The organism is Cupriavidus sp. KB_39 (assembly GCF_052114485.1).
GTDB lineage: Bacteria > Pseudomonadota > Gammaproteobacteria > Burkholderiales > Burkholderiaceae > Cupriavidus.
On record NZ_JBFREV010000023.1, the window covers coordinates 57,672 to 104,660 of the forward strand.

Here is a 46,989-nt window from a genome sequence, read left to right on the forward strand (position 1 = left end):
GTCGGGCACGCCTTCCAGGCCGATGTGCAGGCGGATCACGGTGCCATGGGCGGCCCAGTCCGTGACGCTGCGCGCGCGGCGCATGTCGGCCAGCACGGCCAGGCTCTCGAAGCCGCCCCACGAGGCGCCGATGCCGAACAGCTTGAGACTGTCGACGAACCGCTCCGGCGCCACCGGTGCCTGCGAGCGCAACGTGAACGACAGCAGGCCGTTGGTGCCGTGGCAGTCGCGTTGCCAGAGGGCATGGTTGGGATCGTGCGGCAGGGCAGGGCAGAAGACGTCGGCCACTTCGGGACGATCGAGCAGCCAGTGGGCCACTGCGAGGGCACTCTGCTGATGCTGTGCCAGACGGGCGCCAAGCGTGCGGATGCCGCGTTGCACCAGATACGCGTCGTCCGGGCTCACCGTGATGCCGAACGCATCGGCCATCGTCGCCAGTTCCGGCCACGCCGCCTCGGTGGTGCAGACGGTGCCCATCATCACGTCGGAATGGCCGCCGAGATATTTGGTGGCCGCCATCAGCGAGATATCGGCGCCGAGTTCCAGCGGCCGGTACAGCAGGCCAGAACCCCAGGTGTTGTCCGCCGCAACCAGCGCCCCATGGGCGTGGGCACGGGCGGCCAGTGCCGGCAGGTCGCACATCTCATAGACCAGCGAGCCGGGCGCTTCCACATAGACCAGTCGCGTTTCGGGCCGCAGCTTCGCGTCGAGATCGGACCCATCCGCCGCATAGAAATCAGTGGCGATGCCGTGCTGGCGCAGGAAGCCGTTGGCCAGGTTGCGCACGGGCTCGTAGACGCAATCGGGCAGCAACACATGTTGTCCCGGCCGCACGTAGGCGAGGATGGTCATCGCGGCAGCGGCCAGCCCCGAGGGAAACAGCCGCGTGCGATAGCCGCCCTCGAGCATGGTCACCATGTCTTCCAGCGCGAAGTTCGTCGGATTGCCGCGCGCGCCGTAGGTGAACAGCCGCTCGGTATCGCGGCGCGCACGCATTTCGCGTTGCTGCGCCACGGAATCGAACAGGACGGTGCTGGCGCGCACCACCGGCGGGTTCACGGGCTGGCCGCCTTGCACGGCATATGTGCGTCCGGCATGGGCAAGGCGGGTAGGAAGCGATGGTGTCATGGTTGGCCTGGGGGGATGGCTCATGGTTGTACGGGACGTCGCAAGGACCGTGCCCTGTTGTGCTAATGCCGGATCGGGGGTCAGTCGACGTGCGCGCCGGAGAGCTTGACGATCTGCGACCAGCGCGAGATGTCCAGCTTCAACTGCGCCGCGAAGGCCTCCGGCGTGTTGCCCACCACGTCGCTGCCGCCTTCGTTGATTGTCTTCACCACGTCCGGCATCTGCAGCACCTGCACGATGGCGCGATTCAGCAGCGCCACGCGTTCCGGCGACGTGCCGGCCGGCACGAAGAAGCCGTACCAGTCCTCGAATCGTGCATTGCGATAGCCCAGGTCTTCAAGCGTCGGCACCTTGGTGAATACCCCGAGACGGCGCGGGCTGGTGACGGCCAATGCCCGCATGCGGCCGGTCTGGATGAAGCCCGCCACCGAGGAGGTCGACGTGATCAGCACATCCACCTGTCCGCCAAGCAGGTCGTTGATGGCCGGCCCCGCGCCCTTGTACGGCACATGCTGCAGCGACACGTTGCTGTCCTTGTCCAGCACCACGCCCACCAGATGCGACAGCGTGCCGTTGCCGGGCGTGGCGTAAGTGATCTTCTGTGGCTGCGCCTTGGCCTGGGTGGCCAGCTCCTCGAAGGTCTTCCACGGGGCGTTGGCCGATACCACGATAGCCAGCGGTGCCGCGTTGATCTGCGTGACCGGGATGAACTGCTTGACGGGGTCGAAGCCCGGCGAGCGATAGAGCGTCGGGTTCACCGCCATGATCGACACTTGCGAGGTCAGCACCGTATAGCCGTCCGCCTTCGATTCCGCCGCATAGCGCGTGCCGATGTTGCCCCCTGCGCCGCCACGGTTGTCGATGACGGCGCTCTGGCCCAGCACCTGCGACAGGCGCGTGGCCACCACGCGCGAAACGGCGTCGTTGCCACCGCCGGCAGGGAAGGGCGACACGATGCGCAGCGGCTGCGTCGGGAAGCCATTCACCGGGGCCAGCGGCTGCTGTGCCGACGCAAGGCTCGTCGTGGCAGCGGCGGTGACGGCGAGTGCTGCAACCAGGTACTGCGAAAGACGGGATGACATCGGGCGTGACATGGGGCGACCTCGTTCTTATATGGCAGGTTTAGGGCGGCGGTGCAGGGGTGAGATGAAATCAGGCGATGGGCGGGAAGTGGAATGTGGCCAGTTCCTGCGCGTCCAGCTGCGCGATCAGGCCGGTTTCCCACGCCAGGTACTGGCGCGCGGCGGCCTTGTTGCCGTCGTGGCGGTCGTGGACGAAGAACAGGTAGTCGATGCAGCGCGCAGCGGGCAGCGTGTCGGCGCCCTGATGGGTCGGCAGGCCAGCGGCGCGCCATGCGTGCAGGCCGCCTTGCAGGCGCCGCACATCGGGATAGCCGAGCGCATGGAGGTCGCGCACGGCGATGTCGGCCGGATCGTCGCCATCGGCATCACCGACGAGCACCAGTGTGGTGTCGTGCGGCACGCCATGCAGGTCATGCGCGAGCCGCGCGCGCGTGGTCCACTGGCTCCCGGCGATATGGCCGGCGCGGAAGCTCATGCTGCCGCGCAGATCGATGGCCAGCATCGACCGGTCCACGAGACCGGCGGCCAGTGCCGCAACGCTGACGGCCTCCGGCGAGATCGCTCCATGCGTGGGCCCTTGCGCGGCCTTGACGCCGGCCGCCAGCCCGGCCTGCAGCCCGCCATCGAGGACCACGGCGTCGTGGCCCATCTGGCGCAGCCAGCTCGCCACCACCGTCGCACGGACGCCTTCCGCATCGAACAGCACCAACCGCGCCCGGCGTACGCCGACGTACTGGTCGGTGGCCTGCATCAGCTGGCCGCCCGGCGTGTGCTGCGCGCCGGGCAGGGTCTGCGCAGCGAATTCCTCGGCTGTGCGCACGTCGCAMAGGTAGGTGGTGCGCGACCGGTCCGCCAGCCAGCCGATGGCCTGCGCCGCAGCGATGTGCGGCACGTTGAAGCGCGCGGCCAGCGACTGTGCGGCATGGCGCGCGGCGTCGAGGTCGCGCGGGGTGGCGTTGTCCGGATACCGGGCCGTGCCGCCGTGTTCGAGCGTGAAGTCGTTCAGATACCAGCCCTGCGTGCCGTTTTCGAGCGCGTAGACCGGGTTGCTGACACCGACGTTGATCAGCGACTGTGCGCCGATGATGCTGCGCGTGCGTCCCGCGCAATTGATGACGATCGGCGTGGCGGGATCGGGCACCAGATCGCGCAGGCGATAGGCCAGCTCGCCATTGGGGCAGCAGATGGCGCCCGGGATGTTCATCTTGCGGAATTCGCTGATCGGGCGGCCATCGAGCACAACCGGGGCGTTCGGGCCGGCCTGCATCGCGGCAAGCTCGGCCGCCGAGACGCGCGGCGTGCCGTAGTGATGCTCGGCCAGTTCGCCGAACGTCTTCGAAGGCAGGTTGACCCCGGCGAAGAGGGTGTAGCCGGCGGCCTGCCATGCCGGCATGCCGCCGTCGAGCACGAACAGCGCCGTGTAGCCGAGCCGCGCCAGCGCACTGGCGGCGGCTTGCGCCACGCCGTCGCCATTGTCGGCCAGCACGATGCGCGCGTCAGTGCGCGGCGCCAGTCGCCCGACATCGAGTTCCAGGCGGCTGAATGGCAGCGGCACGGCGTAGAACGGATGGCCTTCGCCGTATTGGCCGTGCTCTCGCACGTCGAACAGCGCGATTTCGTCGGCATCGTGCAGCCAGCCTTTCAGGGTGGCGGCGTCGACAGCGGTGTGGTGTGGATGGCTCATGAAATTCCGGGCGATAGGGGGCCGTCCTCTCCGCAGAGAGGAAAATTCGGCGTGCTGTGTCAGGAGTCGGGGGGCGGCCTTGTCTGGCGCAGGCCCCCCTCAGGCGGCTGTGGTTACCGGCGGGTCTGTACGCCCATGTTCATGATCTGGCAGCGTCCGGTCTCGAGGTCGAACGTCAGCCGGTCGGTCAGCGTTTCCAGCGCGCGGCCGTACATATGCAGGTGGCGGATGACGTCGTCACCGCGGATCTCGACCGAGTGAATGTCATCCGGCAGCAGGGCGATGCCGTGGCGCGGCCCCACCTCTACCGTGCGCGAGTGCTCGAGCGTGCCCACGCCTGGCTGGCTGCCATCGTCCGTGCGCGCGTAGACGTCGTTGAATTCCACGCCGCTGACGCCGGCCACGCAGGCCCATGTGGTGTGGTTGTGCGGCGGAATGCGCTTGCCGGGGCGCATGACGTTCAGGTAAAGCGCGTAGGTCTTGTCCGGATCCTCGGCGATGAGGTAGCGCGCCTGGCGCTCGCCGGGCTCCGGGGGCGGGTAATCGGCCTCGGCCCAGAATTCGGTGTGCGCGGCCAGGTCTTCCACATGGGTCAGGACATCGGCCAGACTGGCGCGAGTCACGCCGCCCCTGTCTACGATGTTCCTAATGGATTCAATGGTGTCTCCGACGGCTGCCTGGCGCTGTTGTGCGATGGACATGTTGCGATCAATCCTTGCAATCGTTGTTTTTGACGGGTAGAACGGTGTGTCGAGTTTCACTGTAATGAACACCTGTCCTGAAAACCACTTAATGCGCAACGAAAATCCATTAGCAGGTCTAATGAATGCGTAATCTTGACCTGGACTTGCTTCGCACCCTGGTGGCCATCGCCGACCACGAGACCTTTGGCGCTGCCGCCGAAACCGTGCAGCGCACCCAATCGGCCGTGACCCAGCAGATGCAGCGGCTGGAAGAGCAGATCGGGCTGCCGCTGTTCGARCGCCAGGGGCGTGGCAAGCACCTGACGCGTCATGGCAAGAAGCTGCTGGAGTACGCGCGGCAGTTGCTGACGATCAACGACGAAGCCCTGCGCATGTTGCGCGAGGGCGACCTGACTGGCTCCCTCCGCATCGGCGCGCCGCATGACGTGGCCGACACCATCCTGCCGGGGCTGCTGTCGCACATCGCGCGATCCTCTCCCGCCCTGCGGCTGGAGATCCACGTGGGGCGAAGCCCATTCCTGATGGATTCCCTGCGACGCGGCGAGATCGACCTGACGGTTTCCACGCGCGAAGACAACACGCTCGACGGCATCGTGCTGCGGACCACCCCGACGATCTGGGTCTGCTCGGCGGATTTCGTCTACGAGCGTGGTACGGCGGTGCCGTTGATTCTGGCCGACGAGCCGAGCCTGTTTCGCAAGCTGTCGCTCGAAGCGCTGACGCAGGCCGGCGTGCCCTGGCGCATTGCGTATCTGGCGCCCAGCCTGATCGGCATCAAGGCGGCGCTGCGCGGCGGGCTGGGCATCACCGCACGCAGCATCGACCTGCTGGCGGCGGACATGCGCATCCTCGGCGAAGCCGACGGCCTGCCGCGGTTGCCCGATGTCACCTATTACCTTTGGGCACGTCCCAATGCGGTCAATCCCGTCGCGCGTCATGTCTTCTCGATGCTTAAAACAGCGCTGCAGCGCGGATTGGTCAGCGCGTGACCGGAGCGCGCGATTTCAGCCGTGCAACACTTAAGAAGGCGCCATCGTAGGCGCGGGTGTGCGGGATGCCAACGAATAAGATTGCCTATCGTTATCTGTCGATGGCTTTCGTTTTGCTTTCAGCCGAACAATCAGTCGCCAGGCACCATGGCGCGCACCTGCGCGAGCAGCCACGCGTGAGCGGGGTCGGAGAAGGGGGAGGAAAAGGAGAAGGGGGAGTGGAAGTAGACGCAGGCCAATGTGCCGGTTTTTCGATGGGGAGCGCATCGTCCCGCCTGGATAGACATGGACGATGCGATCGTTTAGGCAGACGACATCAGTTTGCAGTGGGCATGGCGAACTCGGCGCCGCGCGCGGTGTCGTTGGGCCAGCGTTGCATGATGCTCTTCTGCCGGGTGTAGAACCGGACGCCTTCCTCGCCATAGGCGTGCATGTCGCCAAACAGCGAGCGCTTCCAGCCGCCGAAGCCGTGCCACGCCATCGGCACGGGGATCGGCACGTTGATGCCGACCATGCCAACTTCGATACGACGGGCGAATTCGCGCGCCACTTGCCCATCCCGCGTGTAGCAGGCCACGCCGTTGCCGAACTCGTGCTCGTTGACCAGCTTTACCGCTTGCGCGAAATCGTCTACGCGCACACACGACAGCACGGGGCCGAAGATCTCTTCCTTGTAGATACGCATTTCGGGAGTGACGTTGTCGAACAGCGTTCCGCCGGTAAAGAACCCCTGCTCATGGCCGGGCACCTTGTAGTTGCGGCCATCGACAACAAGCTTCGCGCCTTCCTGCACGCCGAGCGCCACATAGTTCTCGATGCGTTCGAGCGCCTGGCCGGTCACGACGGGGCCCATCTCGGCGTCAGCTTCCATGCCGTTCTTGATGATGAGTTCCCGTGCGCGCGCTTCCAGCTTCGGCATGATCTTGTCCGCCACGTCGCCGACGAGCACGGCCACGGAGATGGCCATGCAGCGCTCGCCCGCCGAGCCGTATGCGGCACCGATCAGTCCATCGACGGCCTGGTCGATATCGGCGTCGGGCATGACCACCATGTGGTTCTTTGCACCGCCCAGGGCCTGCACCCGCTTGCCGAGCCGCGCGCCCGTCTCGTAGATGTAGTTCGCAATCGGCGTCGAGCCGACGAAGCTCACGGCCTTGACCTCCCGGTGATGGAGCAGGGCGTCGACCACCGTCTTGTCACCTTGCACGACGTTGAAAACGCCATCGGGCAGTCCGGCTTCCTTGAGCAGGCGGGCCATGAAGAGCGATGCCGAAGGATCGCGCTCGCTTGGCTTCAGGATGAAGCAGTTGCCGGTGGCGATGGCGACCGGGAACATCCAGCACGGCACCATGCAAGGGAAATTGAACGGCGTGATGCCTGCCACAACGCCCAGCGGCTGGCGCAGCGTCCAGTTGTCCATGCCGGTGGAGACCTGGTCGGTGAAGTCGCCCTTGAGCAGTTGGGGAACACCGCATGCAAATTCGATGATGTCGATGCCGCGGCTGACTTCACCGGCCGCATCGCTGAGCACCTTGCCGTGCTCGGCGGTAATGATCGCGGCAAGTTCGTCCTTGTGCCGGTTCATCAGTTCGAGGAACTTGAACATGACGCGCGCCCGGCGAATCGGCGGGGTATCGGCCCACTTCGGAAACGCTGCGGCGGCGGATGCGACGGCTACATCGACGTCCTGCGCCGTGCCCAGTCGAACCTGGCGCGCGACCGCGCCAGTAGCAGGATTGAACACGGCCTGCGACCGCTCGCCGTTGCCTTGATACGGTTCGCCGGAAACAAAGTGAATCACCTCGGCGGGGTGGGTATAGGGCGCAGTCATGGTCATCTCCTGTCAGTGTCGGGCGGGGATCGACATACCCGCCGCGTGATCGATGACTGGAGTGTATGGATGGCCGCTCCCGCGGGGTAGTCACCCACCGCCGAACATATTGTTCAGGAAATTTAGCCACTGCCATGTTATAGATACGAAAAGTCCCATCAAAAAAGTGCCGATTAAGGAGTGTCTGGATGCGCAAGGACCACGTGGAGGACCTTTGGGAGCACCTGCATTGGCTTGTGGTGCTGCATCAGCAAGGCAGTTTCAGCAAAGCTGCCGCACGCCTTGGCGTCAGCAAGGCCTCGATGAGCCAGCACATTACGGATCTCGAGAAGGCCGCCGGCATTACCCTGGTGCAGCGGACTACCCGCAGCGCTTCGTTGACGGATGCGGGGCGGCAAATGGTCGAGTCCATGCGTGGCGCGTTCGAGCAGATCGCAACGGGCTACGCCCAGGTGCGCGACCTGGCGGGCGCACCCAGGGGGTTTCTTCGCGTGACGGCGCCAGTGGCTTTTGCCAGGCAACAACTGATACCTCGTCTGCCCGATTTCCTGCGCCGTTATCCGCAGATCCAGCTTGAGTTGGATATGTCGGATCGATTGCGGCCGCTGGCGCAGGAGGGCTTTGACATCGCCGTCAGGCATACATCGACCCCGCCGGAGACCCACGTCGCATGGACCCTCGCGGCCACGCGCTCGGTGCTGGTGGCAAGCCGTGCGTACCTGCGGAGCAGGGGGACGCCGGAGACGCCGCAAGCCTTGATGGGCCATGCATGCCTTCACTATCCACGGCTGCAGGGCGCGGCCACATGGACCTTTGTTCCTGCGGTGGCGGAGCGCAATGTCCGACATGCCGATCCCGTGACGGTGCCGGTGACGGGTCCCTTGTCCGTGAATAACAGCGAAGCCTTGCGCGATGCCGCAATCGAAGGCCTGGGCATCGCGCTGCTTCCGGACTTCAGCGCCCAATCGGCGCTGGAAACCGGACGGCTCGTCGAGGTCCTGCCGGAATGGCGTTCAGCGGGTGCCTTCGGGGATTGGCTCTACGCCATCCGCCCCTACTCCGCGCATGCCTCGCGGGTCTCGCAAGTCTTCGTGGAGTACTTGCGAGAGTCCTTCGCGCAAGGGTTTACCTCAACGCCCCCAACCCTGATCTGACGCGCGTCGCGCAATACGTCGACTACAAGGCACTTTTCGCCTTTTAGTTCAAAAAATATCAAGTTATTTAATATTGATTCAGAAATATCGATTACTTAAACTCGCTTCAACACCCACCCACAAAAGACTCAGGGGAAAAGTGATGGAGGCGACAAAGCCCGCGCAACGCACGCTGAAGGTACGTATTGCCCGCGGCACCGAGGACGGCAATTTCACGACCTATGAGGTGCCATGGCGCGAGAACCAGACCGTTCTCGACGTGGTGACCGAAGTGCAGCGGCGTATCGAACCAACCCTGTCCTACCGCTTCGCGTGCCGGGTTGGGGTATGCGGATCCTGCGCGATGACGGTGAACGGCAAGCCGCGCTGGACATGCCGCACCCACGTCAGCCGCGTAGAAGAGGATGGCGTGATCGTCATCGAGCCGTTGCGCAACATGCCGCGCATCAAGGACCTCGTGGTCGACATGTCGGAGTTCTTCGACAAATGGAAGAAGGCCGGCAGCACCTTCGTGGGCACCGCGACGCGCCATGAGCCCCCGGCCGCGGTATCCCCGACCAGCAAGAAGCGAAAGATGGCCGACGCTGCCATCGAATGCATCAACTGCGGCGTTTGCTATGCGTCCTGCGACGTGGTGGCATGGGACAAGGAGTACCTCGGTCCCGCCGCGTTGAATCGCGCATGGACCCTCTTCAACGACGAACGTCATGCGGACCCCAAGGACGTGCTGAAGAAGGCGACTTCCGGCAGCGGCTGCAATTCCTGCCATACGCAGGGCAATTGCATGACGCACTGCCCGGTCAGCCTGAGCCCGACGGGAAGCATTGCCGGCCTGAAGAAGAATGCCCTGCTGCAATTCCTGAAGGGAGGGGACTGATCATGGAGCAGCGTCTGTTCGCCCTTCAGCGCCTCAGCGCGATGGTCATGGCGCCGTTCGTGCTGGTACATCTGGGGATCATCCTCTATGCAGTGCGAGGCGGCCTGACCGCCGCCGAGATTCTCGCGCGCACGCAGGGCAGTCTTTTCTGGATTCCGTTCTATTCCCTGTTCGTGATCAGCGTGGCGGTGCACGTGCCGATCGGGCTGCGCAACATCCTGATCGAATGGGCGCGCCTGAGCCGCGGCGCCGCATCGGTGTGCTGCTTCCTCTTCGGCCTGTTGCTGCTGTCGATGGGCCTGCGCGCGGTTGCCGCAGTGGGAGGCYTGCTGTCATGAAGTCTCCGAGAAACCACCGCGCCTACTGGGCCTTCCTTGGTCACCGCCTGTCGGGGCTGGCGCTTGGCGTCTTCCTGCCCGCGCACTTCTATGTCCTTGGACTCGCGCTGGAGCAACAGGCGCGTATGGACGCGTTCCTGAAATTCGCCGACATGGGCGCCGTCAAGTTCGGCGAATGGGGCCTGGTGCTGCTGTTKTCCATCCACATGTGCTTTGGCCTGCGACTGCTGGCGCTTGAACTCCTGCCATGGAGTACCACCCGAGACGCGCGCCTGTCGTGGATCAGTTGGGGTGGTGTGCTGTCGCTGTGCGTCGGCGTGATCTTTGCCCTGGGGGTTATTTGAAATGCAGATCGAGAACCACAAGACGGACATCCTGATTCTTGGCACGGGCGGGGCAGGGCTGTTTGCCGCCCTGCATGCCAAGAAGGCCAATCCTGCGCTCAAGGTTTCCGTGGCGGTGAAGGGCCTGCTCGGCAAGTGCGGTTGCACGCGGATGGTGCAGGGCGGATACAACGTGGCGCTGTCCACAGGCGATTCGGTCGAACGCCATTTCATGGACACCATCGAGGGCGGCAAATGGCTGCCGCGCCAGGATCTGGCCTGGCGGCTGGTCGAAGGCGCGGTCGAGCGCGTGCGGGAACTCGAGAACGAGATCGGCTGCTTCTTTGACCGCAACCCCGACGGCACGCTGCACCAGAAGGCTTTCGCGGGYCAGAGCTTTGACCGCACCGTCCACAAGGCGGACCTGACCGGCATCGAGATCATCAATCGCCTGATGGAACAGGTGCGGGCCCTGGATGTGGAAGAGCTGGAGGAGCACCGCGCCATCGAGCTGATCCCGGCCGCGGATGGCTCCGGCATCGCCGGCGTGCTGTTCATCGACATGCGGCGCGGCACCTACCGCTTCGTACAGGCCAAGGCGGTGCTGCTGGCCACGGGGGCGGGCCCGACGATGTACCGCTACCACACGCCATCCGGCGACAAGACCTGCGACGGCCTGGCGATGGCCATGCGCTACGGGCTGAGCCTGCGCGACATGGAGATGGTGCAGTTCCACCCGACGGGACTGCTGGGAGGCCCGGATACCCGCATGACCGGCACGGTGCTCGAAGAGGGCCTGCGCGGTGCCGGCGGTTGGCTGGTCAATGGCAACGGYGACCGTTTCATGACCAACTATGACGCACGCGGCGAGCGCGCGACGCGCGACGTGGTCAGCCGGGGCATCTACGCCGAAATGCGCGCCGGCCGSACCGGCCCGATGGGTGGGATCTACATCCAGATGAGCCACCTTGGACCYGAGAAGGTGGCCAAGACGTTCCCCGGCATGGTCAACCGCTGCAAGGATTGTGGCTTTGACCTGGCCGGYGGTCGCGTGGAGGTGGTGCCCACCGCTCATTATCTGATGGGCGGCGTGGAGTTCGATGTGGATTGCAGCACGGCTTCGCCGGGACTGTTTGCGGCCGGGGAGGATTGCGGCGGCGTGCACGGCGCCAATCGCCTGGGCGGCAATGGCGTGGCGAACTCGACGGTATTCGGCGGCATCGCCGGCGATTCGATGGCTGCGTATGCCACCGGTGTGCAGCATTGGAAGGAGCCGGACAAGCGCGTCATCCTGCGCGGTATCGAGCGTGCCGAGTATCCGTTCTCGAAGGCTCCCGGCGCCATTCACGATTTGCGCGATGCGCTCGCCCAGACGATGTGGGACGACGTCGGTGTACTGCGCCACGAGGCGGCGATGCGCCGGGGACTGGATTCCATCGCTTCGCACAACGCGGCGCTGCTGGCCATGGGCGTTCCGGATGGCGACCGCCGCTACAACGTCACCTGGCATGACTGGCTCAAYCTGCARAGCCTCGTGGACATGTCCCGCGTGATCACCGTTTCCGCAYTGGCGCGCGAGAACAGCCGGGGCGCGCATTTCCGCGAGGACTTCCCGGAGCCCGGCGATYTGCACGGSAGCCGCTACACCCGMGTGACCGCGGACGGCGAYGATATTCGYCTGGACATGGTGCCRGTGAAGTTCGACATCGTRACGCCAGGCACGTCCCTGATTACCGGTGAGGCCGGTCAACCCCCAAAAGTTGCWGCATAGAGGACCGCTACGATGACCATCTCCATCGATCGGGTCGAGGAAGCCGCGTTCGAGATCATGAAACGCGCGGCGATCGAGATCCCCAAGGACTACAAGCAAGGCATCCAGGCGTTGCAGAAGACCGAGACCGGCAAGCTGCCGCGCTTCGTGATCCACGCCATGCAGGACAACTGGGAAGCGGCGGACCAGGACCGGCGCCCCATGTGTGCCGATACCGGGCTCCCACGCTACTACGTCAAGGTTGGCAACAACGCTTCGGTGCAGCGCGGCTTCGTCGCGGTCGAGCGCGCGCTGCGCAAGGCCACGGCCGATGCCACGCTGGCGGTGCCGCTGCGGCCCAATCGCGTGCACCCGCTYTGGCGCACGGACAACAACAATAACGTCGGCATCAATGCGCCGGAGATCGAGTGGTCGTTCGAGCCCGACGCCGACTGGGTCGACATCACGACCGTGCACAAGGGCGGGCTGTTCGGCACCGACTACCGGATGCTGTTCCCCGGCGACGGCATCGACGGYATCAAGCGATTCGTGCTCGATACGCTGATTGCCTTCGGCAAGCGCGGGCTGGCATGCCAGCCSGCCATCGTCGGCATCGGCCTGGGCGGCTCGAAGGATACCTGCATGCAGCTTGGCAAGCAGGCGGCCTGCCTGCGCGTGGTGGGCGACCGCAATCCCGATCCCAAGATCGCCGAACTCGAGCGCGAACTGATGACGCTGGGCAACTCGATCGGCATGGGTGCCATGGGCTTCGTGGGCTCGTCGATGGTGGTGGACTGCCATATCGAGGTAGGCCACACCCACACGGGCGGGATGCCGATCAGCCTCCACACGTTCTGCCTGTCGTCGCGGCGGGCAACGGCCCGGATTCACCCGGACGGCAACATCGAATATCGCACGGACCCCCAGTGGTTCACCCCATACCTGCGCAGGGAGACGGTCGAATGGTAAGCCCCCAAGACGATGAACTGAAGGTCTTCCACATCAATCTGCCAGCCACGACGGAAGACCTCGCAAGACTTGAGCTGGGCTCGGCCGTCTACTTGACCGGCCTGGTCTATACCGCCCGGGAAGGCATCTACAAGAAGGTGCTCGATGAGGGCCTGGAGGCACCGGTGGAACTGCGCGGGCTCAGCAACGTGAACTTCCACTGTTCACCGGCTGCGGCGCCCAACGAGGACGGCGGCTACAACGTAGGCGCGGTGACCGCGACGGCAAGCTTCCGCTTCTCCAAATGGATTCCCAAGTGGATGGAGAAGACGGGGTGCCGCATCTTTATCGGCAAGGGTGGCATGCCCGCCGACGACTACAAGCGCGTGCTGGCGCCCGGCGGGGCGATCTACCTCACAACCGTCGGCTATGGCACGGGCGCGCTGCTTGGGCGCGGCATCAAGCGTGTGCAGGACGTGTTCTGGCTGGATGAACTCGGCATTGCACAGGCGATGTGGATGTTCGACGTCGAGAACTTCGGTCCGTTTATCGTCGAGAGCGACCTGGAAGGCAATTCGCTGTTTGCGCAGCACGCGGAGGTCATCAACGCCGGGATCGACAAGCTCTACGCCGGCCTCAAGCCGCCGGCGCTGCACAGGTACGGCGAGACCGACGATCGCAAGAACGAGGTGATGTAAGGCCATTCCCGCATCCAACCAGCCAGGAAGACGACATGATCATTGATTTCAGACTCCGCCCGCCGGTCGGCGGCTTTCTCGACACGTTGATGTACTCGGCCGGCGAGCGGCGCGACGGCTTTACCCGGACSGTTGGCTTCGAGCCTTCCCCCGCAGCGCAACGACAGTCCATGGAACTGCTGCTCAAGGAGATGGACGAAGGCGGGGTCGACAAGGGCGTGGTGGTCGGTCGCCTTGCCGGCACGCTGGGAAGCGTCTCCAATGAAGACGTCGCACGCATCGTGGGCGACTATCCGGAGCGCTTCATCGGTGCCGCCTCGATCGATCCGACGAACCGCGTGGCRGCGTGCAAGACCATTTCGGATGCGGTCGCCCACGGGTTCAAGGCCATCAATATCGAGCCCGGCTCCTACCCGGTTCCCATGTACGCGGACGATCGACGCCTCTATCCGATCTACGCGCACTGCGAGGATCTGGAGGTGCCGGTGATCATGATGGTAGGCGGAACAGCCGGCCCGGACTTGAGCTACTCCGACCCCGTGCGCACTGATCGCGTGCTGGCGGACTTCCCTAAGCTGAAGGTCGTCGTTGCGCACGGCGGCTGGCCCTGGGTGACCGAGATCCTGCATATCGCGTTCCGCCGCCCGAATATGTACCTTTCGCCKGACATGTACTTCTCGCGGATGCCAGGCTGGGAGGAATACGTCAAGGCCGCGGATTCCTTCCTCGCMGAYCGCATGCTGTACGCAAGCTCGTTCCCATTCTGCCCGGTACGGGACTACAAGCAGTGGTTCGAAACATTGCCGATCCGTCCCGAGAACCTCGAAAAGGTGATGGGTGGCAACGCCCGCCGCCTGCTGGGCATCTAGAGTTCGACATGGACGTCAAGACGCTCTACACGCTGGTAGCCATCGCCGACCGGGGCAGCTTCGCGGAGGCCGGCAATGCTATCGGCCTGACGGTATCGGCCGTCAGCATGCAAATGCGCTCGCTCGAAGARGAGTTGGGCATCACGATCTTCGATCGTAGCCGCAGGCCGCCGGTRTTGACGGAYGCCGGCCTCGCCTTCACGAATCGCGCCCGAGACCTGCTGACCCACTGGGAGAGCATGAGCGCGGCCCTCAAGCGCGATGCGGCTGGCGGTGTGCTCAAGCTCGGCTCGGTTCACACCTGCGTCTCCGGGGTGTTGCCGCTGGCCTTGAAGCGCCTGCACCAGCAGGGTCATCGCATCGACATTCACCTGACCACGGGCCTGACACACGATCTGGAACGGGCGGTGCACCGGCGGCAACTCGATGTCGCCGTTGTCACCGAGCCGGAGGTTCCACGCCTGGACCTGCAGTTCATGCCTTTCTTCAACGAAGAGTTTGTCGTGATCACCCACGCCACTACGCGCGGCGATTCGGACAAGGGTGTGCTGGAAACCACGCCTTATGTGCGATTCAATCGCACGGCGCGCGTGGGCCTGCTCGTTCAGGAAGAAATGGTGCGACGACAGATCGCCGTCCGCTCGACCATGGAGATCGACACGCTCGAAGGCGTCATCGCGATGGTSGCCAACGGCCTGGGGTCGTCAGTGGTGCCGGCCCGTGGCGTCGAGAACGAATTTCCGGCGTCCATTCGCACCATTCCGTTCGGCTCGCCGCCGCTGATGCGTCGCATCGGGATTCTGGTGCCGCGCGACAACCCCCGTGCGCATCTGTCGAGGTTGCTGCTTGACGCATTGACCGCTGTCACGACACCCGCCAGCACACCGGACGACGGCCGCCCGAAGCTGGTGCAGAAGGGCTGACGCATGCGGTAAGGACGTATACGAAAGTCGCATACGAAAGCGACGCCACACAAAGGAGACAACGATGAACGCAGCAAGCACTGGCAAGGCCATCTGGCATTGGTTTGGACGAGGGCGGCACGGGTTGAGCCGGATACGTCAGCATCCCGTTGTGAAAGAGCTGTGCGGCGATGCGGACGCCAGGCGATACAACACATCGACCGCGGCAGCCATGTTTGCGTTTGCGATTGCTCCGCTAGCCATGGTGCCGGCTCACGCGGAGGAATGGCCGGGCAAGCCGATTCGTCTGGTAGTGCCGTTTGCCGCGGGCGGCGCGACCGATCTGCTTGCACGTGCGGTGGCCGTGGAACTGGGCAAGCAATGGAAGCAGCCCGTTGTCGTGGACAACCGCCCGGGTGCAGGCGGTGCCGTGGGCGCGGAAGCCGTAGCCAAATCCGTGCCGGATGGCTACACGCTGCTGCTCGCCTCCGGCAGCATGTTCACGGTCAACCCGTTCATCTATCAGAAGCTTCCCTACTCGGCTGAAAGCTTCGAGATGATCAGCAAGATCGCCAGTGGGCCGATGGTGGTGACGGTCAACACGAAGATTCCGGCGAAAACGATGACCGAGCTCATCGCTTATGCAAAGGCCAACCCGGGMAAATTGACCTTCGCGTCGGCAGGCAACGGTAGCCAGGTGCATATCGCCAGTGAAGCGTTTGCCGACGCTGCCGGCATCGACGTCGTGCATGTGCCGTACAAGGGCGAAGGACCGGCCTATGCGGACCTGATGGCGGGCACGGTAGACATGACAGTGGGGAACATCAATGCCATCTCCCCGCTCCTCAAGGGCGGCCGCCTTCGCGCGCTTGCCGTGACGGGCAACGAACGGTCCGCGCTGCTTCCTGACGTGCCGACTGTCGCGGAGGCGGGGCTGGAGGGCTTTACGTTCTATGGCTGGTTCGCGCTGATGGCGCCGGCCGGCACGCCAAAGGCGTTGACGGCGAAAATGTATGCCGACCTGGAGCGCGCCGCTGCAGAACCGGGCATGCAGCGCTATCTGGCCGCGCAAGGCATGGCCAGGACGATCACGCCGAAAGGTCGTCTTCCCGAGGAGATTGCCCAGGAATCGGGGCGCTGGAAGCCGCTGGTGACAAAGCGAAAGATCTCCGCCAACTAGGACGGGCACAGGGCATGGGCACTGAACATTACGCAGCCCTCGGGGCAACAGTGGTTGGCGCCTACACGGTGTTCGGACTCACCGGCTTCGGTGCAGCGATGGTCGCCGTGCCGATCCTGGTGCAGTTCATCCCGCTGCAGTTCGTGGTGCCGCTGCTGCTTCTGCTCGATCTTGTGACGACCACAATGGTTGGCCTGCGYAACTGGAGCGCTGTGTCTCGTCAAGAGCTGTCCCGCCTGATCCCGTTCATGATGGTGGGCGTGGCGCTCGGTACGACCGTACTGGCCAAGGTCGAGTCCCGCTGGCTGCTTGTCGGGTTGGGACTCTTTGTGCTMATCATGACGGGGCGGACGCTCCTTGGCGGCGCGCATCGGGAGGAAGAGGCGGCSAGGGGGTGGTCAGTGCCGGCCGGCGTCGTGGGCGGTGTGTTCAGCGCATTGTTCGGCACCGGAGGTCCGGTCTACACCATGTACCTGTCCCGGCGACTTCCGCGGATCGACGAGTTTCGCTCGACCATCGCGGCTGTCATCATGGTGAGTGCGCTGGTGCGCCTGACAGCATTTGCATACAGCGGATTGCTGTTTCAGAGTGATYTGCTGCGCAGTGCCGTGTTCGCCCTGCCATTCGGCCTCGTCGGCCTGGCGATAGGTTCTCGCCTGCGTCGTCGGATCTCGCCCSACGCGGTGCGTCGCGCGCTCTTGGTCCTTCTCTGCATCAGCGGCGTTTCGGTGCTCTGTCGCGGCTTGTTGATGCATTGAGACAAACTTAACAGGATTTTTATCGCGCTCGACGCCATCTTGATGCAGCTTGTATCTGAGTCCGCATACGCTTGATTTGTCACCGTACGATATCAATCGAGGATAAAGATGTGGCTCAGATTTGCACTTGGCRGCCTTGCGATGTTGGCGGTAGTTGCCCTCTTCTGGTTCCAGTTCCGACTGGCAAACAAGGTCTCCCGCGTGGAGGACGTCGCTTTCGATCATCTGGAACACAAGGCAAAGTCGCATTGACCCCGCAGCGGGGCCATCAGACGGTTCAGAACGTGTACGCCGCCGACAGGTAGACGAAGTTTGTATTGTGGCCGCCCACGGCGCTGAGGACTTTTGCCACGTCGACATGCACCAGGCCGGCATTCATGACAATGTGCCGGTCCACCTGCCAGTACACGTCAAAGGCAAGTTGGCTGCCCGTGTAGCGCCCGGCGCGACCCGCCGTGCCGGGAATGGGCGTGGCCACGCTCGTGTAGACGGCATCGTTGGTCGTCTGTCGCCAGATAAAGTCCCAGGACAGGGTCAGCTTGAGTCGCGGAATCGGCTTTAGCGTCAGGGACGGCTGTAGGTCCATGACATTCGATGCACCCAGTAGTCCTGCCTGATTGAAGTACGCCAGTTTTGGAAACAGGCCGCCATACGTGCCCAGCTTTCCGTCGCGCGGATTGGTATCACCRCTGCCGATGGTGGCCTTGATGCCCGCACGCGCCTTCCAGTCGGCGACGGAAAATCCATAGCCGGTGTCGGTGGAGAAGCCCCAGGCAAGCAAGTCCTGCGCGCCAAAACTGCCAAACTGTCCCAGGGCTTCCCAATCCCAGTCCCACTGACCGTGCGTGCCAAAGACCCGCCCACCAACGGAATGCCGTCGCTCCACGCCGGTTCCGATGCTGTACAGCGCGTGGTTGTTCTCGAAGCCAAGGTAGTAGACGTCGATGCCCGATGACGGCACAAAGGTTTTGGGGAAGGTCGAGTAGACGCCCCAAAAGGCCTGCGACTGATTGGGCCGATCGTCGAAATCGCCCGCCTTCAGCAGCACCGGCCGCGTGGCAAACGCATCGATCTTCACACCGCTGTTTGTAGCACCACCCACGCGGACACCATCGAAGGCGCGCCGGACGTTTGGCGCATCCCGCACCGACACCAGCCGTTGCGCGCCGAATGCCATYTCCTGACGCCCGACCCGCAGCAAGGCGGTGTCCATCGTGCTGCCTGCCTTYGGCACATGCACATCGACAAACGCCTGTTGCACGTCCACCCGGTCTTCGTAAGGCGGTATGGCGACCTCCTTGCCCGGCGCCAGATGATTGCCGAGTTGCACGAATGCGCGCAGATAGTCGCCAGCATGCACGTCGGCATGGAGGAGGAGGCGATGCAACAGGTAGCCGTCCGCCGACGGGCCCGGCACGCCGAAGTTCGGCGCCGAGTAGGATTCGAAGCGCTCTCGAATCTCTCCGCCCAGGCTCAGATAGATGTCCGGTGAACCGAGCGGCCGATACTTGATCGCGTCCCAGGGGTCGCTACGGCGCGCCGGATCTCGCAGATAGCTGTAATCCTCGTCGTAGCGAAGAAAATTGTATGGGGGCGGTGACGGCTGGGCGCATCCATTGGACGACATGCCCGCGAGAACGCAGGCCAGTACCACCGGCGGCGCGGACGCTCTTATCGACATGCGTGACATTGACCACTCCTGCGATCAAGGAACCGGCAGGGCCGCCAGGSCCATGCCGGTTCCGACGCTTAGCGCGCGGAGTCCAGCGCCTCGCCCTTCTTCTGCACGTCTTGCGCCTTCGCGTAGCTTTCAATCAGCAACTGGTAGGCCGGGAAGATCTTCGTGTAGATCTCCGCCCATTGCTGCGCGTCATCGCGATGCCACGTGCGTTGCAGTTCGGAGGCCACGCCGGCGGTATCCATCGGTACCACACCGGCCTGCACCACGCGGGCCAGCGTGATTTCCTGCGCCATCTTCGAGTAGGTGCCGGAAGCATCCACTACGGCGAAAACCCGGTACCCGTCAGCCACGGCGCTGATGGACGGGAACGCCATGCACACACTCGTGATGGTGCCGGCGATGATCAGGGTTTTCTTGCCYGTCGCTTCCACGGCGGCGACGAATTCGGGGTTGTCCCATGCATTGATTTCGCCTTTGCGCGCGACGTACTTCGCGTGCGGTGCGTTCTCGTGAATCTCCGGAATCAGCGGGCCATTGGGCCCTTGTGGCACGGAAGCCGTAGTAATGACCGGCAGCTTGCACAGCGTCGCCATCTTTGCCAGGGCGGCGGCGCGCTGGCGCAGTTCCGGCATGGGCATATCGCCTACGGTCTGGAAGAGACCGCTCTGATGATCGATCAGCAGCATCGCCGAGTCGTCCGGGTCGATGACAGGTCGCTTGCCGTTGAAGTTGGCGGGTTGGGACATGATGGGTCTCCTGGGTAAGGGGCGGTGGCATCGCACCGTGTGGAAGGTCTGGCCGCTMGCGACCATTCGTCGGATGGAGAAAGCATAGGATTGGGACGCGGGACGCACTAGAGTGCTAGATTGGACGTCATAGTCCTATCTGGTGAACGATGAAGGGAGAAGGAAGTGGCGTGCAGGACCTAAATGACCTCTACTTCTATGTGCAGGCGGTTGAGCACGGCGGATTCGCGCCGGCTGGCCGCGCACTGGGAATGCCCAAGTCCCGGCTTAGCCGGCGCATCGCCGTCCTGGAGGAACGACTCGGCGTTCGGCTGATCCAGCGCTCGACGCGCCGCTTCACCATGACCGAGATTGGCCGCACCTACTACGAGCATTGCAAGGCGATGCTGATGGAGGCCGAGGCTGCACAGGAAGCCGTGGAGCTGACGCGCGCCGAGCCGCGCGGTACCGTCAGGGTGACCTGTCCGGTGGCATTGCTGCACGCGCACGTCGGCGACATGCTGGCCAGGTTCATGGCCGCGCACCCGCAGGTGATCGTGCATCTGGAAGCGACCAATCGGCGCGTGGATCCGGTCGGCGATGCTGTGGATGTTTCCATCCGCGTCAGGCCGGCGCCATTGCAAGACAGCGACCTTGTCATCCGCGTGCTGGCGGAACGCAGGCAATGTCTGGTGGCCAGTAGCGCCCTGGTAGAAGGGCAGCGCGAGCTGCCACGCGCGCCGGCTGATCTCGCCGACCTGCCAAGCCTTGCACTGGGCGCAACGCAGGCGGAATACGCCTGGACGCTGTTTGGTCCGGATGGGGCGCAGGCGGTGGTGCGACATCGCCCGCGCCTGGTGACAGGCGATATGATTGCACTGCGAGCCGCAGCACTGGCAGGTGTCGGTATCGGCCAGCTGCCGGTGATGATGGTACGTGAGCAGTTGAACGCGGGGCAGCTGGTACGGCTCCTGCCGGACTGGGCACCTCGCGCCGAACTGCTTCACGTCGTATTCCCGTCCCGGCGCGGCGTTTTGCCAGCCGTACGCGCATTGATCGAGTTTTTGGTCGAGAGATTTGCCGAAATGGACGAGGAGTAGGGGCAGGCCGCAGTAGATSTCGAGCAGGCGTCTTTGCGGCGGTCTCTTCACCCCAATCCGATTTGGCATGTTTCCTGCCTTGTTGAGGCTATCGCCAAGCGCCCCCTCGAATCCGCAGGAAAGATGAAGATTCAGTCGGAAATTTCTGCAAGGGCGCCGCTTTCAGACAGACAAATCGCATGAAGGATGAATACCGCCGGCACCCACTGACACCCGACGACACGWTTCCGGCCGCGTCCGGTCACGCGGCGGACAACTTCGTCCGCGTGCGCGGGGCCCGTGAGCACAACCTCAAGAACGTCGATGTCGATATCCCACGCAACGCGCTGGTCGTATTTACCGGGGTCTCGGGGTCCGGCAAGTCCTCCCTGGCATTCGGCACGCTTTACGCGGAAGCGCAGCGGCGCTACTTCGAGTCGGTGGCCCCCTATGCCAGACGGCTGATCGAGCAGGTTGGCGTGCCGGAGGTGGATGCGATCGAAGGGCTGCCGCCCGCCGTCGCGCTCCAGCAGCAACGCGGTACGCCGAATGCACGTTCCACGGTTGGAAGCGTCGCCACGCTGGGGAGTCTTGTCCGCATGCTCTATTCGCGCGCGGGCACTTATCCGTCCCGGCAGCCGATGCTGTACGCCGAGGACTTCTCGCCCAACACGGTGGAGGGCGCCTGCCCCACGTGCCATGGTCTGGGGCGCATCTATGATGTGACCGAGCAGTCGATGGTGCCCGACGATACCTTGTCGATACGCGAGCGCGCCATCGCGGCGTGGCCGCCCGCATGGCACGGGCAGAACCTGCGCGACATCCTGGTGACGCTCGGTTACGACGTGGACAAGCCGTGGCGCGAGCTGCCGAAGAAGGACCGTGACTGGATCCTGTTCACCGARGAACAGCCCACGGTGCCGGTGTACGCAGGATTCACGCCCAAGGAGGTGCGCGCCGCGCTCAAGCGCAAGATGGAGCCGAGCTATCAGGGCACGTTCACGGGCGCCCGTCGCTATGTTCTGCAGACCTTCGCCACGACGCAGAGCGCGCTGATGAAGAAGCGCGTTTCGCAATACATGATTGGACGCGAATGCCCGGCCTGTCACGGCAAGCGGCTCAAGAAGGAAGCGCTATCGGTGACGTTTGCGGGCATGGACATCGGCACGTTCGCGAACCTTCCGCTTGCCCGCGTGGCGGAGATCATGCGGCCGATTGCGCACGGCGAGTGGGCGAGCCCCGAGGCAATCTCCGGCGCGGTGCTGAGCACGAAGGCGATGCGCGCCGCCACGGCGCGGCGCGTGGCGGCAGGGGGATCCGCACACAAGGCGGCGCCCGACGTGCGACGCACGCCCAACCTCTCCGACGAAAAGCGGCTGGCCGCGCAGCGCATCGCGGAAGAGCTGATGGAGCGGGTTTCCACGCTCATCGATCTCGGGCTCGGGTATCTGTCGCTGGACCGCAGCACGCCGACGCTGTCATCGGGCGAATTGCAACGGCTGCGGCTGGCCACGCAGCTATCTTCCCAACTGTTCGGCGTGGTCTATGTGCTCGACGAGCCCTCGGCCGGGCTGCATCCCGCCGATGGCGAAGCGCTGCTGGTGGCGTTGCGACGATTGAAGGCCGCCGGCAACTCGCTGTTCGTGGTCGAACATGACACACAGACCATGCGTCACGCGGACTGGATCGTAGACGTGGGGCCGGCCGCTGGCGAGGGCGGCGGCCACGTGCTCTACAGCGGGCCGCTCGACGGGCTTGCCGCGGTGCAGGCATCGCGTACCGCAGCGTATCTGTTTGGCGAGCAACAGGTGCCGCTGCGAGAACCCCGCGAACCCGCTGGGTGGCTCAAGCTCGTGCATGTCGCCCGCAACAATCTCCACAAGATCGATGCGGCGATACCACTGGGGTGCTTCGTGGCGGTGACGGGTGTCTCGGGATCGGGGAAGTCGAGCCTGATCAGCCAGGCCCTGCCGGAGYTGGTGAACCGGCATCTTGGCCGCGCCAACGATAGCGATGCCGACGAGGAGCGCGATCCACTGTTCGCGGTGACGGATACGCCGACAAGTGGGCGCGTGGCGGGCGACCTGGAGGCGGTGCGCCGTCTGGTGCGCGTCGACCAGAAGCCCATTGGCCGCACCCCGCGATCGAACCTCGCTACCTATACCGGGCTGTTCGATCATGTCCGCAAGCTGTTTGCCGACACCCCCGCCGCGCGCAAGCGGCGCTATACGCCGGGACGATTTTCCTTCAACGTCGCCCAAGGCCGTTGCCCCACATGTGAAGGCGAGGGCTTCGTCAGCGTGGAGCTGCTGTTCCTGCCGAGTGTGTATGCGCCGTGTACCGCCTGCCACGGCACGCGCTATCAGGCGCAGACGCTGGAAATCACCTGGCAAGGCCGGAATATTGCCGAGATCCTCGACCTGACYGTCGATGCGGCATGCGAAGTCTTTGCGGATGAGCCTTCGGTGATGCGRTCGCTGAAGGCGTTGCAGGACATCGGATTGGGATACCTTCGATTGGGGCAGCCGGCCACCGAGCTGTCGGGTGGCGAGGCACAGCGGATCAAACTGGCCACCGAACTGCAGCGCGCCCAGCGCGGCGACACGCTCTACGTGCTGGACGAACCCACCAACGGACTGCATCCGGCCGATGTGGACCGCCTGCTCCTGCAACTACAGGAGCTGGTGGATGCGGGCAATACCGTGGTCGTTGTCGAGCACGACATGCGTGTCGTGGCCCAGGCGGATTGGGTGATCGACATGGGTCCGGGCGCCGGAGAGCAGGGCGGCCGCGTCGTGGCTAGCGGCCGCCCCACCGATATCACCAGCGTGGCGACGAGCCGCACTGGCGAATATCTGGCAAAGGAATTGAGTTGACCCGTTCAAGGCCGCTCAACCGTCGGTCGACACTGTGACGTGTTCCCAGGCGCAGAGTTCGCTTGCTGCAGCAGACAGCTTGCTTCGCACGAGTTGGAGTGCGTCGCTACCAAGCAGAAGATGCGCGGGCGGCTGATCTGCATCGATCACGGCGAGCATCGCACGCGCTGCCTTTGCGGGATCTCCCAACTGCTTTCCGCTCTTCTCGATACGTGCCTCGCGAACCGGTTCGAAGATAGCGTCGTAGTCGGGGATTGAGCGTGGCGTGCGGGTCATCGATCGACCCGCCCAGTCGGTGCGAAACGAGCCCGGCGCGACAGCGGTAACCGCAATACCGAAGGGCTGCASTTCCTTGGCAAGCGCGTCCGAGATGCCTTCCAGAGCRAACTTGCTCCCACARTAGTAAGCAATACCGGGCATCGTGATGTAGCCGCCCATAGACGTAATGTTAAGAACATGACCGCGCCGGCGTTCACGCATGAAAGGCAGCACGGCCTTCACCATGGCGACTGCGCCGAACACGTTCACGTCGAACTGTCGGCGCATYTCGGACAAAGGCGACTCTTCCAGAATGCCCTCATGCCCGTAGCCCGCGTTGTTGACGAGGACATCGATGGGGCCGACGTTCGATTCGATCTCCGCAACGACGCCGTCGATGGCGTCGAATTCGGTCACGTCGAGTATGCGGGCGAAAGCCCTGTCGATGGATAGCGCTTCGAAGTCTTGCTTCGYTYGCGCGCTTCTCACCGTGCCGACCACGCGGTGGCCGGCCGCTAGCGCCTCTTGAGCGAGCGCACGACCAAAGCCGCTGCTGACGCCGGTAATGAGCAAGCGTTTGCTGGATGCCATTTGAGCTTCTCCGTTCGGTAGACTGGAGAGCGCATGTTATTCTGCAGAAGTCAGTGATATAAGCGCCAATCTCCTGTTTTTCTTGCCTAAAACTATGTATTCGAAGAGTGATACGGGTAATCATCCGTCTTCGTCAGACGGTGGGCAACGACGATTGGTCGATCTGCTCGGCGCATTGGCGCACAACGAGGGATACAACCTCACGGCGCTCCCCGGGGTCCGAATACTGCGCTCCGATCGCGCCTTGTCGCGTACTCCGGTTCTTTACGATCCGGGAATTGTCATCGTTTGCCAGGGCCGCAAGCGTGGTTACTTCGGTGACAAGCGCTATGTCTACGACGCGCAGCACTACCTCGCCGTCTCAGTTCCCGTTCCATTCGATATGGAGACGGACGCGACGCCGGCGCATCCCCTTCTCGCGATGTATTTGCACCTGGATTTTGCGGTCGCCGCCGAGTTGATGCTGCARATCGACCGGCAGTCGGTGGCCGAGCGCGCGCAGCCACCGCAGGCCATGATGTCAAGTCCAATGGATGCGGACATGCGCGCATCGGTATTGCGCTTCCTGGAGGCGATGAACCGACCGCTCGAGGCAGCCGTGTTGGGTCCCGGTCTGCTGCGAGAACTGTATTTCCGGGTACTCACCGGGGAGCAGGGAAGCGCCATGCGAGAGGCGCTTGCGATGAAAGGTCAGTATGGAAAGATTGGCCGGGCGCTGCGCCGCATTCACGCCGACTACGCGGAACCGCTCGACCTGTCGCAACTCGCACTGGAAGCCGGCATGAGTATTCCTACCTTCCACAGCCATTTCAAGGCGATCACGCAGACGTCACCCATGCAGTATCTAAAGTCGACGCGCCTGCATCAGGCTCGCCTGCTAATGGTGCGTCAAGATCTGACCGCAGAAGCGGCTGGCCGTGCCGTGGGCTACACAAGTCCATCACAATTCAGCAGAGAATTTAGAAGACTTTTTGGCTTGACCCCGGCGACGGAGGCGAAGCGAATGCGAGAAGGGTTTGCGGTCCCCCCGGTGTTCCATGACGCTGAGTACGTCTCCTCGCACTGATGGCGCTTGCTGTCCGGATAGACTTAGCATCTTTCGATTTCACGGCGGGGCCTGACCCCTTGCGAGCAACAATCACCTATGCCTTACGATCTGACCAACCGGCTGGTACTGGGGCTCGCGTCGAGTGCGCTGTTCGATCTCGACGAGTCCGACAAGATTTTCCGCGGCGACGGCGAGGAAGCCTACCGCGACTACCAACGCAAGCACCAGCACGTGCCGTTGCGCCCGGGCGTGGCATTTCCCTTCATTCGACGACTGCTATCGCTCAACGAACTGCGTCCGGGTGATCCGCTGGTGGAGGTGATCCTGCTCTCCAGGAATGATCCCGACACCGGCATGCGGGTGATGGAGTCGATCAAGGCTCATGGGCTGGATATCAGTCGTGCCCTGTTTCTGCAGGGCGGCGCGCCGCAGCGCTATATCGAAGCCCTGAACATCAGCCTGTTCCTTTCCGCAAATCAGACCGATGTCCGCCAGGCGATCCTGGCTGGGCATGCGGCCGGCCAGGTTCTGGCTGGCACCTTGCCCGCCGATACGGAGTCTGACGAGCTACGGCTGGCCTTCGACTTTGACGGGGTGATTGCCGACGATGCGGCCGAGGCCGTTTTCCACAACGGCCAGCTCGACGCATTCCTTCAGCACGAGCAGAAACACATCGACATCCCCCACAATCCGGGACCCCTGGCGCCGTTCCTGAAGAAACTGGCGGTGATCCAGGCGCTCGAGAGCGAGCGCGTGCAGCGGGACCCGCAGTACAAGCAGAAGTTGAGCGTGGCGATCGTCACCGCGCGCAACGCGCCGGCGCATGAACGCGTGGTCAACACCATGCGCCACTGGGGCATCTCGGTCAACGAGGCGTTCTTTCTGGGCGGGGTGGAGAAGCGGCTCGTCCTGGAAGTGCTCCAGCCGCACATTTTTTTCGACGACCAGCGCCTGCATCTGGAACCGGCCGCCGGGACCCTGCCATGCGTCCATATCCCGTTCGGGATCCGAAACGCCGAGCAGCTTTCCCCGGAGGCCGTGGATGGCGGGGCGATGCCAGCTTAATTCGCCTTACATGGCGGTGATGTTTTTCGCCTTGACGATGGCGCTCCAGCGGTCGTAGTCCTTGTTCAGGCGTGCCTGCATCTGCTTGCCGTCCTGGAACGAGGCGATGGCGCCGGCACTTACCAGCTTCTGCTGCAGTTCCTTGTCGCTGGTGACGATGTCGCGGGTCTCGCGGGCAATGCGGTCCACAATGGCCTGCGGCGTCTCCAGCGGCGCGATCAGGCCGCCCCAGGAGTCGAAGTCGAAGCCCGGGAAGCCCTGTTCGGACACCGTCTTCACGCCGGTCAGCAGCACCTTGGCATTGGGCGAACTCAGGGCGATCGCCTTGAGCTTGCCGGCGCGGATGTGGGGCAGGGCGGCCACTACGTCGGCGAACATGATGCCCACCTGTCCGCCCAGCAGGTCCGCAACGGCCGGCGCACTGCCGCGGTACGGCACGTGCTGCATGTCGAAGCCGCCCAGGTCCTTGAGCTGCTCCATGGCCAGGTGCCCGAAGCTGCCGGTGCCCGAGCTGGTGTAGTTCAGCGGCGTCTTGCTGGCCTTGGCGAAGCGGATCAGGTCCGGCAGGGTCTCCACGCCGGGCACCACGGCGGGATTGATGACGATGGCCATCGGCAGCACATAGACCGTGGCCACGGACAGGAAGTCCTTCTTCACGTCATAGGCGTTGTTCTTGTACATCAGCGGTGCCAGCAGGGCCGGCATGCCGAACATCGACAGGCTGTAGCCATCGGCCGGGCTCTTGATAAAGCTGGCCGTGCCGATGGAACCCGACGCACCCGGCTTGTTCTCGATGATGACCTGCTGCCCGAGCCGCTCCGACAGCTTCTGGGCCACGATCCGGGCGGCGGTGTCCGTGGGGCCGCCCGCCGGGAACGCGACGGTCATCTTGATGAACTTCTCCGGCCAGCCGGTCTTGGCGAGCACGGCGGGCATCATCGATGCCAGGGAGGCCGCGGCGCCGGCCTTGAGGATCTGGCGGCGGCTGAGTCGCAGCTTGGTCATGGGTTTTGTCTCCAGTTTTGAATCGAAATATCGGGATCAGATCACGCCTCGGGATCGCAGGCCCGCGATAGCGTTGTCGTCGAGTTGTAGCACTTCCTTGAAGATTTCCGTGGTGTGCTCGCCCATATGGGGCGGCGGGCGCCGCACGGGCAGGCGTTGGCCATCCATCGCATAGGGCGGGGCCAGCACGGCCTGCGCGCCGGCCTCGGTGTCGTGGAAATGGTGCAGCAGCCCCGCGTCGGCGGTGCGTTGGGACTGTAGCGCGTCGAGCATGCCCAGCACCTCGCCGCACGGAATCTGCGCGGCGGTCAGCCGTTGCAGCAATTCGGCCCGGGTGAAGCGCCGCAGGGTCTCGCGCAGTGCGGCCAGTAGGGTGTCGCGATGGGCCGAGCGCGTCGTGTTCGTCGCAAATCGCGGATCTTCCGCCCATTCGGGACGACCGATGACTTCGCGGCAGAATCGCTGGAACTGGCCGTTGTTACCCACGGTGATCACGAGCGGGCCGTCGGCGGCCTCGAAGACGCCGTAAGGAACGATGGACGGATGGGCGTTGCCGAACTTCGGCGGATCGCCGGCCTTGAGCAGCGCTTCCATGCCGTAGTACGACGTGATCATCAGCCCGCAGTCATAGAGGGCCATCTGCACATGGCGTCCGCGTCCGGTGGTGTGGCGCGCGAACAGCGCCGCCAGGATCGCCTGCCCGGCGTACATGCCGGTGAACATGTCCACGGCCGCGACGCCAAACTTCAGCGGACCTTGCCCGGCCTCRCCGTTGGTGGCCATTACGCCGGCTTCGCCCTGCACCACGAGGTCGTAGCCGGGACGCTCGGCCTCCGGCGTGAAGCGCGCGTAGCCGGAGATCGAGCAATAGACGAGGCCCGCATTGTCCGCGCTGAGCTGTTCGTAGCCAAGGCCCAGCTTTTCGGCGCCACCGACCTTGAAGTTCTGGATCACCACGTCGCTGCGCGCGGCCAGCTGGCGCGCCAGCTGCACGCCCTCTTCGCTCTGCAAGTCCAGGGTGACCGAGCGCTTGTTGCGGTTGGCGCTATTGAAATAGGAGGTATTGCGCGTGCCGATCCGCACGCCCCAGTCKCGGGTGTCGTCGCCGCGCGCGGGGTGCTCGACCTTGATGACATCGGCGCCGAGGTCTGCCAGCGCCATCGCACACATCGGCCCGGCCAGTACGCGCGAGAGGTCAAGGATGCGCACGCCTGCCAACGGCAACGGCGCGGCCTGATTCTGTAATTCCATTGTCTGTGTCTCCTGTCAGCGCATTGTCTATATGTTCCGTATGCTTGACAATTGCTACCAATCCGCAACGCATATGACTACGGAAAGTTGACAATGGACCTGAACGGGCTGTCCCTGCTCGTGGACATCATCGAGGCCGGCAATCTCAGCCGCGCCGCGGCGCAGCTCGGCATGAGCCGCGCCAACGTCAGCAAGCGCCTCAACCACTTCGAGCGGCAGATTGGCGCGGAATTGCTGCGACGCAGCACGCGGCARCTGGAACCGACGGAACTCGGCTGGCAGTTGTATGAGCATGCCCGGGCCATCCGCCACGAAGTRATGGCGGCGCAGGAGTCGGTCCAGAGTCTGGGGAAGCGGTTGAGCGGCACGGTCCGGCTCAGCGTGCCGAGCGGCTTCGGCCAGCACACCATGTCCGCGTGGTTCATCGCGTTCATGAACCTGTATCCGGCCATCACGCTGAACGTGGTGTTCGACAACGACATCGACGACCTGATCAAGGGCGCGGTGGACTTCTCCGTCCGCGTGATGGGCGACGCGCCCACCAACGCCGTGGCCTGCAGCCTGGGCGACGTCGAATATGTGGCCTGCGCGACGCCGGATCTGGTGCGCACCTACGGCATGCCGCAGACCCTCGAGCAATTCAAGGACCTGCCGCTGATCACCTCGGARCTGACGGGCCAGAAGCTGCACGCGGCGGGGAGGCCGGGCCCGGCAAGCCGGCAGCTCGACATTCGGCCCAGGCTGATGTCGGCGAACTTCTTCTTCCTGCGCGATGCCATCCTCCAGGGGCTGGGGGTGGGACTGGTGCCGCACTACATGGTGGATCAGGACCTCGCCACGGGGGCGCTGCTGCGCCTGCCGCTGCCGCCGGAGGATTTATCTTTCCTCCGGACCACCATGTACCTGCTCTACATGCCGGCGCGCTACCAGACGCGCGCCGTGGCCACGCTGATCGCGTTCCTGCAGGAACGCGCGGCAGGGCGCGGCGCCTAGATCACACCGTGTTCGTAGGCGTAGCGGATCAGGTCGGTGTTCTTCTTGACCCCGAGCTTGTCCATGGCCGTGGATTTCTGCGATGAGACGGTGCTGATCGACCGCCCGACCCGGGTGGCGATCTCCTGTAACTGCAAGCCCTGGACGTAGAGGCGCACCACTTCCGTCTCGCGCAGGGTCAGGTCGTGGACTGCCTTCTTCATGGCGCCGGAGGCGTTCAGCAGCGTGCGGATGGTCGAGGAATAGAAGCACTCGTCCGTGGTGGTCACGTGCACGCAGGCCTGGACCACCTCGTCGAGTTCATCCTGCTTGCTGACGAACGCGCGCACGCCGAGGTGCATGGCACGGGCCACGATGCCCGGGTTCATCTGGCCGCTGATCACCACGATGCGGGCGTCGGGATGGCGCGCGATGAGCTGCCGCAGCAGGTTGAAGCCGTCGACACTGCGGTCTGCCTGCCCCATGGCGAAGTCTGTCACGATGATGTCGAGTTCGGCATCGGCCAGCGCATGGATCAACGCGCCGCCGTTTGCGCATGCGCAGATCACCTCGAACCCAGGCGTGGCGGCGAGGCAGTCATGCAATGCCTTGAGGATGAGAGGGTGGTCGTCTGCGACGGCGATGCGATTGGCCATCAAGGTCATAACGTTGTCTCCGAACAGGTCATGCTGGCGTGGTCAAGGCCCCGCCGGCGCGTGGCGGCCGGCGGGTGAGGGGGAGAGCTATCGGGGACGATTGGCGCGCAGGCTGGCCTGCTGCGCCGCGAGGGCCGTGCGCAATGCCTGGTACTCGGGCAGGAGGCGGACCATCTGCATGACGAACTGTTCGCAGCGCTGCGAGGGCACCGGGGAGGCCGCCGTGCACAGCACCGCGGCCGGATGCGCCAGCGCCGGATGGACGGCCAGCCAGCGCGGCGTGGCCGCATAGCCGCGCAGGCGCAGCAGCATCAGCAGTTCCACCGGCACGGCCTGTTCGATGGGCTGGTCGAAGTCCGCGAGTGCCGTGGGCGAATGGCCGTGGCTTTGCGCGAGATGGCGGTCGGCCAGTTGTAGCGCCAGTTCCACGAACGCGGTTTCGTTGTCGCGCCAGTGCAAGGCCATATCGGCAAGCGGCGATTCCGTGGGGCGGAACGCGGCCCCGGGCACCTCGACATCGAGCGCCTGCCCGGCCACCCGGATGATCATGCCGGTGACGCCGCTCAGCGTGGGCTGGTAGAGATTGTCGAGTTCGGAGTGCTCGCCAAACCATTCCCGYAGCGCGAACGCCGCCAGATCGCGCCAGTCGAGCGCAAGCAGCATCGCCACCTGGAGCGCCAGATCGGACAGATCGGTCTTGTTATAGTGGGTGCCGTACCAGTGCTTGCGGTGCACGACCATGGCGTGCGAGCCGGCCAGGCTTTCGAGCACGCCGGACCGCAGGCTGGCCGTATTCGGCGCGGGCGCACCGCGCGCGGTGGCATTGATGGCCTGCCATTGGCGAACCCGGCCCAGTCGGTACATCGCCCGCGCCACGCGCGATAGCGATACGGTGGCCGGTGCTTCGAAGAACTCGGCCATGGTCTTGCAGTACCGATTCCTGAGCAGGGCAGCCTCCATCTCGGCGGGATGGGTGCCGAGGTGGCTCGGATGGTCTGTCTCAACCTCCAGCGGAATATTTGTTTGCATATGCGATCTGTGTGAACACCGTTGGCCTACGTTAGCCGCTTAGCCGTGATGTCACCATCGCTGTTTCCTGAAAATGCAATCTCTCTGCTGTCAGGCCACCCCCTTCGYCGACATCGATTTGAATAATCTGCGAGTCGCTGGACCTACCAGTGATAGGAGAAGCCCACYGCGCCGCCATGCGTGCTGCCGTGGGTGCCGAGTTCGCCGTCGTAGCGAATGGACAATCGGCTACGCGGCGTGGGACTGACGCTCATGCCCAGCCGCAGTTGAGCGGCATTGCGGTTCTGGCCGCTGCCGTGCACCGTGAAGTCGGTGGCGGGGGCGCCGGCGTAGCGCGCGTTGATAGCCAGCGTGTTCGTGCCGAAGGTGTGGACCCAGGCCGCCGCGGCGTCGATACGCCACGCGCCGCCCGGTCCGTCGAACAGATGGCGCCACTCGGTGCCGAGCAGCGACCGGACCGAATGCGTCGTGCGCGAAGGCAGCACAAGGTTGACGCTGTCCGCCCCGGATTCCACCGTGCCGGACAACTTCACAGACTGCAACTCCGCGCCGGCAAACGGTGACAGCACGCCGGGCAGGGCCAGCGGCAGGTCCACGCCGGTGCGCAGGGCGGTGAAGAACTGATTGCCGTGCGCGCCGCCCGTGGCCGTACGGGGCACCTCGGTGAACGTGATGTCGCGACGCATATCGTCGATATTGCGCGCGTAGCCCAGTGCCTGCCGGAACCAGAAACGGCCTGCYGTGTAGCGGCCATAGAGCACGGCCTGRTAGCTGTCGAACTGGCCGTGCACCGGCAGGCCGTGGGTGAAGGTATTGCCGTGGAGGTAGCCGAATGCCATCCCGCCGGTGAACGCCGGCGTCCATTGATAGTCGACCCCGGCCATGACGCCCGCCAGGTTGATGTCCTGCGACAGCCACGTGTCATACCCGCCGATGCGGCCGGTGTTGCCCAGCACTGTGGCCCATGCGCAGAAGCGCCCCGCCGGTGCCGCGCCGGTGCAGGTGTTGTCCGCAAGCCGGGTGTCGATGGCGTTCATGCCCGCCCGCGCCGCCGCGTAGTGGGCGTTCGGCAGCGCGGCGTAGGCTTCCGCGCTCAACTGGTCGATCGCCGCGTAGGCTCCTGCACCTTCCTGATTGAACAGTTCGAGCGCCACCGACAGGAAGTCCCGGCTCGGCGCGTTGTTGGTGCCTGCGGCGAAGGCGTCGCGGTCCAGGGCAGTTTCCACGGCGATCTCGTTCGGTGTACCGCCGGCCAGGGCGAAGCCGCGTGCGACCACGAGGTAGGCATTCCCGGCATCGTAGGCCAGGGACGGCGTGGCGAACGGATTGAGCGTGGTCACGCCCGCGAACGTGCCGGTCAGCCCGCCCGAGGCCGACAGGATGCGGTACGTATCGGCAGGACGCAGCGACAGCGCGCGCAGACGGGCCTGCACCATGCCGCCGGCCAGCGCGGCGGGGCCGGTGACGTCGATCAGGTCGTTGCTGGTGGGCGAGACATCCACCTGATACRCGGCGCCGGCCGCGTGGCTGTAGCTGCCCACGACAGACAGCGTGCCGACCGACAGCGGCGCCCTCGGCGTAGTCGGCAAGACGGTGTTCCCGGGCGCGACGATGCCCTGCACGCTGACGGCGCCCTGTACCGTGCCCGTGCCGGCCAGCGCCGCGCCGGGCGACACCGCCACGGCCGGGCTGGCGAGCGTGCCGTTCACGCGCAGGGTGCCGGTCTCGACCGTGGCCGATGTCCCGATCTCCGCGGTGCCGTCGAGCAACCAGTCCGTGCCGCGCATATAAAAATTGGGGAAGTTATAGGCGCGGCCGGGCAGGCTGCCGCTGCCCTGCAGAATCAGGGCGTTGCCGGCGCCGTTGCCACCGTCGAGGTCGCCCGATAAGGCGCTGCCGGTATCGAGCGTCAACGTGCTATTTGCCCCGGTGAACTGCACGGCGACGCCGCTGCCGCTCAGCGTGCCCGCGTTGACGATGGCGACGTTGGCGCCCGCCACGATGGCCGGCCCCTGGCTGCCGGCRATCGTCGCCCCCGGCTGGTTGACCACGCTGGCGGGACCATCCGCGCCACCGATCCGGATGGCCGGGACGCCCGCGCCGCTGGCCGTGATCGTGCCGGCATTGACGATCTGGCTCCCGCCGTTGAGGGTGATGGCGCTGGTTGTCGGCGACTGGAGCGCTCCGCCCGGCGCCACTTCTATATAGAGGCCGGTGACGCCGGGCTGGGCGGTCAGGCTGCCGGTGAGCTGCCCGGCCACCACGAAGCCGCCGCCGCCGACCTGCCACGCCTGCTCGTCGAGGTTCGCGCCCGTCAGTGTCCAGATGCTGGCGCCCTGCTTCTGGAGGATGCCGAAGTTCCGGTACTGCGCGGCGGGGCCGAGCGCGGAGAGGTCGAAGCTGCCAGCGTCGGCGCCGCCGAGCACCAGCATGTTGCCGGCGCTGCCCGCCGCGCCACCGTCCACGACGCCGGTGATCCGCGAGGTGCCGGTGATCTCGAGCCGGTCGTCCGCCGGGCCGAAGGCGATGGCCACGCCGCTGCGCCCGTTGATCGTGCCGCTGTTGACGATGGAGGCCGGCGCGCTGGGGCCCGAGTGCAGGTCGATGGCTGCGCCCTCGTCCGACGCAATCAAGCCGGCGTTGTCGAGGGTGAGGGCAGGCGTGGCCAGGATGCCGTGCGCATGCCCGACGATGCGGCCCGTCGCCAGATTGACCACGGTGCCGCTCTCGGCGAAATGGATGGCGGCCTGCGTGCTGGAGTAGTCGAACACRTCGCCGGCGATGTCGCCGGCATTGATCACGATGCTGCCGGACTGCCCGAGGTAGATGCCGTCGAGCTTGCCGGCGATCACCGCGCCGGCGTGGTTCACCACGGTGCCGCCRGCGAACATCGCCACCGCGGTGGTGCCGGGGCTCGCCAGCACGCCGAAGTTGGTCAAGGTGCCCAGGGGGAGGTGCACCGCGTTGTAGCCGCCATAGACGGTGCCGTTGTTGGTCAGTGCCCAGCCGGAGCTGCCCGATGCGTCGATGGCAACGGCGCCGTTCCCACGCGTGTCGATGATCGCGCCGGGTACCACGACGAACGGGTTGTCGGCGCGGCTCAGTTTGTAGCCCACCTCCGAACTCGTCAGGTCAGTCGCATGAAGGGGCYGGAAGGCGGTGGCGAACAACAGGAGTACAGCGATGCGAACTCGGGACGGAACGGGCATCGGCAATTTCCCATGGATCGGAAACTGAATCCAATATGTTTGATAATGGGTGATTATTGGATTATCAGAGGATTATCGGGTGGATTTGAAGGGCAGTGTATGTGATGCGAAGGGGTTGGGAAAGTGGATTAATGTCAGGGCGGGGGATTTATTTTCCTGCGGAGTCTGATATTTATTTTCCCGATCGACATAACGCAATCTCGCGATTGTCATTTATTATCCATGTGCCGGTCGACCATGCAAGAAATACAGAGCCAGCAGGCTTGACAGCGAAAGGGGCTGCTCACTCCCAGCGCAATGCCGGATTACCCGGGGAGCGCTCCCAACATATATGTAACAGCGCTGGAATTCTGGGTGGCTCGCCCTAGGGTATTAGGATGGGCACTGCCCTTCTCATTTTGCATCCTTAGCCACAGGGGATTACGAATGGCCATCCAGTCACTCGCATCTCATAGCACGGCGCAATTACGAAGAATGATTGGCCACTTGCAGACGGAACTGGACGCCCTGGAGCGTCTGTCTTCACTGGATACCGAGGTGCAGGCGCGCCTTGGCTACGCYTGCACGCGGCTGCGGGAGGGGCTCGAAGCGGTGGAGGACGCACAGCGCTCGCTGCGATCGCTGCAGGAAGTGCGGCCTTCGGCACTGCGCAATGCCCGTCCGTCGCGCAAGGCCTGACGGACGGGTGGACGGGCATATGGCGACGAATCAGGCCATCGCCGGCATCCCCGCCAGGAGTTTGTCCAGCGTGATCGGGTAGTCACGCACCCGCACGCCGGTGGCGTGGTAGATGGCATTGGCCACCGCCGCGCCCACCCCGCAAATGCCGAGTTCTCCCACGCCCTTCGCTTTCATCGGCGAGGAAATGGGATCCACCTCGTCCAGGAAAATCACGTCCTGGTGGGGAATATCGGCGTGCACGGGCACCTCGTAGCCGGCGAGGTCGTGATTGACGAAAAAGCCCACGCGCTTGTCGATGGCAAGTTCCTCCATCAAGGCGGCGCCCACGCCCATCGTCATGGCGCCGATCACCTGGCTGCGTGCCGACTTCGGATTCAGGATCCGCCCCGCCGCGCAGACGGCCAGCATGCGGCGCACGCGGATCTCGGCGGTTGCCATGTCCACGCCCACCTCGACGAAATGCGCGCCGAAGGTCGATTGCTGGTACTTCTTGTCGAGATCGCCGAATTCCAGGGTGTCCTCGGCGGTCACGCCGTCCCCCGCCGCCTGTGCCAGCGGCACGCTGCGGCCCCCGGCGCGAATCTGGCCACCCTCGAACACCGCGTCCGTGCCGCTCAGGCCGGCACGCTCGGCCAGCAGTTGGCGCAGCTTCACGCAGGCGGCATAGACGCCTGACGTCGAACTGTTGGCGCCCCACTGCCCGCCGGACCCCGCCGACACCGGGAACGACGAATCGCCCAGCCGCACCACCACCTGTTCGATCGGCACGCCCAGCATCTCGGCCGCCGTCTGGGCGATGACCGTATAGCTGCCCGTGCCGATATCGGTCATATCGGTCTCCACGATGACCCGGCCGCCCTTGTCCACCCCCACGCGCGCGCCGGACTTCATGACGAGGTTGTTCCGGAAGGCCGACGCCACGCCCATGCCGACCAGCCATTGCCCCGCCTTGGTCGCACCGGGTTTGGGATTGCGCGCCTGCCAGCCGAAGCGCTCGGCGCCCAGCCGCAGGCATTGGACGAACTGCCGCTGCGAGAACGGCCGCGCCGGCTTCTCCGGATCGACCTGCGTGTCGTTGAGGATGCGGAACTGCACGGGGTCGATGCCGGCCTTCTCGGCGATCTCGTCGATGGCGATCTCCAGCGCCATCATGCCCGGCGCCTCGCCCGGCGCGCGCATGGCGTTGCCTTCGGGCAGGTCCAGCGTGGCCAGTCGCAGCGCGGTCATCCGGTTGGCGCCGGCGTAGAGCAGGCGCGTCTGCTGCACGGCGGTCTCGGGCCCGCCGCCSGGCAGGTCGCCCGACCAGCTTTCATGGGCGATGGCCGTGATCTTGCCGTCCCGCGTGGTGCCGATGCGGATGCGCTGGATCGTCGCCGGCCGGTGCGTGGTGTTGTTGAACATCAGGGGCCGCGTCAGCGCCACCTTCACGGGCCGCTTGGCCGCGCGCGCGCCCAGCGCCGCGAGCAGCGCCTCGGCCCGCACGAACAGCTTGCCGCCGAAGCCRCCGCCGATATAGGGCGAGATCACGCGCACGTTCTCCTTGGGGATGCCGAGCGTGGCCGCCAGGTCTTCGCGGCCCCAGGCGATCATCTGGTTGGCYGTCCACAACGTGAGCTTGTCGCCGTTCCAGGCGGCGATGGAGGCGTGCGGCTCCATCATCGCGTGCGACTGGTCGGGCGTGGTGTAGGTGGCGTCCAGCTGCACCGGCGCCGCCGCAAAGCTGCCGGCGAAGTCGCCGACGGCCGTCTCCGGCTTGCCCGAAAAGTCATCGCCCTTCGGCGCGACGGCCGTATCGCGCGCGGCGGCCAGGTCGAACGCGCCTTTCTCGGCGGTATAGCGCACGCGGATCATCTGCGCCGCCGCGCGGGCCTGCTCGAAGGTCTCCGCTACCACCAGCGCCACGGCCTGGTGATAGTGCTGGATCTCCGGGCCGCCGAGCAGCTTCGCGGTATTGCGCTGGCCCTTGCCGAGCTTGCCGGCATTCGCGGCTGTGACGATGGCCAGCACGCCGGGCGCGCGGCGCGCGGTGGCGGTGTCCATCGACACGATGCGGCCGCGTCCGATGCCGGCGCCCAGCACATAGCCGTAGGCCTGGTTGCGCGCCACGTCGTGCCGCTCGTAGGCGTAGGGCGCCGTGCCGGTGGCCTTGTGGGGACCGTCGATACGGTCCGTGGGTTTGCCGACCACGCGAAGCTGGTCGATCGGATTGGTGGTGGCGGGGGTGTCGAATTTCATCGTCCGTCTCCTCCGGTCAGGTGCGGGCCTGCGCCAGCACGGCGGCGAGGGTGCGCTGGAACAGCGGCACCTTGAAGGCGTTGTCGTGGGTGGGCCGGGCGTCCGCGAACAGGCGCTGGGTCACGGCCTGGGCGCCGCGCGGCAACTCGGTCTCGGCGGCTTCCAGGCGCCACGGCCGGTGCGCCACGCCGCCCACGGCCACGCGGCCGGTGCCGTCGCGCTGCACGATGGCGGCCACGGACACCAGCGCGAAYGCGTACGAGGCCCGGTCGCGCACCTTCCGGTACAACTGCGCGCCGCCGATGGGCGGGGGCAGCGTCACGGCGGTGATCAGCTCGCCCGGCTCCAGCGCGGTCTCGATATGCGGCGTGTTGCCCGGCAGCTTGTGGAAATCGAGGATCGGGATGACGCGCACGGCGCCCTTCGGGTTGACAGTCTCCACCGAGGCGTCGAGCACGCGCATCGCCACGGCCATGTCGCTCGGATGCGTGGCGATGCACGCRTTGCTGGCGCCGATGACCGCATGCTGCCGCGTCACGCCGCCGATGGCCGCGCAGCCGCTGCCCGGCACGCGCTTGTTGCAGGGCTGGTCGGTATCGTAGAAATAGGGGCAGCGCGTGCGTTGCAGCAGGTTGCCCGCCGTGGTGGCGCGGTTGCGCAGCTGCCCGGAGGCGCCGGCCAGCAGCGCGCGCGCCAGCACGCCGTAGTCGCGCCGCACGCGCGGGTCGGCGGCGAGGTCGGTGTTGCGGACCAGCGCGCCGATGCGCAGCCCGCCCTGGGAGGTGGCCTCGATCTTGTCCAGCGCCAGGCCGTTCACGTCGATCAGGTGCAGCGGGGTCTCGATGCCGAGTTTCATCAGATCGAGCAGATTGGTGCCGCCCGCGATGAAGCGGCTGCCCGGGATGCGCGTGGCGGACGCGGCGGCCTGCGCCGGCGACTGGGCGCGTTCGTAGGTAAAGGGGATCATGCTTTTCTCCCGGCGACGTCGCCRATGGCGTCGAGGATGTTGGAATAGGCGCCGCAGCGGCAGATGTTGCCGCTCATCCGCTCGCGGATCTCCTCGGCGCTCAGGGGCGGGCGCGCGTTGAGGTCCGCGCTGACGTGGCTCGGGATGCCGGCCTGGATCTCGTCGAGCACGGCCACGGCGGAACAGATCTGGCCGGGCGTGCAGTAGCCGCACTGGTAGCCGTCATGCTTCACGAAGGCCACCTGCATCGGATGCATGCGCTCGGGCGTGCCCAGACCCTCGATCGTCGTGATCTTGGCCTCGTGGTGCATCACGGCGAGCGTCAGGCAGGAGTTCAGCCGGCGCCCATCGACGATGACCGTGCACGCGCCGCACTGGCCGTGGTCGCAGCCTTTCTTGGTGCCGGTCAGGTGCAGGTGTTCGCGCAGGGCGTCCAGCAGCGTGGTGCGGGTGTCGAGGTCGAGGTCGCGCCGCTGGCCGTTGACGATCAGCGACACCTTGTGGGAGATGGGCGGGCGCGTGGTGGCGGGGGASGGCGCGGCGGCGGGCTGGCCGGTGGCGGCGCCCGGCACGGCGGCGGCGGTCACCGTGACCGCGCTCGCCTTGAGCAGTTCGCGCCGCGATAGCTTGAGAGGCTGATGGTCGCGGAAGTCTTCCATGGGGTGGGGTCCTTGTTATCGTCCGTGGGCGGGGACGCCAGAAATTGCAATGTGGCGACGGTTGCGCGCAGTTATTACACGGCGCGGGCCGGCCGAGCGGGGCGGCTGCCAGTGCGGGCAGAGCGGCGCACAAAACATGCCCGAGCCCGCCCGCGCCCGCCTGCGCCCTCGCCCGGCCTGCCCGCCGGCATTCGACGTTTCACGTCGCCATGAAGCATCGGCGGCACGGCGTGACGCACACTGCATCCATTCGCCACGGAGCCGCCCCCATGTACGTTGCCGATCCGATTGCCGCCGTCACCGATCCCGACCCCTATCCGTACTACCGGCACCTGGCCGCCACGCGGCCGTTCTACCACGATGCCGCGCTGGGCCTGTGGGTGGCCGCCAGCGCCGACGCGGCCGCCGAGGTCCTCGCCCATCCCGACTGCCGGGTCCGCCCGGTGGCCCAGCCGGTGCCGCCCGCGCTGGCCGGCACCCCGGCGGGCGCCCTGTTCGGCCGGCTGGTGCGCATGACCGACGGCGCGCCCCATGCGGCGCTCAAGGCCGTGGTCATGCGGGCGATGGCCGGCATCGACCTTCCGGATGCCCGCACCCGCGCCCGCGCGCTGGCCGCCCACCTGCCGCGCGCGGAGGCGGACGACGCCCACGAGGCCAATCGCTGGATGTTCACGCTGCCCGTGCTCTGCGTGGCGGACCTGCTCGGGCTGCCGCTGGAGCGGGACGAAGCCGGCCATGTGTCCACGCGGGTGGCGGGCTTCGTGGCGACGTTCGCCGCGGCCATGTCACCGCTCGCCCGGCCTGCCGATGTGGAGGCGGGCGCCGTGGCCGCGCAATGGCTGACGCGCTGGGCGGGGGAGCATGCCGCCCCCGGCGGCTTGCTCGCGGCGATGTCGCAGGCCGCTATCGACACCGCTATCGACGCCGATATCGACCCCGCCACGCTGCTGGCCAACGCCATCGGCCTGATGATCCAGGCGTGCGAGGCCACGGCCGGGCTGGTTGGGAATACGCTGGTGCGGCTGGGGCGGTTGGGCGAAGCATCGGGCGATCTGGACGAACTTGTCGCGGACGTCGCCTGTACCGATCCGCCGGTGCAGAACACGCGCCGCTTCCTGGCGGCGGACGCCACGCTCTGCGGCGAATCCCTGAAGGCTGGCGATGCCGTGCTGGTGCTGCTGGCCGCCGCATCGCACGACCCGGCGGGGGCGCGCCCCGACCGCCCCTGGACCTTCGGCACCGGCCGCCACGGCTGCCCCGGCGACGCGCTGGCGCGTCTTCTAGCAGCAACCACCGTCGACAGCCTGCTCCAGCGCGATGTCGACCCGCGCCGCCTGCTGGCCGGCTTGCGCTATCGTCCGTCCGTGAACGCCCGCATTCCGCTGTTCACACCATCCCACTAATAAATAGAGGAGCCCCCATGATTGCCGTGATYTTCGAAGTCGAACCCGCGCCGGGCCGCCAGGACGCCTATCTCGACATCGCCGCCCACCTGAAGCCGACGCTTGAGGCCATCGATGGCTTTATCTCGGTGGAGCGCTTCCAGAGCCTGACCACGCCGGGCAAGCTGCTGTCCCTCTCGTTCTTCCGCGACGAAGCGGCGGTCATGGCATGGCGCAACACGCTAGACCACCGCCAGGCGCAGGCGGCCGGGCGCGGCGGCGTGTTCGCCAACTACCGGCTGCGCGTGGCCCAGGTGCTGCGCGACTACGGCCTGAACGAGCGCGACGAGGCGCCGGCGGACAGCCGGGCGGTCCACGCCGAGGTGCCCACCGGCATGCCCGCCCCCCGCTGAAGGAGTTTGTCGATGTTCCACGTAGGTCCTGAATTCGCGTTTATCGGCCTGACCTTCCTGCTGGCCGGCTTCGTCAAGGGCGTGGTGGGCCTTGGCCTGCCGACCGTGGCGGTGGGCCTGCTCGGGCTGGTCATGCCGCCCGTGCAGGCCGCCGCGCTGCTGGTGGCGCCGTCCATGGTGACCAACGTCGTGCAGCTGTTCAGCGGCCCGCGCTTCGGTCAACTGCTGCTGCGGCTGTGGCCGATGCTGGTCACCATCTGCGCCGGCACGTGGCTTTGCGCCGCGCTGGTGCCGGCCAGGATGATGGACCACGCCACCAACGCGCTCGGCGTGGCGCTGATCGTCTATGCCGTGATGGGCCTCGCCGCCGTGCGGCTGGTCGTGCCGCCCCGGGCGGAACGCTGGATGGCGCCGCTGGCCGGGCTGGTTACGGGGGCGATCACCGCCGTGACCGGGGTCTTCGTCATTCCCGCCGTGCCTTACCTGCAGGGGCTCGGCCTCGACAAGGARAGCATGGTGCAGGCGCTGGGGCTGTCGTTCACGGTCTCGACCATCGCGCTGGCGGTGAGCCTGGCGCTGGGCGGCGCGCTGCTCCATACGCCGGTGCTCGGGGCCTCGCTGCTGGCGCTGGTGCCCGCGCTGGGCGGGATGTTCCTCGGCCAGTGGCTGCGGCACCGGATCAGCGCGGAGCGCTTCCGGCGCCTGTTCTTCTGCGGATTGCTGTTGCTGGGGGCGGATCTGGCCCTGCGCGGCATCGTCTGACCGGACATGGCATGAAAACCTGACACAATCGCCCCCGATACTGGTGCAGGATCGCAGCGTGGCATCCGCCACGGCACCAGACGACGAAAGGGCGATGCGGCATGACACGGCGCAGGGGTACTACCCAACTGTGGGCAACGCTGGGCAAGCAGGCGGCGCGTAGCGCCCGGCGCCTGCAACGCACGGTGACCAATTCCGTGCTGAAGACGGCCAAGCAACAAAGCAGTGCGGTCAGCGAGGCCGTGGGCCGCGCCGTGGGCAAGGCTGCGCACAGGGCGCTGACCGGCGTGGTCACGCCGGCGCCGTCGCCGGTCAGCAAGGGCGGCGGGGTCTGGGAGGAGGGGGTCTGGGGCTTCACCCTTGGCCTGGGCGCGCTGGGCCAGCGGCGCTACCGGATCTTCGTGCCGCCAGGCGTGAGCGCCGCGCGACCCGCGCCGCTGCTGGTGCTGCTGCACGGCTGCGGGCAGGACGCCGCCAGCTTTGCCGCCTGCGCGCGCGTGACCACCGTGGCGCGCGATGCGCGCTGGGTGGTGCTGATGCCCGAGCAGTCGGTGCAGGCGAACTCGCAGCGCTGCTGGAACTGGTTCCGGCCGGACGCCCGGGGCGCATCCGAGGCGGCGCTGCTGATGTCGATGATCGACCATGTCTGCCGGCGCTACGCCATCATCGGCGAACGGGTCTGCACGCTGGGGCTGTCTGCGGGCGGGGCGATGGCGATGATGCTCGGCCTGCGCTATCCGGATCGTTTTGCCGCCGTGGGTTCGCACTCGGGCGCGGTGCCCTACAGCGCCGTCAACGCGGCCCAGGCCCCGCGAGCCATGCGCGGCGAGCGCGTACCGGACGCCGTGGCGGCCCGGCTGGCGCTGGCGGGCCGGCGACCGCCCCCGCTGCTGCTGTTGCATGGCGATGACGACACCGTGGTCACCTACGACAACGCCACGTCGGCCGCTGCACTGTGGCTGGAGCTGCTGCCGCCCGGCGCGCCCGCCCCCAAGGCCATGCCGCCCCGGCGCGTGCGGCGCGGCACCCGGCGTGCGGTGGATGTCTTCGACTGGCAGGCCGGCGTGCGGCCCTTTATGCGGCTGGTCAAGGTGGAGGGGCTGCGCCACGCCTGGAGCGGTGGCGCGCCGGGGCAGGCCTTCGCCGACCCGACCGGCCCGGATGCGCTGAAGATCGCCCTGCGCTTTTTCTCCGTGAACGGGCGCGGGCTGGCTTGATGGGGTGACTTACCCCGGGGTTTAGTTCGTGCCGACCGGCTCGAAGGCCACGTCGCTGGTCGGACACGCCACGCACGGCAGGATCAGGCCCTCGTCCTTTTCATCCGCACTGAGTCCCGGCCATTCGATCCGATAGCGCACGCTCCCCGCGTGAAGCTGGCTGATGCAGGCCCGGCAGGTGCCGTTGCGGCAGGAGCTGGGCAGGGCGACGCCTTCGAGCAAGGCCGCCTCCAACAGGCTCAGCGCGGCCGGCGCGGCGTAGTGCGTCTCGCCGGGCAGCACGCGGGCGGTGAATTCGGCGCTGTCGTGGGTGGTGATGTCGTCCGGATCAGGCATCGGCTTCCGGAAACTGGGCGCGGCCATGGGTGGCGTCGCGCAGGGTGGCGATGGCGGAATCGCGCAGCGTGGCCGGCAGGCGGATCACCAGCCGGGCCAGCGCGCCGTACTGGGTGTCGGCCAGCATGCAGCCCTCGCCAGCCATCGATTCGATCCAGCGGCGCACGCGCGGTTCGTCGGCATAGTCCACCTCGACATCCAGCGTGGCGTAGGCGATGCGCTCGACGCGCTCGGCGTCYTTGAGCGCGGCGGCGATCGCATCGGTATAGGCGCGCACGAGTCCACCCGCGCCGAGCTTGACCCCGCCGTAGTAGCGGATCACCGCCGCCAGCACGCCATCGAGATCATGGTGGCGCAGCACTTCGAGGATCGGCCGGCCCGCCGTGCCAGACGGCTCGCCGTCATCGGACATGCCCGACTGTCCACCCGCCAGCAGCGCCCAACACACATGCGTGGCCCCCGGGTGCTGCGCGCGCAGGTCCTGGAGCACTGCCATGGCGGCCTCGCGGTCCGGCACGGGCGTGGCCAGGCCGATAAAGCGGCTCTTGCGGATCTCGAGGTCCGAGTGGACGGGGGTGGCAAGCGTGTAGGTGGGCAAGGCGGCGAAAATCGGCCGAAACCGGCGGGGTGACTGGGCAGGAGGGGAGTGTAGCGCAGCCGGGGCGCTGCGCCGTCCGGGTCTGACCGCGCCGGGGCGCCGCGCCTGCTACCCTTGCGCCTGTCACCCGCGAAAACAGGAGCGCCCATGAACCGCCCGTCCCCCGACCTCGCCGCGCGCCGCATGGCGCCTGCCACCGAGCGCAACCGGGAGCCGATCCTTGCCGTGCTGCGCAAGGTGCTGCCGGCCAGCGGCACGGTGCTCGAGATTGCCAGCGGCACCGGCCAGCACGCCGCGCACTTTGCCGCCGCGCTGCCGGGCATCACCTGGCAGCCGAGCGACCCCGATGCCACCTGGCGCGAGTCGATCGCGGCCTGGGCGGCCCACGCCGGGGCGACGAACGTGCTGCCGCCGCTGGCCCTCGACGTGCGCGCGGAACCCTGGGGCATCGACGCCGTGGCCGCCATCGTCTGTATCAATATGGTCCACATCTCGCCGTGGGCGGCCGCCSAGGCGCTGTTCGCCGGCGCCGGCAAGCGGCTCGGGCCGGGCGGCGTGCTCTATCTCTACGGCCCYTACAAGCGCGACGGCGCYCACACGGCGCCCAGCAACGAAGCCTTCGACGCGCAGCTGCGTGCCGCCGATGCCGAATGGGGCGTGCGCGACATGGAAGCGGTGATCGCCCTCGGGGCTGCCCAAGGCATGACCTGCGACGCGCCCATCCCGATGCCGGCGAACAACTTCAGCCTGGTCTTCCGCAAGCCGGCGGCAGGCTAGCCGCGCACGAGCATGATCACCGCCGTGACGATCAGGCAGACGGCGAACGCGGCGCGCAGGCGGCGCTCCGGCATCCGGTGCGCCAGCGCCACGCCCCAGGAGATCGTCAGCATGCCGCCGAGCGAGAGCGGGATGCCGCTGGTCCAGTCGACATGCCCGGCCTGGGCATAGGTCATCAGCGCGACCACGGCGCCCGGCGTGACCAGCGCCAGCGCCAGCCCCTGCGCGGCGGCCTGCCGCATGCCGAACAGGCCGACCAGCGCCGGCGCGGCCACCACGCCGCCGCCCACGCTGAAGAAGCCCGAGAAGAGCCCACCCACCACGCCCACAGCCGGAATCCAGCGCGATGACAGCCGCGCCTGCTGCTGGGTCACGGCCCGGCCGGGCATCAGGCGCCACAAAAAATACAGGGCAAGGCCGATCATGAAGATCGCGAAGATCCGGCGCAGTAGCTGGGCGTCCATGGCGGTGGCCAGCCGGGCGGAGAAGTAGGTGGCCAGCACGGCCGAGAGGCCGAGCACGATGGCGGTGCGCAGTTCGATATCGGCCCGCTTGCGGTACTGCCAGAAGCCGATGACCACGTTGGGCGCGATCATCACCAGCGAGGTGCCCTGGGCGAGCTGCTGGTCCATCCCGTAGAGCAGGCCGAGGGCCGGAATGGCGATCAGCCCGCCGCCGATGCCGAACAAGCCTCCGACCCCGCCGAGCAGCCCTCCAAGTCCGAAGATGAGCAGGGCAGACAGCAACGAATGGTCAGGCATGGTGAATCCGGGGGCATCAGGGGGGCGAAGAGCGTCGATGATACGCGGACATTGGGGGATACATGGCCGCCGCCCGGGGGCTACCCTTTAGCGRTCCGCTAACTACCCCTTCGCCGGCGCAGTCAGCGCCAGCGTATTGGCGCGCACTTCCACCCTGACCGGATCGGTCTGCTTCCATTGCCGCCGGGGCACCACCAGCTTCCAGCCGGCTGCCTCGTCCGGGTTGCGGAACAGGGCGACGATGCCGACGAACTCGGCATCGGCATGCAWCGGCTCGGCCAGGCTGACCCGCTCGTCCGGGCGCAGGACGACATCGCGCTGCGCCAGCAGGTCGGGCTTCAGCGCTGCCAGGTCGTTGGTCTGGAKCTGGGCGTAGCTYAGTTCGCGGAAGGCGTCGGGCGTCTTCARCTGGTAGACCCGGACCACCGTCGACAACGATTTCCCGGCGTCGGTGGCGTTCAGCGACGACCGGCTGGCGAGGTCGAGATTCATCGTCTTGACCTGCGTGGTGAAGGCCCACTTCGCGGCGTCCACGGTGTTGTCTTTCACGGCCTGGCCGATGCCGCAKCCGGCAAGGCTGGTGGCGAGGGTGGCGAACAGGCACATCGCCCCGGTGCRGAACGGCTGTCTCATCGWKTTTGTCCTCATGATTGGGGGTGGCTCGGGGTGTTGGGACGATTTGGGCGGGCGGCGGGCTGGACGATGCCGTTCCAGATGCCCAGTTGCACCCGGGTCACGGCTTCCTCGGGCGCGGGCAGCTGGGTGGAGTAGCCCAGCCGCACCGCCCCGTCGTTCAGCGCCGGCGCCGGCATCAGCGACGTGCGCACGTGCATTTCGATACAGGCATGCGCGGTGTGCCCAAGGTAGAAGCGCAACAGGGCCATCACCTCCCGGTGCTGGGCGTGGCCGGGCATCAGGCCCTGCACGAGGTCCGCCGTGCGGGGCGTGATGACCACCCGCACGGCATTCGCGCGATCGAAAAAACCGCGCCCGAGCACGCAGTTCTGCCCGAGCGGCCGGCGTTCGTCGGCGCCGGCCGGCAGGCGGGTCCAGACCGGATGGAACTCATCCACGCGCACGCCGGCGTCGGGCACCGCGTGTTGCAGCACGCCGGCCAGGCCCTCGGCCGTGCGGGTGCGCTGGCTGGCCAGCCCCAGCATCGACAGCAGCTTCTGGGTGGGCACGGTGTCGCTGACGGCGGACCCGCCAAGACCGAGCCCGAGCAGGCTCAGCAGGTAGCGGGATACCTCGTCGCCGCCGTCGCGCCGGAAGCCCAGCGGGTAGCGGTACTTGCGCGCCACACGATAGAACTGCGTGACGATGCGGTGGTGGAACAGGTCGAGGAAGGCCGCCAGCGGCTCCGCGCCATCGCGCCGCTGGGCCACTTCGTCGACGAAATACGATGGCATACGGGCATCGACGCCATACAACCCCAGGAAGTTGGTGCGCACTACGGGCGGGGCGCCGGGGTGGTCCGGGTCACGCTCCACGGCGTCGATCTCGCGCCCCGGAAAGCCGAGCCGGCCGTTCGAGCGGAAGCG

At 66.1% G+C, this 46,989-nt stretch carries 44 protein-coding genes (1 of these 44 cut by a window edge); 23 read left to right on the forward strand and 21 right to left on the reverse strand.

Annotation, left to right across the window (positions count from 1 at the left end; translation table 11 throughout):
- From metC to AB4Z27_RS18000, 4 genes are all read right to left on the reverse strand, one after another.
- On the reverse strand, positions 1–1,128 hold the 5' portion of the coding sequence (gene metC, locus AB4Z27_RS17985) for a cystathionine beta-lyase (RefSeq protein WP_092293601.1). 96 nt of this gene lie to the left of the window's left edge; 1,128 of the gene's 1,224 nt are visible here — the first part of the coding sequence; its start codon is at positions 1,126–1,128; the stop codon falls past the left edge of the window.
- An 80-nt stretch (positions 1,129–1,208) separates the two neighbouring features.
- The gene (locus AB4Z27_RS17990) at positions 1,209–2,210 is read right to left on the reverse strand and encodes a Bug family tripartite tricarboxylate transporter substrate binding protein (RefSeq protein WP_092293599.1); all 1,002 of its coding nucleotides are present in this window, start codon (positions 2,208–2,210) and stop codon (positions 1,209–1,211) included.
- A gap of 70 nt (positions 2,211–2,280) precedes the next feature.
- Entirely contained in the window at positions 2,281–3,894 is a 1,614-nt protein-coding gene (locus tag AB4Z27_RS17995; RefSeq protein ID WP_441644949.1) for a rhodanese-like domain-containing protein, read from the reverse strand.
- 113 nt (positions 3,895–4,007) lie between these two features.
- Positions 4,008–4,595, reverse strand: a complete 588-nt coding sequence (locus tag AB4Z27_RS18000; protein WP_092293595.1) for a cysteine dioxygenase family protein — start codon at positions 4,593–4,595, stop codon at positions 4,008–4,010.
- A 125-nt stretch (positions 4,596–4,720) separates the two neighbouring features.
- Here AB4Z27_RS18000 and AB4Z27_RS18005 point away from each other — a divergent pair, with 125 nt between their 5' ends.
- Positions 4,721–5,587 carry a LysR substrate-binding domain-containing protein gene (locus AB4Z27_RS18005; protein WP_092293593.1) on the forward strand — a complete coding sequence of 289 codons (867 nt, stop codon included), beginning with the start codon at positions 4,721–4,723 and terminating at the stop codon, positions 5,585–5,587.
- 316 nt (positions 5,588–5,903) lie between these two features.
- Here AB4Z27_RS18005 and AB4Z27_RS18010 read toward each other — a convergent pair whose 3' ends face one another.
- Positions 5,904–7,418: a CoA-acylating methylmalonate-semialdehyde dehydrogenase gene (locus AB4Z27_RS18010; RefSeq protein WP_092293591.1), complete on the reverse strand. Its 1,515-nt coding sequence runs from the start codon at positions 7,416–7,418 to the stop codon at positions 5,904–5,906.
- A 188-nt stretch (positions 7,419–7,606) separates the two neighbouring features.
- On the opposite strand from AB4Z27_RS18010, the gene AB4Z27_RS18015 reads away from it, so the two are divergent.
- The 11 genes from AB4Z27_RS18015 (at position 7,607) to AB4Z27_RS18065 (ending at position 17,215) form a co-directional block, all read left to right on the forward strand.
- Positions 7,607–8,572: a LysR substrate-binding domain-containing protein gene (locus AB4Z27_RS18015; protein WP_441591334.1), complete on the forward strand. Its 966-nt coding sequence runs from the start codon at positions 7,607–7,609 to the stop codon at positions 8,570–8,572.
- Positions 8,573–8,714: 142 nt separating this feature from the next.
- Positions 8,715–9,449 carry a succinate dehydrogenase/fumarate reductase iron-sulfur subunit gene (locus AB4Z27_RS18020; RefSeq protein WP_092293587.1) on the forward strand — a complete coding sequence of 245 codons (735 nt, stop codon included), beginning with the start codon at positions 8,715–8,717 and terminating at the stop codon, positions 9,447–9,449.
- Positions 9,450–9,451: 2 nt separating this feature from the next.
- On the forward strand, positions 9,452–9,787 hold the full coding sequence (locus AB4Z27_RS18025; RefSeq protein ID WP_092293585.1) for a succinate dehydrogenase: 336 nt from the start codon (positions 9,452–9,454) through the stop codon (positions 9,785–9,787).
- Complete coding sequence (locus AB4Z27_RS18030; RefSeq protein ID WP_441644950.1) at positions 9,784–10,131, forward strand: succinate dehydrogenase; 348 nt, start codon at positions 9,784–9,786, stop codon at positions 10,129–10,131. The genes AB4Z27_RS18025 and AB4Z27_RS18030 overlap by 4 nt, the downstream gene beginning before the upstream one ends.
- A 1-nt stretch (position 10,132) precedes the next feature.
- Positions 10,133–11,881 (forward strand): L-aspartate oxidase, encoded by a 1,749-nt coding sequence (locus AB4Z27_RS18035; RefSeq protein WP_441644951.1) that lies wholly within the window; start codon positions 10,133–10,135, stop codon positions 11,879–11,881.
- A gap of 12 nt (positions 11,882–11,893) precedes the next feature.
- Positions 11,894–12,829 (forward strand): fumarate hydratase, encoded by a 936-nt coding sequence (locus tag AB4Z27_RS18040; protein ID WP_441591337.1) that lies wholly within the window; start codon positions 11,894–11,896, stop codon positions 12,827–12,829.
- Positions 12,823–13,506 carry a fumarate hydratase C-terminal domain-containing protein gene (locus AB4Z27_RS18045; protein ID WP_441644952.1) on the forward strand — a complete coding sequence of 228 codons (684 nt, stop codon included), beginning with the start codon at positions 12,823–12,825 and terminating at the stop codon, positions 13,504–13,506. The genes AB4Z27_RS18040 and AB4Z27_RS18045 overlap by 7 nt, the downstream gene beginning before the upstream one ends.
- Before the next feature lie 35 nt (positions 13,507–13,541).
- Positions 13,542–14,375 (forward strand): amidohydrolase family protein, encoded by an 834-nt coding sequence (locus AB4Z27_RS18050; RefSeq protein WP_092293575.1) that lies wholly within the window; start codon positions 13,542–13,544, stop codon positions 14,373–14,375.
- 8 nt (positions 14,376–14,383) lie between these two features.
- Positions 14,384–15,298 carry a LysR family transcriptional regulator gene (locus AB4Z27_RS18055; RefSeq protein WP_092293573.1) on the forward strand — a complete coding sequence of 305 codons (915 nt, stop codon included), beginning with the start codon at positions 14,384–14,386 and terminating at the stop codon, positions 15,296–15,298.
- Positions 15,299–15,362: 64 nt separating this feature from the next.
- Positions 15,363–16,457, forward strand: a complete 1,095-nt coding sequence (locus tag AB4Z27_RS18060; RefSeq protein WP_092293571.1) for a Bug family tripartite tricarboxylate transporter substrate binding protein — start codon at positions 15,363–15,365, stop codon at positions 16,455–16,457.
- Between the two features lie 14 nt (positions 16,458–16,471).
- Positions 16,472–17,215, forward strand: a complete 744-nt coding sequence (locus AB4Z27_RS18065; protein ID WP_441644953.1) for a sulfite exporter TauE/SafE family protein — start codon at positions 16,472–16,474, stop codon at positions 17,213–17,215.
- Between the two features lie 277 nt (positions 17,216–17,492).
- Here AB4Z27_RS18065 and AB4Z27_RS18070 read toward each other — a convergent pair whose 3' ends face one another.
- Positions 17,493–18,905, reverse strand: coding sequence for an alginate export family protein (locus AB4Z27_RS18070; RefSeq protein ID WP_441591339.1), 1,413 nt, complete (start codon positions 18,903–18,905; stop codon positions 17,493–17,495).
- A gap of 59 nt (positions 18,906–18,964) precedes the next feature.
- A complete protein-coding gene (locus AB4Z27_RS18075) occupies positions 18,965–19,642 on the reverse strand; it encodes a hydrolase (protein ID WP_092293565.1) in 678 nt (225 codons plus the stop codon).
- Positions 19,643–19,812: 170 nt separating this feature from the next.
- On the opposite strand from AB4Z27_RS18075, the gene AB4Z27_RS18080 reads away from it, so the two are divergent.
- Complete coding sequence (locus AB4Z27_RS18080) at positions 19,813–20,721, forward strand: LysR family transcriptional regulator (RefSeq protein ID WP_092293563.1); 909 nt, start codon at positions 19,813–19,815, stop codon at positions 20,719–20,721.
- Between the two features lie 179 nt (positions 20,722–20,900).
- Positions 20,901–23,576: an excinuclease ABC subunit A gene (locus AB4Z27_RS18085; RefSeq protein ID WP_441644954.1), complete on the forward strand. Its 2,676-nt coding sequence runs from the start codon at positions 20,901–20,903 to the stop codon at positions 23,574–23,576.
- 15 nt (positions 23,577–23,591) lie between these two features.
- Here AB4Z27_RS18085 and AB4Z27_RS18090 read toward each other — a convergent pair whose 3' ends face one another.
- On the reverse strand, positions 23,592–24,425 hold the full coding sequence (locus AB4Z27_RS18090) for an oxidoreductase (protein WP_441644955.1): 834 nt from the start codon (positions 24,423–24,425) through the stop codon (positions 23,592–23,594).
- Between the two features lie 94 nt (positions 24,426–24,519).
- Between AB4Z27_RS18090 and AB4Z27_RS18095 the strand changes: the two genes are divergently transcribed.
- Both AB4Z27_RS18095 and AB4Z27_RS18100 read left to right on the forward strand, forming a co-directional pair.
- Complete coding sequence (locus AB4Z27_RS18095) at positions 24,520–25,491, forward strand: AraC family transcriptional regulator N-terminal domain-containing protein (protein WP_441644956.1); 972 nt, start codon at positions 24,520–24,522, stop codon at positions 25,489–25,491.
- 78 nt (positions 25,492–25,569) lie between these two features.
- On the forward strand, positions 25,570–26,538 hold the full coding sequence (locus tag AB4Z27_RS18100) for a 5'-nucleotidase (protein ID WP_092293555.1): 969 nt from the start codon (positions 25,570–25,572) through the stop codon (positions 26,536–26,538).
- A gap of 6 nt (positions 26,539–26,544) precedes the next feature.
- On the opposite strand, the gene AB4Z27_RS18105 is transcribed toward AB4Z27_RS18100, so the two are convergent.
- Positions 26,545–27,543, reverse strand: coding sequence for a Bug family tripartite tricarboxylate transporter substrate binding protein (locus tag AB4Z27_RS18105; protein WP_092293553.1), 999 nt, complete (start codon positions 27,541–27,543; stop codon positions 26,545–26,547).
- A 36-nt stretch (positions 27,544–27,579) separates the two neighbouring features.
- The gene (locus tag AB4Z27_RS18110) at positions 27,580–28,794 is read right to left on the reverse strand and encodes a CaiB/BaiF CoA transferase family protein (protein WP_441591343.1); all 1,215 of its coding nucleotides are present in this window, start codon (positions 28,792–28,794) and stop codon (positions 27,580–27,582) included.
- Between the two features lie 93 nt (positions 28,795–28,887).
- On the opposite strand from AB4Z27_RS18110, the gene AB4Z27_RS18115 reads away from it, so the two are divergent.
- A complete protein-coding gene (locus tag AB4Z27_RS18115; RefSeq protein ID WP_092293549.1) occupies positions 28,888–29,787 on the forward strand; it encodes a LysR family transcriptional regulator in 900 nt (299 codons plus the stop codon).
- Here AB4Z27_RS18115 and AB4Z27_RS18120 read toward each other — a convergent pair.
- The 3 genes from AB4Z27_RS18120 to AB4Z27_RS18130 form a co-directional block, all read right to left on the reverse strand.
- Entirely contained in the window at positions 29,784–30,431 is a 648-nt protein-coding gene (locus AB4Z27_RS18120; RefSeq protein WP_092293547.1) for a response regulator transcription factor, read from the reverse strand. The genes AB4Z27_RS18115 and AB4Z27_RS18120 overlap by 4 nt on opposite strands.
- Positions 30,432–30,509: 78 nt before the next feature.
- Positions 30,510–31,451, reverse strand: a complete 942-nt coding sequence (locus AB4Z27_RS18125) for a hypothetical protein (RefSeq protein WP_143093876.1) — start codon at positions 31,449–31,451, stop codon at positions 30,510–30,512.
- A 143-nt stretch (positions 31,452–31,594) separates the two neighbouring features.
- Positions 31,595–34,567: an autotransporter outer membrane beta-barrel domain-containing protein gene (locus tag AB4Z27_RS18130; protein WP_441644957.1), complete on the reverse strand. Its 2,973-nt coding sequence runs from the start codon at positions 34,565–34,567 to the stop codon at positions 31,595–31,597.
- A 567-nt stretch (positions 34,568–35,134) separates the two neighbouring features.
- On the opposite strand from AB4Z27_RS18130, the gene AB4Z27_RS18135 reads away from it, so the two are divergent.
- Positions 35,135–35,338 carry a hypothetical protein gene (locus AB4Z27_RS18135; RefSeq protein ID WP_255370771.1) on the forward strand — a complete coding sequence of 68 codons (204 nt, stop codon included), beginning with the start codon at positions 35,135–35,137 and terminating at the stop codon, positions 35,336–35,338.
- A gap of 30 nt (positions 35,339–35,368) precedes the next feature.
- Here AB4Z27_RS18135 and paoC read toward each other — a convergent pair whose 3' ends face one another.
- Genes paoC through paoA form a run of 3 tightly spaced genes read right to left on the reverse strand, consistent with a single transcriptional unit; the run spans position 35,369 to position 39,202 of the window.
- Positions 35,369–37,576, reverse strand: coding sequence for an aldehyde oxidoreductase molybdenum-binding subunit PaoC (gene paoC / locus AB4Z27_RS18140; protein WP_441644958.1), 2,208 nt, complete (start codon positions 37,574–37,576; stop codon positions 35,369–35,371).
- Positions 37,577–37,592: 16 nt separating this feature from the next.
- Positions 37,593–38,543 (reverse strand): FAD binding domain-containing protein, encoded by a 951-nt coding sequence (locus tag AB4Z27_RS18145; RefSeq protein WP_092293539.1) that lies wholly within the window; start codon positions 38,541–38,543, stop codon positions 37,593–37,595.
- Positions 38,540–39,202, reverse strand: coding sequence for an aldehyde dehydrogenase iron-sulfur subunit PaoA (gene paoA, locus AB4Z27_RS18150; protein WP_092293538.1), 663 nt, complete (start codon positions 39,200–39,202; stop codon positions 38,540–38,542). Before paoA ends, AB4Z27_RS18145 begins: the two co-directional genes overlap by 4 nt.
- Before the next feature lie 269 nt (positions 39,203–39,471).
- Here paoA and AB4Z27_RS18155 point away from each other — a divergent pair, with 269 nt between their 5' ends.
- From AB4Z27_RS18155 to AB4Z27_RS18170, 4 genes are all read left to right on the forward strand, one after another.
- Complete coding sequence (locus AB4Z27_RS18155; RefSeq protein ID WP_441591347.1) at positions 39,472–40,605, forward strand: cytochrome P450; 1,134 nt, start codon at positions 39,472–39,474, stop codon at positions 40,603–40,605.
- Positions 40,606–40,622: 17 nt separating this feature from the next.
- Entirely contained in the window at positions 40,623–40,997 is a 375-nt protein-coding gene (locus AB4Z27_RS18160; RefSeq protein WP_092293536.1) for an antibiotic biosynthesis monooxygenase family protein, read from the forward strand.
- A 12-nt stretch (positions 40,998–41,009) separates the two neighbouring features.
- A complete protein-coding gene (locus AB4Z27_RS18165) occupies positions 41,010–41,759 on the forward strand; it encodes a sulfite exporter TauE/SafE family protein (RefSeq protein ID WP_369823406.1) in 750 nt (249 codons plus the stop codon).
- 101 nt (positions 41,760–41,860) lie between these two features.
- Positions 41,861–42,976 carry an extracellular catalytic domain type 1 short-chain-length polyhydroxyalkanoate depolymerase gene (locus AB4Z27_RS18170; RefSeq protein WP_092293533.1) on the forward strand — a complete coding sequence of 372 codons (1,116 nt, stop codon included), beginning with the start codon at positions 41,861–41,863 and terminating at the stop codon, positions 42,974–42,976.
- 21 nt (positions 42,977–42,997) lie between these two features.
- On the opposite strand, the gene AB4Z27_RS18175 is transcribed toward AB4Z27_RS18170, so the two are convergent.
- On the reverse strand, positions 42,998–43,312 hold the full coding sequence (locus tag AB4Z27_RS18175) for a 2Fe-2S iron-sulfur cluster-binding protein (protein ID WP_092293531.1): 315 nt from the start codon (positions 43,310–43,312) through the stop codon (positions 42,998–43,000).
- Positions 43,305–43,910, reverse strand: coding sequence for an IMPACT family protein (locus AB4Z27_RS18180; protein WP_092293529.1), 606 nt, complete (start codon positions 43,908–43,910; stop codon positions 43,305–43,307). Before AB4Z27_RS18180 ends, AB4Z27_RS18175 begins: the two co-directional genes overlap by 8 nt.
- A gap of 147 nt (positions 43,911–44,057) precedes the next feature.
- On the opposite strand from AB4Z27_RS18180, the gene AB4Z27_RS18185 reads away from it, so the two are divergent.
- Complete coding sequence (locus AB4Z27_RS18185; protein WP_441644959.1) at positions 44,058–44,687, forward strand: DUF938 domain-containing protein; 630 nt, start codon at positions 44,058–44,060, stop codon at positions 44,685–44,687.
- Here the strand turns inward: AB4Z27_RS18185 and AB4Z27_RS18190 are convergent.
- From AB4Z27_RS18190 to tssG, 3 genes are all read right to left on the reverse strand, one after another.
- On the reverse strand, positions 44,684–45,448 hold the full coding sequence (locus AB4Z27_RS18190) for a sulfite exporter TauE/SafE family protein (RefSeq protein ID WP_441591349.1): 765 nt from the start codon (positions 45,446–45,448) through the stop codon (positions 44,684–44,686). The two genes, AB4Z27_RS18185 and AB4Z27_RS18190, sit on opposite strands and share 4 nt — an antisense overlap.
- A gap of 102 nt (positions 45,449–45,550) precedes the next feature.
- Positions 45,551–46,081, reverse strand: coding sequence for a type VI secretion system lipoprotein TssJ (tssJ, locus tag AB4Z27_RS18195; RefSeq protein WP_441644960.1), 531 nt, complete (start codon positions 46,079–46,081; stop codon positions 45,551–45,553).
- Positions 46,082–46,092: 11 nt separating this feature from the next.
- A partial coding sequence (gene tssG, locus AB4Z27_RS18200; protein ID WP_441644961.1) for a type VI secretion system baseplate subunit TssG occupies positions 46,093–46,989 on the reverse strand: 897 nt, incomplete at its 5' end.

Bases quoted from the DNA above. Each gene is read 5' to 3' on its own strand.
- AB4Z27_RS18170 (WP_092293533.1), top strand. From the start codon at position 41,861: ATGACACGGCGCAGGGGTACTACCCAACTGTGGGCAACGCTGGGCAAG.
- AB4Z27_RS18120 (WP_092293547.1), bottom strand. From the start codon at position 30,431: ATGACCTTGATGGCCAATCGCATCGCCGTCGCAGACGACCACCCTCTC.
- AB4Z27_RS18015 (WP_441591334.1), top strand. From the start codon at position 7,607: ATGCGCAAGGACCACGTGGAGGACCTTTGGGAGCACCTGCATTGGCTT.
- AB4Z27_RS18105 (WP_092293553.1), bottom strand. From the start codon at position 27,543: ATGACCAAGCTGCGACTCAGCCGCCGCCAGATCCTCAAGGCCGGCGCC.
- AB4Z27_RS18045 (WP_441644952.1), top strand. From the start codon at position 12,823: ATGGTAAGCCCCCAAGACGATGAACTGAAGGTCTTCCACATCAATCTG.
- AB4Z27_RS18100 (WP_092293555.1), top strand. From the start codon at position 25,570: ATGCCTTACGATCTGACCAACCGGCTGGTACTGGGGCTCGCGTCGAGT.
- AB4Z27_RS18000 (WP_092293595.1), bottom strand. From the start codon at position 4,595: ATGTCCATCGCACAACAGCGCCAGGCAGCCGTCGGAGACACCATTGAA.
- AB4Z27_RS18155 (WP_441591347.1), top strand. From the start codon at position 39,472: ATGTACGTTGCCGATCCGATTGCCGCCGTCACCGATCCCGACCCCTAT.
- AB4Z27_RS17990 (WP_092293599.1), bottom strand. From the start codon at position 2,210: ATGTCATCCCGTCTTTCGCAGTACCTGGTTGCAGCACTCGCCGTCACC.
- AB4Z27_RS18020 (WP_092293587.1), top strand. From the start codon at position 8,715: ATGGAGGCGACAAAGCCCGCGCAACGCACGCTGAAGGTACGTATTGCC.
- AB4Z27_RS18175 (WP_092293531.1), bottom strand. From the start codon at position 43,312: ATGCCTGATCCGGACGACATCACCACCCACGACAGCGCCGAATTCACC.
- AB4Z27_RS18190 (WP_441591349.1), bottom strand. From the start codon at position 45,448: ATGCCTGACCATTCGTTGCTGTCTGCCCTGCTCATCTTCGGACTTGGA.
- AB4Z27_RS18010 (WP_092293591.1), bottom strand. From the start codon at position 7,418: ATGACTGCGCCCTATACCCACCCCGCCGAGGTGATTCACTTTGTTTCC.